Raw genomic sequence first — 57671 nt, 5'->3', positions numbered from 1 at the left:
CTGCCCCCACCCGCCCGGGCCACCCGGATCCGGCACTATCTCTCGTCTCCGCCGGACGCGGTGGGCGACGCCCTCGCCGATCCGGCACTGCTGTCGGCCTGGGCGTACGACCCGGCGAAGGCTGAGATCGGCGGCGCCGGCGAGACCATCCGGCACCGCCATGGCCGCAAGAAGCTCACCCTGCGCGTCCACCACACCCGGCGGCGAGAGGGCGAGGCGGACGTGGTCACCTGGATCCAGGAGATGGTCGACGGGCCGCACCCGGGCCAGCCGCTGCGCTACGACCGGTTCGCGATCGTGGCCGCGCCCGGCGGCGCGGAGCTGGTGCACACCGGCGGACAGCGCAGCTTCGGCGTGCTCGGCCGGCTCGCCGCCCCGTTCACCGGCTGGATCAGCGGTGTCGGCATGACCTACAGCGCGCACCGGATCGGCATGGAGATCGCCGATCGGCAGGCCGGCTGACGGGATCTCCCCGACTGAGGTCACCTCGCAACCCTTCGGCGTCATCGCACCGGTTCGAACCGTTGCGATGACGCCGAAGGTTTGCGAGGTCGGACGCGGCTCTCCGACGGCGCCTGAGACGCGCGTCTCAACCAGTGAGCCGACTCCTAGAGTGACGGCATGCCGCAGAACATCGCTGTGATCCCCGGGGACGGGATCGGTCCGGAGGTCGTCGCCGAGGGCCTGAAGGTGCTGAAAGCCGCCGTCGGCCCGGACGCCTTCGACTTCACCCATTACGACCTGGGCGCCGAGCGCTGGCAACGCACCGGCGAGGTGCTGCCCGACTCGGTGCTGACCGAACTGGCCGAGGCGGACGCCCTGATCCTCGGCGCGGTCGGTGCCGCCCCGGGCTCGAAGGCGATCCCGTCCGGACTGCTGGAACGCGGCCTGCTGCTGAAGCTCCGCTTCGCCTTCGACCACTATGTGAACCTGCGGCCGTCCAAGCTCTACCCGGGCGTCGTCACTCCGCTGTCGGACGCCGTGGTCGCCCGCGGCCCGATCGACTTCGTCGTCGTCCGCGAGGGCACCGAGGGCCTGTACTGCGGCGTGGGTGGCTCGATGCAGACCGGCACCGACTTCGAGGTCGCCAACGAGGTCAGCGTGAACACCGCGCGCGGGGTCGAGCGGGTCGTCCGGGACGCCTTCGAGCGCGCCATGCGGCGACGCAAGAAGGTCACCTTGGTGCACAAGCACAACGTGCTGGTCAACGCCGGCGGGCTGTGGAACCGGATCTTCACCGCGGTCGCCGCCGAGTACCCCGAGGTGACCACCGACTACCTGCACGTGGACGCCACCATGATCATGCTGGTGCAGGACCCGCAGCGCTTCGACGTGATCGTCACCGACAACCTGTTCGGCGACATCGTCACCGACCTGGCCGCGGCGGTCACCGGCGGCATCGGCCTGGCGGCGTCGGCCAACATCAACCCCTCCGGCGCTTTCCCGTCCATGTTCGAGCCGGTGCACGGCTCGGCGCCCGACATCGCCGGCCAGGGCATCGCCGATCCGACCGCGACCATCTCGTCGATGGCCCTGCTGCTCGACCATCTCGGACGCCGCGACGACGCCGCCCGGATCGACGCCGCGGTGGACGCCGACATCGCCTCCCGGGGTGCCGCCAAGCGCTCCACCACCGAGGTCGGGGACGCCATCGCCGCCCGGCTGGGCTGAACCGAGCGTCACGCGAATCGGCCAGTGCGCAAGCCAAGCTGGTGGGACCGGTTGGTCACCACCGGTCGGGCGCTCACGGTCGCATCGCTCGCGGTCGTGGCCGTGCTCTTCGTTGACCTCGGCATCAGCGACCTGAGGAATCTGGCGGAGCCGGTGCACTGGGGAACGTTCACCCGGCACGGGTGTGAGCCACCCGCGTTCGGCCTGGAACCCTGTCGGGTCGTGGGTGACTGGGTGAGCGACGATCGGACATTGACCAAGCGGAACATCTACCTGGACGGCGAGATCCCCGCGGCCGGGAGCGTCCGAGCCAGCTTCCGGCCGACCGGCGGGTACAACGACGAACAGAACAACGTGGTCCACACCGAAGAGTTCACCGGTTTCAGTTGGGTGCCCTGGATCGGTGCGGCCTGCAGCGCGGTAGCGAGTCTTGGCTGTGCCGTGTGGTGGTGGACCCGGACGGGCCGGAAAATCGACCGGTGGCTGGGCCGCGCCGACATCCTTTCCTGAACCACAGCAGCCTTGTCGCGGTCAGATCTCTTCCACGCGGGGCTTCCAGAACACCCGCGGTTCCTTGAAGGCCAGTCCGGCACCCCACCAGGCCAGTTCGATCAGCACCGCGCCGATCGCCCCGGCCAGCAGCCCGGTGGCCATCGCGCGGCTGTCGCCGACGTCCAGCAGGAAGAGTTCCCTGGTCAGCGGCCAGCTGAAGATCAGCAGGTAGGCCAGTCCGGAAACCACCACCAGGGCGACCTTCCACCACTGGTACGGACGCGCCACGACGGCCAGCACCCAGGTGGCGGCGACGATCATCCCGGCCAGCGTGGCCGTCGTCGCCTGGCGCATGGCGGCCTCCCCCGCCCCGGGACCGGGCAGCACCAGCAGGTAGGTGACGAAGGTGACCGTCGCCACGATCACACCGGCCGGCACGCCGAGCCGCAGCACCCGCTCGACGAAGCCGGGCCGGGCTCGCTCGTTGTTCGGCGCCAGCGACAGCAGGAACGCCGGGATGCCGATGGTGAACCAGCCGGTGATGGTGATGTGGATCGGCAGGTACGGGAACGGCACCCGCCACAGCACCACCAGCAGCGCCAGCAGCGCCGAGTAGATGGTCTTGGTCAGGAACAGGTTGGCGACTCGTTCGATGTTGCCGATCACCCGGCGTCCCTCGGCGACCACGTAGGGCAGGGTGGCGAACCGGTCGTCGAGCAGGACGATCTTGGCCACCGCCCGGGTCGCCGGCGAGCCCGAGCCCATCGCGACACCCAGGTCCGCGTCCTTGAGCGCCAGGACGTCGTTGACGCCGTCCCCGGTCATCGCCACGGTGTGCCCGTGCTGCTGCAGCGCGCCGACCATGGCTCGCTTCTGGTGCGGGGTGACCCGGCCGAAGACATCGGTGCGCTCGACCGTCTCCGCGAAGGCGACCGGGTCGGCGGGCAACGTGCGAGCGTCGACCGCGTAGTCCGAGACCACCCCCAGCGAGCGGGTGACTGCACCGACCGAGGCGGCATTGTCGCCGGAGATGACCTTCAGCGCCACGCCCTGCTCGGCGAAGAAGGCGAGGCTGTCGGCGGCGTCCGGTCGGACCCGCTGATTGAGTACGACCAGCGCTTTGGGGGTGACCGCGCCGGGGGCGTCCGGGTCGTCGACGGGATGCTGGGCGGTGCCGACCAGCAGCACCCGCAGCCCGCTGGATGCGATCTGTTCGGCCTCGGACGCCGTGGCCGAGCCGGCCGCGGCCAGCACGTCCGGTGCCCCTATCACCCAGCTGACGGCCGCACCGTCCGGACCGACGAAGGTGGCTCCGGACCATTTCTTCGCCGAGGTGAACGGCGCCTTGGCCAGCACCGCCCACGGCTCGCTCGCCGGCGCGAAGACCGCCGCCACGGCCTGCATGGACGCGTTCGGCCGGGGGTCCGACGCGGCCAGCTGCCGCAGCCCCTGCTCGACCTCGGCGGCCACGACCCCCTCGGCAAGCCGCAGCTCGCCGTAGGTCATCCCGTTCTCGGTCAGGGTGCCGGTCTTGTCGGCGCACACCACGTCGACGCGGGCCAGGCCTTCGATCGCCGGCAGTTCCTGGACCAGGCATTTGCGCTGCCCGAGCCTGACCACGCCGAGCGCGAAAGCGACCGCGGTGAGCAGGATCAGCCCCTCGGGCACCATCGGCACCAGCGCCCCAGCCATCGCCAGGACGGCGCGTCGCCAGTCGTCGCCGGCGTGGCTCAGCTGCACCCAGATCGTGGCGGCGCCGACGGGGACGAGCACCCAGGTGATCACCTTCAGGATCTGGTTGATGCCCTGGGTGAGCTCGGACCGGACCAGGGTGAATTTGGCCGCCTCGGCGGTGAGTTGGGCGGCGTAGGACGCGCTGCCGACCTTGGTGGCGCGATAGCTGCCGGTGCCCGAGACCGCGAAACTGCCCGACAGCACCTCGCTTCCGGGGGCCTTCGGCTCCGGATCGGACTCGCCGGTGAGCAGCGACTCGTCGACCTCGAGGTAGTCGGCCTCGACCACGACGCCGTCCACCACGATCTGGTCGCCCGGTCCCACCTCGATCAGATCGTCCAGGACGATCTCCTCGCGGGCCAGTTCCCGGGCGACGCCGTCCCGGCGGATCCGGGGCCGAGCCTCCCCCACCACCGCCAGGCTGTCCAGGGTCTTCTTGGCACGCAATTCCTGGATGATGCCGATGGCCGAGTTGGCGATGATCAGCAGCCCGAAGGCGCCGTTGATCCACGATCCGGTCGCCAGCACGCAGACCAGCAGGGCCGCCAGGATCGCGTTGATCCTGGTGAACACATTGGCCCGGACGATGTCGGCGGTGGTCCGTCCCGAACGCGGAGGGAGGTCGTTGCGCTGCCCCCGCGAGATCCGCTCCGCCACCTCGGCGGCATTAAGTCCCGGATCGATCGTTCGGTTCAGGGCTGTCACCTCCGACAGCTTGCCACACCGCCGGACCCGCCCGGCCAGCAGCGATGCGGCGTGCTCGGGCGAACGTGGACCACTCGCCACTGCCCGTACGCAGAGAATCGCGCGTTATGGCCGCGCCCGAAGCCGGAACCATCAACGGACGCCCAGAAATGCGCGTGATCGCTGGCTCACCAGGACCGCGAAAATGCGCGTTTCGCCGCGGAAGTCACGGCCCTGGTCGATGCACCGGCCGAAAACGCGTGATTCTCAGCGGGCCCGCTTGCGCGGATCTGACCCCTGGATTTGGCCTGCGCTGAGCGGTTCTCGCCGCCCGCACTCGTAGCCTCGATCCATCGATCTGCGCCTACTGCGCCCATCGGTGGATCGAAGGCTCAGGGGACGTCGGTACGGGCCGGCCGCGCCCAGGACGGCTCCACATAGCTGACGTCGATCCCTGCGGTAGTCAGTTTGTCGCTGATCCGGCGGATCTCAGCCTCACTGGGGAGCTCGCTGGTCACCCGGAGGAACTCGGCACCGACGTCGAGACGCTCGGCCGGCACCAGCCCGTCGCGGACGATCCGGTCGGCGAGTTCATCGATCTCTTCCTGGCTCATCCGGCGGCGGAGGACGGCGAGCAGAGGCACGTAGTCCGCCTCGGGAATTCCCTGCGGATACCCGCCCTTGAGCCAGTTCACGATCCGTTCGATTCGCGACATTTCGGTTTGGCCCTTACCCTCCTGGCTGGTTGGCGCCGCCATCGACGCCTCCAACGGCCAGCCTGCCTGGGCGAGTCTACCGGCGACTCGGCGCACGTCCGACTCCGACGGCTCCTCCAACGCAGTTCGCCTGATCAGCTCCCTGATCTGCTCATCGGTGTCGGCGGTCGAGGCCGAGGACTGCAACTGGCGGGCCAGTTGCTCAACCTCGGCCTCGGTCAACGACCGGCGCAGGATACCCAGCAGCGCCACATAGTCATGCTGCGGAACCCCATCGGGGTAGCCCGCGCGCAGCCACTGCAGAATCCGCTCGAACAATCCGGTTCGGTCAGCCATGGGATGCGCTGCTCCTACTACTTCTTGATGAAGGTGGGGAAGATGTGCTCGAAGGACACCTTGTAACCGAAGCCGGACGAGATGATGATCGCCAGCCCGATCGCGATGACCGCCAGCACCAGGGCGAAGGCGATCCAGGCGACGACCTTCATCGCCGGCTTGCCCGCCTCGCCGCTGACCTCGGCCGAACCTCCGGACCCCACGGCGAGCGCGCGCACGCCGAAGGCGAACAGGGCCGGCAGGCCCGCGCCGACGATGATCGAGATGGCCACGACCTGGCCGATTGCGTTACCGAACAGTTGAAACATGTCGTTGCCTCCTTCAGGCCTTGGCGCCGATGGTCTCGTCCGAGGCGACGGACGCGCCCGGTGTGGCATCGGCCTGCCATTCGTCGTTGACGTTGCCGGCGTGCACCGCGGTCTTGCGCGAGTGCGCGATCATCCAACCGGTCAGCGCGATCAGCGCGCCGAATACGATCAGGACGCCCGCGTAGCCGCCGATGCCGTTACCGAGGTAGAAGCAGACCGCGCCGACCAGGCCCGCCGCCGGCAGGGTGATGAACCAGGCCAGCACCATCCGCATCGCGACGCCCCAGCGCACGTCCGCGCCGCGCCGTCCCAGACCCGAACCGAGGATCGAGCCGGTGGCGACATGGGTGGTGGACAGCGCGAAGCCCAGGTGGCTGGAGGTCAGGATGACCGCGGCCGAGGACGCCTCAGCGGCCATGCCCTGCGGGGACGAGATCTCGACCAGGCCCTTGCCCAGGGTGCGGATGATCCGCCAGCCGCCGGTGTAGGTGCCGGCCGCTATGGCGATGGCACAGGCGAACTTGACCCACAGCGGCACCGTGGTGGTGTCGGTCTGCACGCCGTAGGCGATCAGCGCGAGGGTGATCACACCCATCGTCTTCTGCGCATCGTTCGTACCGTGGGCGAGCGAGACCAGGGAGGCGGTGCCGATCTGGCCCCAGCGGAAACCACCCTCGGCGTAGCGCGCGGCCACACCCGTGGTGATCTTGTAGACCAGCCAGGTGCCGATGGTGGCAACCAGTGCGGCGACGACCGGGGACGCGAAGGCGGGCAGGATCACCTTGCCGACCACGCCGTCCAGCTTGGTGCCGTCGCCCATCCAGTTGACGCCACTGAAGCCCAGGGCCGCGGCGGTGGAGCCGATCAGGCCGCCGAACAGCGCGTGCGACGAGCTCGACGGCAGACCGAGCAGCCAGGTGAGCAGGTTCCACAGGATGCCGCCGATGAGTCCGCAGAAGACGATCATCAGTAGTTCGTGGCCGTTGTTGGCGAGCAGTTCGGGATTCGGCGCTCCGTTGGAGCTCTGCAGCCGCACCACCGCGTTGGTCACGGTGAGTGCCACCTCGACGGACAGGAACGCGCCGATCAGGTTCAGGACCGCCGACAGTCCGACAGCGGTCTTCGGCTTCAGTGCGCCGGTGGCGATCGAGGTCGCCATGGCGTTGCCGGTGTCATGGAAGCCATTGGTGAAGTCGAACGCAATGGCGGTGCCGATTACCAGGATCAGCAAAAGTAACTCAAGTGTCACATCGGGAAGCCTCACCCCCTCGGATGAACGGGTGGCCCGCCGCAGGTTAATGGAAGGTGTCATCCGCCGGTCGGCTGAGCCAAATCGATGCCCGACGTCCAGGTCCGCACGCTGGGACCCGGAGCCTGTGCCCGCGGACCACTTCCGCGCCCGCGCCCGCCAGTGGTGACCGCGGGGACGGTTCCCTTGGTCACCGTTCCGGTGGTGACCGCGGGGACGGTTCTCTTGGTCACCGTTCCGGTGGTGACCGCGGGGACGGTTCTCTTGGTCACTAACCCCCGCGCTGAGCCGCCTCCGGTGACCAGAAGAACCGTCCCCAGAGACCAGAAGAACCGTCCCCGGTGACCAGAAGAACCGTCCCCAGCGACCAAAAGAACCGTCCCCGGTGACCAGAAGAACCGTCCCCAGCGTTCCATGGACGGCAGAACGGGCGCCGGTTCCCTTGTGGGGAGCGGCGCCCGTTCTTTATGCGTCCCGCGGTCGGGGACGCACGTCTTCGATCAGCGTGCGGCGGTGCCTTCGACGTAGTCGTCGTCGTGGCTCTTCACCCACGCCATCAGCTTGCGCAGTTCACGACCGGTGCCCTCGATCGGGTGGGCCTCGCCGGCGGCCCGGAGTTGCTTGAACTCGGGTGCGCCGGCGTCCTGGTCGTCGATGAAGCGCTTGGCGAAGGCGCCGGACTGGATGTCGGCCAGCACGCCCTTCATGTTCTCCTTCACCCGGGCGTCGATCACCCGCGGTCCCGACACGTAGTCACCGAACTCGGCGGTGTCGGAGACGCTCCAGCGCTGCTTGGCGATGCCGCCCTCGTACATCAGGTCGACGATCAGCTTCAGCTCGTGCAGGCACTCGAAGTAGGCCACCTCGGGCTGGTAGCCCGCCTCGGTGAGCACCTCGAAACCGGCCTGGACCAGGGCGGACGCCCCACCGCAGAGCACCGCCTGCTCACCGAACAGGTCGGTCTCGGTCTCTTCGGTGAAGGTGGTCTTGATGCCACCGGCCCGCAGCCCGCCGATCGCCTTCGCGTACGACAGCGCCAACGGCCAGGCCTGCCCGGACTCGTCCTTCTCGACCGCCACGATCACCGGGACGCCGCGGCCCTCGGAGTACTCGCGACGGACCAGGTGGCCCGGGCCCTTCGGCGCGACCATGCAGACGTCGACACCGGCGGGCGCCGTGATGTAGCCGAACCGGATGTTGAAGCCGTGGGCGAAGAACAGCGCGTCACCCTCCTGCAGGTTCGGCGCGATCTGCTCGGCGTAGATGGTGCGCTGGAACTGGTCCGGCGCCAGGATCATGATCAGGTCGGCCTCGGCGGCGGCCTGGTCGACGCTCACCACCCGCAGTCCTTCGGCCTCGGCCTTGGCGGCCGACTTCGAGCCCGGACGCAGACCCACCCGGACGTCCACCCCGGAGTCGCGCAGCGACAACGCGTGCGCGTGCCCCTGGGAGCCGTAGCCGATCACGGCGACGGTGCGTCCCTGGATGATCGAAAGGTCGGCGTCGTCGTCGTAGAACATCTCTGCCATCTGTATTCCTTTGCTGACTAGTGGTTGCGCACGGGTGTGCGGGTCTTGTCGGTCTTGGACCGGTCGGTGAGCGATTTGCTGCCCCGGCCCAGCGCCACCAGGCCGGACTGGACGAGTTCGCGGACGCCGTAGGGCCTGAGCATCTCGAGCAGGGCTTCCAGCTTGTCCGGCGACCCGGTGGCCTCGATGGTCAGCGACTCGTTCTGGACGTCGACGGTCTTGCCCCGGAACAGCTGGACGATCTCGATGATCTGGCTGCGAGTCCCCGGATCGGCCTTGAGCTTGATCAGCACCAATTCGCGCCGGACCGCGCTCTCTTCGAGCTCGACGATCTTCAGCACCTCGAGCAGCTTGTTCAGCTGCTTGGTGATCTGCTCCAGGAACTGCTGGTTCTCCACCCCGACCTGGAGGGTGATCCGGGAGAGCTCCGGACGCTCGGTCGGGCCGACCGCCAGCGACTCGATGTTGTAGCCGCGTCGGGCGAACAGGCCGGCGATCCGGGCCAGGACACCCGGCTTGTTCTCGACCAGCACGCTCAGCGTGTGCGTCCTCACAGTTCCTCGTCCTCCCAGTCCGGCGCCAGGTCCTTGGCGATCTTGATGTCGTCGTTGCTGGTGCCGGCGGCGACCATCGGCCACACCATGGCGTCCTTGTGCACGACGAACTCGACGACCACCGGCCGGTCGGTGATCGACAGTGCCTTGTTGATCACCGCGTCCACCTCGGAGGGGTGCTCGGCCCGCAGCCCGACCGCGCCCATCGCCTCGGCCAGCTTGGGGAAGTCCGGCACCCGCAGCGTGTTCAGGTCGGTGTTGGAGTAGCGCTGCCCGTAGAACAGGGTCTGCCACTGCCGCACCATGCCGAGGCTCTGGTTGTTGATCACCGCGATCTTGATCGGGATGCCCTCCAGCGCGCAGGTGACCAGCTCCTGGTTGGTCATCTGGAAGCAGCCATCGCCGTCGATCCCCCAGACCACCGCGTCGGGCGCGCCCACCTGGGCGCCCATCGCGGCCGGCACGCAGTAGCCCATCGTGCCGGCGCCGCCGGAGTTGAGCCAGCGTCCGGGCTTCTCGAACGGCAGCAGGTGCGCGGCCCACATCTGGTGCTGGCCGACGCCGGCGGCATAGAAGGCGTCCGGTCCGGTCAACTCGCCGATTCGCTTGATCACGTACTCCGGCGACAGCATGCCCTCGTGGGTGGGCTCGGTCGGCACCCGGTACTTGTCCTTGAGCGCGCCCAGGTAGCGGCGCCAGGCGGTGTACCCGGGCAGATCCGCACCGCGCAGGACGCCGTTCAACTCGGTGATCACGTGCCGCACATCACCCACGATCGGGACGTCGGCCACTCGGTTCTTGGAGATCTCCGCCGGATCGATATCGGCATGGATGATCTTCGCCTCGGGAGCGAAGGTGTCCAGCCGCCCGGTGACCCGGTCGTCGAAGCGGGTGCCGAGCGCGATCAGCAGGTCGGCCTTCTGCAACGCGCCGACAGCCGCGACGGTGCCGTGCATGCCCGGCATGCCCATGTGCTGCTCGTGGCTGTCCGGGAAGACGCCGCGCGCCATCAAGGTGGTCACCACCGGGATCCCGGTGATCTTCGCCAGTGTCGCCAGCTCTTCGGACGCCCGCGCTTTCACCACGCCGCCGCCCACGTACAGGACGGGCCGGCTGGACTCGGCGATCAGCCGCGCGGCCTCCCGGATCTGCTTGACGTGCGGCAGCGTGACCGGATGGTAGCCGGGCAGGTCGATCAACTCGGGCCAGCGGAACTCCGCGGCGTTGACCAGCGCGTCCTTGGCGATGTCGACCAGCACCGGGCCGGGACGCCCGGTCTTGGCGATGTGGAAGGCGGCAGCGATCGCGGCCGGGATGTCCTCGGCGCGGGTGATCAGGAAGCTGTGCTTGGTGATCGGGAAGGTGATCCCCCGGATGTCGGCCTCCTGGAAGGCGTCGGTACCGATCGCGGCACTGGCCACCTGGCCGGTGATCGCGACGATCGGGACCGAATCCATGTAGGCGTCGGCGATCGCGGTGACCAGGTTGGTCGCACCCGGCCCGGAGGTGGCCATGCAGACCCCGACCTTGCCGGTGGCCAGCGCGTAGCCTTCGGCGGCATGCCCCGCACCCTGCTCATGCCGGACCAGGATGTGCCGGATCAGCTCGGACTGGCCGAGCGGGTCGTAGGCCGGCAGAATGCAGCCGCCGGGAATCCCGAAGATGACCTCTACGCCGACCCGCTCCAGCGACTCGACGAGGGCCTCGGCCCCGGTCAGCAGTGGTGGTGCGATGGTGTCGGACATCTCTGTTCCCTTTCTGCGGGTGTGGGTCGCGGTTCCTCTTGCATGAAAAAACCCTCGCTGCGTCGGCAGGCGAGGGTGCGTGTCGGTCGACTAGTCGGCTGACACGCTCACGAAAGTACGAGGAAGATCCGCACGAGAACAGTTTTCGCCTCAGGGCGGATCGTGTCAACTTCTGGACGGGCGTTTCCACGATACGGACCAAGTTTCCGGGACGGACCGGGTCCGGCCGGGTCGGGCCGGACGCCGGGGGTCAGCCGGCGACCCGGGCGCCGACGGCGTCCGCGCACTCGACGATCCGGTGGGCCAGCTCGATGTCGAGTTGGGTGATGCCGCCGGCGTCGTGGCTGCTCAACCGCCAGCGGGTGGTGCGCCAACGGATGTCGATGTCGGGATGGTGGTTGAGCCGTTCCGCTTCCTCGGCGACGGCGTCCACCAGCGCGATGGCGGCCGGGAAGCCGGGGGCTTCGATGACGGCGGTCAGGCTGTCACCGTCGCGGCGCCAGCCGGGCAGGCCGGCCAGCTGCCGGGCGATCTCGTCGTCGGCGAGGAGTCTCATTCCGCCATTCTGCCGTGCCGGCGAAGCCCGCGGTTGCCGAGATCCGGTGGGGTCCGGGCGGACGCCGTGCCGCGGGAGATCTCAGGTGCGGGTTGCGAGTTGACCGGCTCCGTGTTGTGTCGGGGCCAGCCCCCGGGTGAGGATGACCGGACCACCCCGTACCCCACCCCCCGAGGTATCGCGATGTCGTTGCTGCGCGCCGCCAACCCGTCCACCGAGCCGTCCACGGTTCCCCATCGAGGAAGCGCCGGCACGGCTCGGCGCGTCCGGCGCTGGATGTCGGTCGTGGTCGCGGCCGCGACGACCGGAATCGCGCTCACCCCGCCGCCGGCGATGGCCGACGATCTGGTGTCGCCGATGAACTCAACCGTGGTGATCACCGGCGCCGGCTGGGGCCACGGCAAGGGCATGTCGCAGTACGGCGCCTGGGGTGCCGCGGCGTCCGGCCGATCCCACCAGCAGATTCTCGCCTTCTACTACCCGGGCACCACGCTCGGAAAGCTGAAGTCCGGCAACACGATCCGGGTCTGGCTGACCGCCGACACCGACGGCGTGCTGAACGTCATGCCGGAGACCGGCCTGCGGGTACGGGACTCGGCGGGTCGCAGCTACACCCTGCCGAACGGATCGACGTACCGGCAGTGGCGGATCAAGCGCGCGGGTGCCGCACGGGTCCTGCAGTACCTGAACGGTTCCGGCGCCTGGGTGACCCGCAGCACCGCACTGGCCCGGACCGGCCGGGTCTGGACCTTCGACAATCCCAAACGCGCGATCGTCAAGGTGCGGATGCCCAGTGGCAAGGATCGCGACTACCGCGGCAAGGTCGCCCTGCGGTTTTACGAGTCCAGTGCCCGCACGGTGAACACGGTGGGCATGGAGGACTATCTGCGCGGGGTCGTCCCGCGGGAGATGCCGACCTCATGGCACAGCGAGGCGGTGCAGGCGCAGTCAGTGGCCGCCCGGTCGTACGCCGCGCGCGCCCAGCTCAGCCCGCGGGCGTCCAGCTACGACATCTGCGACACCGCCGCCTGCCAGGTCTACGGCGGCCAGGACGACGAGAGCACCGGCGGCGACAAGGCGGTCGCGGCGACCAGCAACGAGGTGCTGCGGACCGGATCCGGCATCGCGCTGACGATGTTCTCGTCAAGCAACGGCGGCCATAGCGCCGACGGCGGGACCTCGTACCTGGTCGCCAAGCCGGACCCATACGACGCGCGGATGCGCAACCCGAAATGGTCGAAGTGGCTGACGTCGGCGCAGATCCAGGCCGCCTATCCCAGCATCGGCAGCTTCCGGGGCGTCCAGGTGACCACCCGCGATGGGAACGGGCCCTGGGGCGGACGCGCCGAGCAGGTGGTGATCAGCGGCAGCAAGGGCGCGGTGCGGGTCACCGGAGGCTCGTTCAAGAGCAAATTCGGTTTGAAGGAGCGCCTCTTCGCGGCGTTCGGCGGGCTGCAGCCCGGCACCGGCAACCACGACCGGTGGCAGGGCGACCTCGGCGGGACCACCGGACGCCTCGGCGGCCCCGACGCCAGCGAGGTGGCTGTCGCCGGCGGACTGTTCGCCAGCTTCGAGGGCGGCGATCTGTACTGGTCGAAAGCCACCGGCTCGCGCCTGCTGACCGGGGCCGTCGCACTCGCCTACGCCAAGGCCGGCGGGCCGTCCGGAAAGCTCGGCTTCCCGGTCGCGGACGTGGCCCCTGGGATCGATGGCCTGAGTGCCGAATTCCAGCGGGGCACGATCAGCTGCCCGAGTAGCGGGTCGTGCACCGTCTCGTCCAGCTGAGGAAGGCTGATCCTGGTCGGTCGAGTCTGTGACCGGGGATCGAGCCTGTCGAGTTCCCTGCCGGACCTTCTCGGATGAGTTAGCCGGCGAGGGCGGTATAGGTCTCATCCAGGTCGATACCGGGGTCCCGGTCGAACAGGGTCCGCAGGCCGGGGTCGTCGGCGTAACGAGGGACGAGGTGGACGTGCAGATGAAACACCTCCTGGCCGGCCACCGCACCGGCGTTGGACAGCAGGTTCAGTCCGTCGGCACCCAGCCGCTCGACCAACAGCCGCGACGTCGACGCGATCGCCGGAGCGATCTCGGTGAGCGCCTCGTCGGCGTCCAGGACGTCGTCCACATGCCGGCGCGGGATCACCAGGGTGTGTCCGCGCTTCCACGGGTTGATGTCGAGGAAGGCGACCGCACGGTCGTCTTGGTAGATCCGACGGGCGGGGATGTCCCCGGCGACGATCGAGCAGAACAGGCAGGCCATGCCCGGAATCTAGCCGGTGACAGGCACCGCCCCTCGGGATGGAACGCCGGGGACGGTTCTTTCGGTCCGTTGGCGGTGCTTGTGGACCGAAAGAACCGTCCCCTCGTACCGAATCAACTCCCGACCGGGAGCCGGACCGGGAAACCGGCCCCGGCGAGCGCCTGCTTGACCTCGACGATGCTCAGGGTGCCGTAGTGGAAGACGGACGCCGCGAGCACCGCGTCCGCACCGGCGCGGGCGGCGTCGACGAAGTGCTCCACGGTGCCTGCCCCACCCGAGGCGATCACCGGGACGTCCACCACCTTCCGGACGGCCTCGATCATCTCCAGGTCGAATCCGGCGGTGGTGCCGTCTGCGTCCATCGAGTTGAGCAGGATCTCGCCGGCACCGCGATCCACGGCCTCCTTGACCCAGGCGATCGCGTCCAGGCCGGCGGGCTTGCGACCGCCGTGCGTGGTCACGCCGAAGCCGGACGGCTGCCCGGCTTCGCGGCGGGCGTCCAGGGAGAGCACCAAGACCTGGTTGCCGAAGCGGGCGGTGATCTCGTCGATCGCGGCCGGACGGCTGATCGCGCCGGTGTTGATGCCGACCTTGTCGGCACCGGTACGCAGCAGGGCGTCCACATCGCCGACGCCACGGACTCCCCCGCCGACGCACAGCGGGATGAACACCGTCTCAGCGGTGCGGCGGACCATGTCGAAGGTGGTCGCCCGGCCCTCCGACGAGGCGGAGATGTCCAGGAAGGTGAGTTCGTCGGCGCCCTGGTCACCGTAGGCGGCGGCCAGTTCGACGGGGTCGCCGGCATCGCGCAGATTGAGGAAGTTGACGCCTTTGACGACCCGGCCGTCGTGGACGTCCAGACACGGAATCACCCGGATCGCGACGCTCATGCCGCTCAGGGTAGCGGCGATCGCCGGTTGGTCAGCCGGTGACCGTGATGGTGACCCGGCGGTTCAGCGCCCGTCCGCTCTCAGTGGAGTTGTTGGCCACCGGACGGCTCTCGCCATAGCCCTTGACCGCGTAGCTCAGGCCGGGCAGGCGGGCCGCGAGACCCGACCGGACGGCCTCGGCCCGGCGCGTGGCGAGGCGCAGGTTGTAGGACTTCGACCCCTTGCTGTCGGTGTAGCCGGCGACCCGCACCTTGGTGGCCCCGAGATCCTTGAGCCGCTGCGCCGCCCGGTCGAGCGCCGCCGCGCCCTTGGCGTTGAGGTCGGCCTTGCGATAGGCGAAGAACACGTCCGCCTTGAGCATGATCTCGGCACCGGTCTCGGTCACCGACCCGTCCAGGTTGGCCTCGGGAAAGGTGATGTCCCGAACCTGGCCGTCGAAGTCCCGGACAAAGGGGTCGGCGGCCGCGGACGCCGAGGGCGACGGGGAGGCGGACGACGAGGACGGAGATGGCGACGTCGGGGACGGAGATGGCGACGTGGTCTCGGCGTAGGCCGTCCCGGTCGCACCCGCCGCCAGCAGGCTCAAAGCCGTCAGCGGCAACGCCCACCGCTTCATCGTTGCACCGGGACGTTGACGAACGTGCCAACCCCGGGAATCGCCACATTCACCGTGTCGACGCCCGCGGGGATCGCCCGGTAGGTCGCTGAGAACGCCATCGCCGCCTCCGGCTTGAGCGTCTCCCAGCGCGGCGTCTCCGAGCACAGGCACACCCCAGCCGAGTCGCGGGCGGGCAGGTATCGCCGCTTGTTCACCGTGTCGATCAGATACACCCCGTCAGCCACCCTGAGGTCGTTCTCGACGTCCTTGTCGGAGCCGGGCACGGTGGCAACCAGCCGGTCGCTGAAGACGCCGGTGTCCTTGTACAGGCCCCCGACCAGCTGAAGCGAGTCCTTGCCGGAGAGATTGGTCAGGGTCCAGGTGATCGTGGTGACGTCCCCGGTCACCACCACCTGGTTGAGGTCGACCTTCGCCTTCGTGCCCTCGTAGCTCGTCGCGCGGGAAGCGAGTACCGCGTCCGGGGTCGGCGGCGCCGCCGGCGGCGTCGTCGTGGCAACTGAAGGCTGCGTCGATGCTGCCGTGCTCGGCGTGGGCGGCGCACTGGTCTGGCCGCCGCCTCCCGGCAGCGTGCAACCCGCGCAGGTGAGCAGGGCGAACACGATCAGGACGGTGCGGCGCATGGGACTCCTCAGGTCGGCTTCGGACGACCCTAACCCGGCGGGTGACGGGCCGGTCCATCGCCGTCCGAATGGCAGATCTCAGTTCAGCGACGTCGGCAACCCGCCGATGGATGGCTCGGCAGCTTCGGCGGCGTGGGTTCGACAAGATGATGTGAATCTGGGCACCGAGTTCGGTGCCCAGATTCACATCACGTTGATCTGTCCGGGCGGTGTGTTCGCGTCAGCCCTACTCGGCCGGCGAAGCGTGTCAGTCCTCCAGCGGGGCCGCGTCCACCACGCCACGGCGGACTCGGTCGACCACCTCGCGGCAGGTGCTGCGCAGCGGGCCCGGTCCAGCGGCCTGCGCGATCTGGCCGGCGAAGTCGACGACCTGCCGGGCCCAGCGGACGAAGTCGCCAGCGGTCAGACCGGATTCGTCCAGGACGTCGCCCAGCGGCCGCCCGGACGCCCAGCCGTGGATCGACTCGGCGAAGCCGATGTCGGGTTCGGGGCCGCGCTCCAGTCGGTGGTCGCGCTCGGTGAGACCGACCTCGCGCCAGACCCGACGCACCTCCTGCTGGGCTGACTCGGAGGTCCGGTCGGGCATCCGGGGCGGACGCCGCCGGTCGCCGCCGCGGGCCTCGAAGACCAGCGACGACAGCACCGCCGCCAGTTGCGGCGCGGACAATGCGTCGAACACGCCCGCGCGGATGCATTCGGCGCTGACCAGGTCGAGTTCGGCGTAGATCCGGGCCAGGGTGCGGCCGGCGTCGGTCACCTCGGCGCCGCCTTCGGTCAGGTAGCCGAGCGATTCCAGCACCGAGCAGATCCGGTCGAACCGGACGGCGATGGTGTTGGTCCGGCGGTCGGCCTGGCGTTGCAGGCCGGCGCTCTCGCGTTCCAGCCGCAGTGCCTGCTCAGCCCAGCGGGCGTGGTTCTCCCGGTCCGGGCAGCCGTGGCAGGGGTGCGCCTTCACCCTCGCGCGCAGGTCGGCGATGCGAGCGGCCACGTCTTCGTCCATGGCGGCCGGTGAGTAGCGCGGCTGGCTGAGGTCGATCTCGGCCAGCTTGGAGCGGAACGCGGCCGACAGGTTGCGCCGGGATGCCGGCTGCCGCGGGTCGAAGTGCTTCGGCACCCGCATCCGTCCGGCCACCAGCGGCGGGGTCGGGAAATCGACCAGCGACAGTCTCTTCAACTGGCGCTGCTCGGTCATCACCATCGGACTCGGGTCGCCCTTGGCCAGCCCGGGATCGACCACCACCGCCCAGCCGGTGTGCTGTCCGGACGGCACCCGGAGGATGTCGCCGGGGCGCAACTCGAGCAGCACGCTGAGCGACTCGGCGCGCCGGTCGGCCTTGCGGCTGCGGGCCGCCTCGGCCTCCAATGTGGAGATCTCGGCACGCAGCCTCGCATACTCGGTGAAATCGCCCTTGTCGCACGCGGCCTGGGCAAGGTGGGCGGCGATCTGCTCGTTGGCCCTGGCGATCGAACGGGCCAGGCCGACCACCCCGCGGTCGGACTGGTACTGGGCGAACGACTGCTCCAGCAGCACCCGGGCGCGTTCGCGTCCGACCGATCCGACCAGGTTGACCGCCATGTTGTAGGTGGGCGCGAACGACGACCGCAGCGGATAGGTGCGTCGCGACGCCAGGCCGGCGACAGCGCGCGGATCCATCCCGGTCTGCCACAGCACCACCGCGTGGCCCTCGACGTCGATGCCGCGGCGCCCGGCGCGTCCGGTCAGCTGGGTGTACTCGCCGGGGGTGATCGGGGCGTGGGTCTCGCCGTTGTACTTGACCAGGCGTTCCAGCACGACGCTGCGGGCCGGCATGTTGATGCCCAGCGCCAGGGTCTCGGTGGCGAACACCACTTTGACCAGGCCGCGGACGAAGGCCTCCTCGACGCACTCCTTGAAGGCCGGCAGCAGCCCGGCGTGGTGGGCGGCGATGCCGTTGCGGAAGGCGGCGAGGAAGTTGCCGTAGTCGAGGGCGTCCAGGTCGGACGGCGCCAGCCCGGCGATGTGGGTGGCCGCGATCGCCTCGAGTTCGCGTCGCTCGGTGGCGTTGGTGAGCCGCAGCCCCGAATGCATCAGTTGGCCGACGGCCGCGTCGCAGCCGGCCCGGCTGAAGATGAAGAAGATGGCCGGCAGCAGGCCCTCGGCGTCCAATCGTTCGACGGTCGCGTCCCGGCGCGGCACCAGAGACGAGCGCGGTTGCCGCCTCTCGATCGCGTTGCGGGTGCGCCGGTTGCGCATCGTGCGAGAGTCGTCGCGGACGCTGCGGGACTCCTCCTTGGCCAGCCGCAGCAGTTCCGGGTTGACGTCCACCTGGCCGGCCGGCAGCGGCGTTGCGGTCGGGGCCTCGTCCGCGAACAGGTCGTAGAGACGGCGTCCGGCCATCACGTGCTGGAAGAGCGGAACCGGTCGCCGCTCGGAGACCACGATCTTCACGTCGCCGCGGACCTCGTCGAGCCAGGCCCCGAACTCCTCGGCGTTGCTCACCGTGGCACTCAGCGACACCACCTGGACGGTCTCGGCGAGCCCGATGATCACCTCTTCCCAGACCGCGCCGCGGAACCGGTCGGCCAGGTAGTGCACCTCGTCCATCACCACGAAGCCCAGCCGACGCAGCGTCGGCGAGTTGGCGTAGATCATGTTGCGCAGCACCTCGGTGGTCATCACCACGACCGGCGCCTCACCGTTGATCGTCACGTCCCCGGTGAGCAGCCCGACGTTGGCCGCGCCGTGCCGCTCGATCAGGTCGTGGTACTTCTGGTTGCTCAACGCCTTGATCGGGGTGGTGTAGAAGCACTTGGTGCCACGTTGCAGCGCCAGGAACACCGCGAACTCTCCCACCACCGTCTTGCCGGCCCCGGTCGGCGCGGCGACCAGGACACCGGAGCCCGCCTCGACGTGCCGGCAGGCCTCCAGCTGGTAGGCGTCCAAGGGAAAGCCGTAGCCGGAGGCGAAGGCTCGCAACAAGGTCCCGGTGTCGGTGTTCATCGCCGCCAACCTACCGTGGCGCTGGGATCGACCGCCGAACCCCGGGGACGGTTCTCCCGGTCACCGGGGACGGTTCTCCCGGTCACCGGGGACGGTTCTCCCGGTCACCGGGGACGGTTCTCTTGGTCACCGGGGACGGTTCTCCTGGTCACCAGGGACGGTTCTCTTGGTCACTTCCGGACCGAAAGAACCGTCCCCGGAGGTGCGGAATTCGAACCGAAAGAACCGTCCCTGGTCATCCGAGGACGTGCAGGGCGTCGGGTACCGCTGCCACCCGCAACGGGACGTCGCCCAACTCCTCACCGTCGCCGCTACCGATCAGCCCGTCGCCGTCCAGCACCACCTCGGACGCCCGGAACCGCTCGATCGCGGGGTGCGTGACGAAGCCGCCGGTGTACAGAGTGGGCAGCAGGCGCAGCAACGTTCGCCGCGGAATCGGTCCGATCACGGTGACGTCGAGCAGCCCATCGTGGACGTCGGCGCCGGGTGCGGCACGCATGCCGCCGCCGAAGAACTCGGCGTTCGCCACGAAGACCGCCATCGCGTCCAACTCGCGGGGGACGCCGTCGACGATCAGCCGATAGCGCAGCGGGGTGAAGGTGCGCAGCTCGGCGAGGGCGCACAGGGCGTAGGAGATCGGGCCGAACGAGAACGGCAGGGCAGCCGTCCGCAGCGCCACCCGGGAGTCGAACCCGGTGGACACCACGCAACCCACCCAGCGTTCACCGGCGTCCGGCTTGGTCACTCTGGCCAGGTCGACGGACCGGACGCCGCCGCTCGCGATCGCCGGGACGGCGTCCCGCAGCCGCAGCGGCAACCCCAGTCCGCGGCACAGGTCGTTGCCGGTACCGGCCGGCAGCACCCCGAGCGGTACCTCCGTGCCGGCGCAGGCGTTGAGTCCGAGATGCGCCATGCCGTCGCCGCCCATCACCAGCAGCGCGTCCGCCCGCGCCACCGCCTCCCGGCAGGCCTCCTCGGCGTGGCCGACATCCTCGGCCTCGACCACCCGCACCTGCGTGGCCGGCAGCGCGGAGCGGACGGCGTCCGCGATCCTCGGCAACACGCGTCCGGCGCGCCCCCGTCCGGCAGTCGGATTCACCACCAGGTCGACGCGACGCGCGCCGCTGCTCATGGAGCCGCGAGTTCCGCGGCCGCCTTGCGGGCCTTCCGCCTGTCGTTGAAGCGGCAGATCACCTCGGCGGCGATGAACAGCAGCGACATCGGGAGCGCCAGCGCGAGCATCGAGAACGGATCGGTCGACGGGGTGGCCGCGGCGCCGAAAACGAAGCAGCCGAAGATCACATAGGTGCGAGCCTTGGCCAGTTGGGCCGCCTTTACCACGCCGACCAGGTTCGCGCCAACCACCACCACCGGCATCAGGAAGCCGAGGCCGAACACCAGCATCAGTTGCAGCATCAGCTCAAGGAATTTGTCGATCTCGATCAGATTGGTGATCGGCACCGACTCGGGGGTGAACGACATCAGCACCGAGATGCCCTGGGGCAACACCAGGTAGCCGACCGTCACCCCGGCCAGGAACAGCGGCAGGGCCACGCTGAGGAAGGTCAGCGCCCAGCGCTTCTCCTTCGCCAGCAACGCCGGCACGATGTAGGCCCAGACCTGGTACAGCCAGATCGGTGAGGCCAGCACCAGGCCACCGACACCACAGATTTTCAGCGCCAGCGACAGCGGTGTGGTCACGCCGGACAGCACCATCTGGGTGCTGAGTTCGGGATTGGTCTGGCTGAGGATGTCCCGGGCGTACAGCCAAGGCTGGGCGAGGAACGTGTAGACCTGGTTGTAGAAGACCGCGATCACGATCATGCCGAGCACGATCCAGACCAGCGAGAACAGCACGCGGTAGCGCAGTTCACGAAGGTGGTCGCCGAGCGACATCACCCCGTCCGGCGGGGTCCGGGGCGGCTTGAGCCACCCGAAGCTGAGGCGTCGCGCCACTGGGGATCAGGCCGGCTGGCCCTTACCCTTCCCGTCTTCCTCAGGATCGACGATCTCGCCCTCGTGCACGGTCCCCTCGGGCTGCAGGCGCGGCGCCGGCGGGACGGCCGGGGGGGCATCCGACTTCTTCAGCGAGGAGGTCTCTTCCTTGAACTCCCGGATCGCCTTACCCGCGTTCTTGCCCGCGCTGGCGAGCCGGCTGCCGCCGAAGACGAGTAGCGCAATGATCGCGAGGATGACCCATTCCATACCGCCGGGCAGGCCGAACATGCTCTATGCGCTCCTTCGTTGTGAGTAACTCGGTGAGTCTACTCAGTGCTGGGGACTTTCACCTGTGAGACCAGGTCGGCGAGTTCCTCGGCGCGCTTGCCCAGCATCTGCAGTTCGCTGAACAGGTCGGACGCTTTGTGGGCGAGCCACACCGCGTACGACGTCATGGTGATCAGCCCGGCGAGCCCGATGCCGAGGAAGATCCAGACCCAGATCATGACCCTGAGACTAACTGATCCGGGAGGTGCCGCCGACCGGGCGCGACCGCGGTCTGTGGTGCTCTGTCCCTCGTACCGCTGAGAGTCAGTCCACGGACGTGCGTGCCGCGCGGGCCTGGCTACCCGCCCGGAGCGGTCTCGGCGTAGAGCTCGAGGGCTTCCCGCGCCGCCGCACGGGCCGACTCCGCGGCCTCCGGCGGATCGACCGAGCGGACCTCGGGTCCGAGCCGAAGCAGCAGCGCACGCAGCCATGCCGGATCGGCGACCAGCAGTTCCACCCGCCAGCCACGCCCGGACCGGGTCACCGAACGGACCGGGTAGTACTCGCTGATCCAGCGTGCGGCGTCGGTGACGGTGAGGGTGACCAGTGCTGCCTCCGGACGCACTTCGAGCCAGCCGCCGTCGAACTCGGGCGGCTCGCCGCGGTCGGCCACTCCGCCCTCAGTAGGCTCGACGGAGGTGATCCGATCCAGCCGGAACGTGCGCCAGGCACTCCGGTCCCGGCTCCAGCCCTCCAGGTAGACGTAGCCGTCGCGGACGCTCAGCCGATGCGGCTCGACCACCGGCGTCGTGGTCTCGGCCCTGGTCAGGCCGTCGTAGCTGAGTCGGACGGCGCGGCCGTCCGCGATCGCGCCGGCCAGCCGGTCCCGCACCGCACCCTCGGAGGTGGCGACCGCGAAACCGACCCGGGCACTTTCCTGAGCACCCGCCACCTTCGACAGTTTCGCCAGCGCCGAGTCCACCGCCTCGCCGGCCGGTCCGCCGGTCACTTCGCGGACGGCTCGCAGCGCCACGATCAGGCTGGTCACCTCTTCGATCGTGAACCGCATCGGACGCGCCAGGTAGTCGGCGTTGCTGAGGCTGATCCGGCCCTGCTCCGCGACGGCGTCCATGTCGATGTCGATCAGGTCTCCCGGCAATCCGCCCGGCAGCCCGACGAACCACAACACCTCGAGGTCGGCCAGCAGCCGGCGCGGGGTGACGCCGAAACGCTCGGCGGTCTCGGTCAGGTCGGCGTCCGGATGCGCCTGCAGATAGGGCACCAGGGCGAGCAACCGGGAGACCTGCTCGACCGAGGTGCTTTTCATCGGGCCACCCGCTCGAGCCGGTCGATCACCCGGCGCCTGAGCGCGGACGGCTCGAGCACCAGCACGGCGGCGCCGAGCCCGCAGACCTCGCTGACGAAGTCACGCTCCCGGGCATAGGGGACGCGCCAGGCCGCGAACCCCGGCGGCAATGGCGCGTAATGCTCGGTCCGGACGCCGCGCCGGCGCAGGTCGGGAGCGGCGTCGCCGCGGATCGCAACCACCGCGTCCGCGGCGGCCGGCGCCGGCTCGAGGCTGCGGGTCAGCTCCGCGAGGTCGACGCTCTCGGGCAGGCGGTAATCGCCGGGCTTCCCGATCGTTTGGGGTTCGCCGGAGATGCGTGCCAGCTTGAACATCCGTGGGGCTCCGCGGGTGCGGTCCAACCCGACCAGGTACCAGGAGCCGCGCCGGTAGGTGAGCACCCACGGCTCGACCTCGCGGTGCATGTCCCGGTACTCGAAAGCGACCGCGGTTCGGGTCATCGTGGCTTGCCAGAGCATTTCGAAGGCCGGTTCCTTGGCGCCGATGCTGGGACTGCTGCCGGGCACCCGCGAGGCGTCCGGGTCGATTCCGGCGGCGCGCAGCTTGGCCAGGGCGCTGACCGTGCGCTCGGCCAGCGCGGCCGTCCCCCAGACCTGGCTGGCCAGGCCGAGGGCGGTCGCCTCGGCGGCGGTGAAGTCGATCGGCGGAAGTTCGAAGTCCTGCCGGCGGATCCGGTAGCCGACCTCGTCCGGGAACAGGGTGGAGTTGCTGCCCGTCTCCACCGGGACGCCCATCGCGCGCAGATCGTCCTTGTCGCGTTCGAAGGTGCGCTCGAAGGCGGCATCGGACAGCCCGGCGTAGCCGTCCACGACCTCGCGGATGTGGTTCCGGTCCAGGAAGCGGCGGGCCATCAGCAGGCAGATCGCGAGGTTCATGATGCGCTCGGACTTACGTGGCGCCATCGGACCTCCTGCCGCTGGATGTTTCCTGCGCCGCGAGGCTACCAAGGGAAGTGCTGATCAATGCTGTTCCGAGCGAGGACGTGCTCGGTGGGATGAGCTGCGGCCCCCAGATCGTGGGGGCGTACCGGACGTACGGCGCAAGATTTGGGGGCCGCAGATCGCCCGCCGAGTGCGCCGCAGCCGGGACATGATTGATCAGCGCTTCCCAAAGGAACCCGGTCGCACGAGGGAGCACACGAAATGTCTGCACTCGTTGAGGTGCCCGTGCCTCAGCGCGCCGCGGGACGGTCGTCGAGTGCAGAGATCTCGTGTTGCGGGTCGATCGGGATGCGGAAGAATCGGGCCCATGGCCGGCCGGTTCGCACCCTCCCCCACCTCCGACCTGCATCTGGGAAATCTGCGGACGGCGCTGGTCGCCTGGCTGCTGGCCCGCAGTTCGGGCCGGCGCTTCCTGCTGCGCATCGAGGACCTGGACACCCAGCGGGTCACGGCGGCTCCGCAAGTGGCTGCCCGGCAGATCGACGACCTCCAAGCGATCGGGTTGGACTTCGACGGCGAGCCGGTGTGGCAGTCCGAGCGGCTGGCGAGCTACCCGGCGGCGGTGGGCCGGCTGGACACCTACGAGTGCTTCTGCACCCGCCGCGAGATCTCCGAGGCGGCGTCCGCCCCGCACTCCGACGGCTACCGGCCCTACCCGGGAACCTGCCGCGACCTGACCGAGCCCGAGCGATCGGAGCGGCGCCGACGCCGTCCGCCGGCGATCCGGGTGCGGGCGGACGCCGCCGTCGAGACGGTGACCGACCTGTGGGCGGGTGCGGTGACCGGCGTGGTCGACGACTTCGTGGTGGTCCGCAACGACGGCGTCGCCGCCTACAACCTGGCCGTGGTGGTCGATGACATCGCCCAAGGCGTCGACCAGGTGGTCCGCGGGGACGACCTGCTCACCAGCTCACCACGGCAGGCCTGGCTGACCCGCCGGCTCGGCGGTGCCGTGCCCGGCTACGCGCACATCCCATTGGCGGTCAACGCGGCCGGCCAGCGCCTGGCCAAGCGGGACGGCGCGGTCACCCTCACCGACCTCTGCTGCGCGGGGGTTACCGCGGCACAGGTGCTCACTCGGCTGGCGCAGTCACTCGGCCTGGCCGGCCCGGATGAGCCCGTGACGCCCGCGATCCTGCTGGAGCGGTTCGATCCGGCGCTCGTCCCACGCGCACCGTGGGTGGTCTCTGCGGAGCGATAAGCAGCCCTGATCGGCACTGCCCGCGGGTCAGCTTGTCGAAGCCCCTTGCCAGAGACAGGTTCGGGGCTCGACAAGCTCAACCGACGAAGGTCAGGCCAGGGATCACTTCAGCATCCACTGATCCGTGGTGTAGTCGGTGCGACCGTCGGCCGCGGTGAAGTCGGTGAAGGTGTAGACCCGCAGGTAGGTCACGCCGCTGAACACATAGGTCTTCACCCACACGTACTTGGTGGACCAGCTGTAGGTGTACGTCGCCCGCTGCCAGCCGTCGCTCATCGTGGTGGCCCGCTTGGTGCCCCAGTCGCAGTCGGTCGGCGAGCACTTGCCGAACGGCCGGACGGTGAAGTAGCTCTCGCCGCCGGTGCAGTTGCCGTTGGTGTCACACAACCGGACGTCACCGCAGACGAATCCGACGTTCACCCGGGTCAGCGAGCGGGTGTTCGGATCGGTGCTGTGCCAGTTGCCCACCATCGGTTGGCTGACGCACAACGCGGACGCCGGCGACGCGCTGACCACGCTGGAGCCGACCGCGCCCGCGAGCGCAATCACCAGTGCGACCAGAAGCCGGGTCAGCCGATGTGGGGTGGAGGTGGTGGTCATCGATGTTCCCCTCGATCGAGGACGCCGGGGTCAGGCGTCCAGTGCCCTCCAAGAAGGCGCGAGAGGCTACATCGATACGACCGGGACGGTACGCACTCCTACCACCGGCTCCTGGGGACGATGGGTGAGCGCTTCCGGGCGCCGAAACCACTGGTCGTTCGTTGGCCGAGCGGGTCGAGACCACGGCGCCGCTGCACGACCAGGATCGTCATGCCCGGCCGGCGAGAGAGCTACTGGGCGGCGGCGTAAAGGATGTCGACGACGTAGACGACGGTGTCACCGGCCTCAACGGGCGGGTTGTTGCTGCCCTTGGGGTAGCCGTCGGCCGCGGGCAGCACCAGCAGCACGCGCTGGCCGACTTTCTTGTCGACCAGGCCCTTCTGCCAGCCCGGGATGGTGCTGGACAGCAGGCCGCCGTCGATCGCGCCGGTCTTGTCCTCGATCACTTTGCCGGTCTTCCAGGACACCCCGAGGTAGTGCACGGCGATGACGTCCTTGGCGGTCACCTTCTGTCCGGTGCCGGTCGTCAGCGGCTGCACCACCATCTTCGCCGGCGGGTCCGCCTTCGGGATGGTGATGGCCAGCTTGCCGTCCTTGTCGGTGACCGTCGGCAGCCCGGCGGGCGGCGTGATCGCCGTGCCGGTGGGTCCGCCGAGCACTGTCTCGGTGATGTCGACGACGAAGATCAGGGTGTCGCCGACCTTGATGTCGCCCTTGCCGCCGCTGGAGTCGTAGCCGTCCGAGCCGGGCATCGCGACCAGCACCCGAGAGCCGACCTTCTTACCCTCGAGCGCCTTCTTGAAGCCGACCACCACCTGATCGAGCGGCATCATCGTCGCCGGCTTGCCGAAGTTGGTGTCGAAGACCTTGCCGGTGCGGCCGTTCACGCCCGTGTAGTGCACCCACAGGTAGGACGGGTTGACCACCGCACCCTTGCCTTCGGTCATCACCTTCACCCGGGTCTGGTCGATCGCCCAGGGCGACTTGACCGTGATCGTCGGCTTCGCACCGAACTTCGGGTTCTTCACCGTGATCGCGTCCAGGCTGTTCGACGGCTTGATGCTGGCGGTCGGGGACGCGGACGGCGAGGCCGATGGCGAAACGGATGCGGACGGCGAGGCCGACGCAGGCGAGGCCGACGGCGCCGCGGACTGCCCGCAAGCAGTGAGGATCAGCAGGGCTGAGCACCTGACGGCGGCGGCTGCGGTCTTGGTAACGGCGAATGGCACCCCCCGACTGTAGTCGACGCCACCCTCCCGCATCGGGCACTGCCCACCCGCTCTGCTCCGCGGGTCGAGCTTGCGAGACCCAGCTCGCCGGGGCGCAGCCGGTGGCTTCGACCAGCTCAGCCGACGGTGGCCGTCAGCGCGGCCAGCATCTCCTCGACCGCCTGGTCGGCCGCAGCCAGCGGATCGGGCAGGGTCAGGCTGCGGTCGCCGGCCGGACTCGCCGGATCGTGCGCGGTGAACTGGACCCAGTCCACGCTGTATCGCACACCCGCCGAACGCGCCGCGCCGATCAGCCGTCCGCGCAACGCCGCCCGGGTGTCGGACGGCGGATCGGTCAGCGCCCGCTCGACGACCTCCGGATCAGTCAACCGGGACGCCGCGCCGCGCGCCTCCAGCAGCCGGAACAGGCCGTGCGGCGTCCCATCGGCGGCGCGGGTGAGCTCGTGGAAAGCCAGGTCGACCTGAGCCAGCCGCCGATCGCTCCAGGACAGCCCGCGAGCCGCGGCGTACCGGCGCAGCAGCGCCCGCTTGGTCACCCACTCGACCTCGCCGTCCAGTTCGTCCTCGCGGCCGCTCTCGATCAGATCGAGCACCCGTTCCCACCGCGCGGCGACCGGTGAGTCGCCAGCAGCCGCCAGGTACTCGCGCTGGACGTCGAGCGCGCCGATCGTGCGACCGGACGCCAGTGTCAGCACCGCACGCGGGTCACGAGCCACCGCCCGCAGTGCGCCGCCGACATCGGCCAACACCAGCTCGGGAAGCGCGGGCCCGGTGCCAGCGACGGCCGCCTCGAAGGCGTCCAGCACCCCGAGCAGCGATCCCACCTTGAGCGCCGCGGACGGCTCGGACAGATTCGAGTCCCCCGAGATCACATGCAGCCGGCGGAACCGGGCCGGATCGGCCAGCGGCTCGTCGCGGGTGTTGATCAGCGGACGGGTCCGGGTGGTCATCGAGGACAGCTCGTCGTGCAGCACCTCGGCGCGCTGACTGATCGCGAAGCCGTCCGGGCTCCACCGGCCGGTGCCGCAGAGGATCTGCCGGGTGACCAGGAACGGCGTCAGCGCCGCGGCCAACCCGGGCAGGTCGAGCGAGCGGGCGATGCTGTAGTTCTCGTGGCAGCCGTAGGAGTTACCGTGCGCGTCCACGTTGTTCTTCAGCAGCCGGAACCGGATCGGCTCGCCGGACGCCGCGCCGTCGGCCTCGGCCTGCTGCGCCAGCCCGACCAGCAGGTCGTCGCCGGCGCGCTCGCGGACCAGCAAGTCCGCCAGGCCGGCGCACTCGGGGGTGGCGTACTCGGGATGCGATCCGACATCGAGGTACAGCCGGCCGCCGTTGGCCAGAAACACGTTCGAGCTGGCGTACTCGCGCTCCAGCGGAGCGAACAGCCGCTGGGCGGCCTCTCCCCCACTCAGCCGGACGCCGCGGCCGCCGTCCGGTTTGCGGGCGACCAGCCCGTACTCGGTCTCGACCCCGACGATCCGCGGCCGGGTCACAGCCCTGCCAGGTCCAGCAGTGCGCCGAGTTCGTCGGAGGTCAGTTCACGCAGTTCGCCGACCTTGAGCTGCCCCAGCCGGACGGGCCCGACCGCGGTCCGGCTCAGTCGCCGGACGGGGTGGCCGACCGCCTCGAACATCCGCCGGACGATCCGGTTGCGGCCCTCGTGCAGGACCACCTGGACGATGCTGCGGGTGCCGCCGCGTTGGATCAGCTTCACCGTGTCGGGACGGACCGGGCCGTCCTCGAGCTTGATGCCGCGGCTCAGCTTGCGCAGCGTGACGTTCTCGATCACACCCTCGATCTCGGCCACGTAGGTCTTGCTGATCTCGTGCGAAGGATGCGTCATCCGCTGCCCGAAGTCGCCGTCGTTGGTGATCAGCAGCAGGCCCTCGGTGGGCGTGTCCAGCCGGCCGACATGGAACAACCCCTCGTTGGCGCGGCGGCCGAGATAGTCGGAGATGGTGGTCCGGCCCTGCGGGTCGTCCATCGTCGACACCACGCCGCGCGGCTTGTGGAAGACCAGGTAGAGGTGCCGGCGCGGCGGCGGGATGCGGGCGCCGTCCACCCGGATGACGTCGCGCAGCGGATCGACCCGGACGCCCTGCTCGCCGATCACCCGTCCGTTGACCTCGACCAGGCCGTCCTCGATCAGCTGCTCGCAGTGCCGGCGCGAGCCCAGACCGGCCGCGGCCAGCACCTTCTGCAGCCTGATCCCCTCGTCGTCGCTCATCGGGTGGTCTCCTCGTCCGTTGTCTCGTTGGTTGAGCCCGCGCTGGTTGAGCTTGTCGAAACCACCTCGTCCGAGGTCTCGACAAGCTCGACCAACGGGGTCTCGGTCTCGACCAGCGAGGACGCGCGCAGTTCCGCCTCCAGGACGGCGGCGTCCGGCAGCAGCGGCGCGATCGGCGGCAGGTCGTCCAGGCTGGCCAGGCCGAGCCGCTCCAGGAAACCCCCGGTGGTGCCGAACAGCATCGCCCCGGTCTCGGCGTCCCGGTCGACCTCCTGGACCAGGTCGCGGGTGACCAGGGTGCGCAATACGCCGTCCACGTTCACTCCCCGCACCGCGGACACCCGGCCCCGCGAGATCGGCTGCAGGTAGGCGACCACCGCCAGGGTCTCCAGCGCCGCCTGGGACAGCCGGGCGTGCTGGCCCTCGATCAGCCAGGATCCGATCAGGTCGGCGTGCTCGGCTCGCGTCCAGTAGCGCCAGCCGCCCCCGACATTGCGCAGCTCGAAGCCGCGTCCGGTCTGGTCGTAGAAGTCGGCCAGGTCGTGCAGCGCCTGCTCGACCACGCCCACCGGCGCCCGGACGGCCTGCGCGAGTTCCGCGCTCGGCACCGGCTCGGTCGCCATCAGCAGCAGTGCCTCCAGCGGTCCGGCGATGGCCTGGGGGTCGCCAGGACCAGGCGCGGCGTCTTCCAAGCCGGGCAGGGGCGCCGCCTCCGGCGCCCCATCGACGGCCCGCGACGGCTCAGTCATCGGCGCTCTCCTGGGTGTGCTCGGTGTCGAACTCGGCGGAGATCTCGATGGCGTCCGCGTCGCCGGCGACCCACCGTACTCGCAGCTCGCCCAGCGGCGTGAGTTGTTCGAAGGAAACGGCGCGTTCCCGGAACAACTCCAACAGGGCCAGGAAGCGGGCGACCACGACCAGCCGCTCCCCGGCGTCCGCGGTCAGCTCGCGGAAGCTCAGCGAGCCCCGCTCGCGCAGCGCCGACACCACGATCTCGGCCTGCTCCCGGACGCTGACCTGGGCCTGGTGCAGGTGGCTGAGCGAGACCTGTTCCGCCTCCGGCGGGGTGAACGCCCGGGCCGCCAGCCAGGCCAGCTGGTCGGCGGTCGCGGTGAACGTCAGCTCAGGCAACAACGCCTTGAACTGCTCCTCCAGACCACCCGGACGGGCGAACCGCCGATCCTCGGTGGCCAGGGTGGCGGCGATCCAGCGGCTGACCTCCTTGAACGCCCGGTACTGCAGCAGCCGGGCGAAGAGCAGGTCGCGGGCCTCGAGCAGGGCCAGGTCCTCGGCGTCCTCGACCTCGCCCTGGGGCAGCAACCGGGCTGCCTTCAGGTCGAGCAGGGTGGCGGCCACCACGATGAACTGGCTGATCTGCTCCAGGTCCCAACGGCCGGGGCCCTGCTGCTCCTGACCGGCCTTCAGATAGGCGATGAACTCGTCGGTGACCACCGAGAGCGCCACCTCGGTGATGTCCAGCCGGTGCCGCGAGATCAGCTGCAGCAGCAGGTCGAAGGGCCCCTCGAAGTTGGCGAGCCGGACGGTGAAGCCGGGGATGGCGTCCGGAGTGGTCAGCGTCACGAGACGTCGAGCTGGCGGATCAGGTCGGACTCCTCGCCGTTCAGGTCGAGGCCGGCCACCGCCAACGCGACCGCGGCCCGGACGATCCGGCCGCGATCCACCGCGATGCCGTGCCGGGCCCGGAGGGTGAGCCGGGCCTGCTCGAGGGCGAGCAGTTCTTCGGCGCTGACGTACACGGTGATCTTCTCGTCGTGCTTGACCCGTCCGGAGTGCCGCCGGTCGGCCCCGTTGGCGGGTTCGGTGGCGCGGAAGAGTTCCTGGGCGCCGGGTAGTGCTACGCGCCGGGGCATCGCTGCAGCACCTCCCGCGCCAGCGTCCGGTAGGCGGCAGCACCCGGTGAGCTGCTGGCGTAAGTGGTGATCGGCTCGCCCGCGACGGTGGTCTCGGGGAATTTGATGGTGCGCCGGATGACGGTGTGAAAGACCTTGTCGCCGAACGCTTGGACGACCCGTTCGAGCACCTCGCGGGAGTGCACGGTGCGGGCGTCGTACATGGTGCCGAGAATGCCGAGGATTTCGAGTTCGGGATTGAGCCGGTCCTGCACCTTTCCGATGGTGTCGTTGAGCAGGGCGAGGCCGCGGAGCGCGAAGAACTCGCATTCCAGCGGCATGATCACCCGGTCCGCGGCGGTCAGCGCGTTGACGGTGAGCAGGCCGAGCGAGGGCGCGCAGTCGATCAGGATGATGTCGTACTCGGCGCGCACCTGGGTCAGCACCCGCTTCAGGGTCTGCTCGCGGGCCACTTCGGAGACCAGCTGCACCTCGGCCGCGGACAGGTCGATGTTGGCCGGCAGGATGTCCAGCCCCTCGACCACCGACTCGGTGATGATCTCGTGGACGTCGTAGTCGCGGGTGAGCAGCAGGTTGTAGATGCTGGTGTCGAGGGTGTGCGGGTTGATGCCCAGGCCGACCGACAACGAGCCCTGCGGGTCGAAGTCGACCAGCAGCACCCGGCGTCCGGTCTCGGCGAGCGCGGCGCCCAGATTGATGGTGGTGGTGGTCTTGCCCACCCCGCCCTTCTGGTTGCACATCGCCACGATCAACGCGCGGCGCTGGCCCTGCGCCGGCGGTGCCGGCTCGGGCAGATCGGGCCACGGTCGTCCGGTCGCACCCAGGACGGGACCGGGCTCGGGGACGGCATCCGCCGCGGCCTCGAACAGGGCCGGGGATTCAGTGCTGGTGTCGGTCACGAAGCCTCCAAGTGTCGACAAAGAGGTTAATGCCCTCCGCTCCCGCCGGCGGGCGGACGCGCCGGGCCGGCGCCGATCCCTGCCCGTCCTACCGGCGACCCGCTCGTCGCCAGACCACCGGCGCGACGCCCACCCCCCAGCTGTCCGTCCGGGACCCGCCGCCGAGATCCGCACCGGAGCCATTGACATCTCCGCGACCCGTTGATTACCGTAGGCGACACGTTAGTAACGCGCGTTACCCATCGATGCGTGTGCCGTTCGGTTCGACTCCGTCGTCGAATTCAGCTCGCCACATCGCACAGTCGGCGTTGTCCTGAATTGGGCCGCGTCGGGCACGGTCACGCTATTTCTTCGACCGTGCAGCGAATTTCAGAATCAGCCCCCCGAGTTCGACGAGAAGGGCCAGAAATGAGTGAAACGACCGGTGCGTCCAGGCGCGCCCTCCTGATCGGCGCCGGCGGCGCCACCCTCGGCGGTGCCATGCTCGGCCTGGGTGCCGAGACCGCCCAGGCGTCCCCCGGCAGCCCCGGTTCCGGTCGCGGTCGGACGCCGAGCCTGCGGCCCGAGTACCACTTCAGCGTGCCGGACAACTGGAAGAACGACCCGCAACGGCCGATCTACGTCGACGGCCGGTACCTCTACTACTACCTCTACAACGCCGACTACCTCACCGGCGGTGGCGGCACCGCGTGGCGGCTGGCGAGCACCCGCGACCACCTCTCGTTCCGCGACCGCGGGGTGGCGCTGCCCAAGAACACCAACGCCAACGGCGACCTGTGGTCGGGCAGCCTGGTCGTCGACACCCTCGGCACCGCCGGCTACGGAAAGGGCGCCATCGTGGCGCTGGTCACCCAGGCGCCGGAGGGCAAGCAGGCGCAGTTCCTGTGGTACTCCACCGACGGTGGCCGGTCGTTCCGATCGGGCGGCCTGGCACCGGTCCTGCCGAACCCGGGGACACCGGACTTCCGCGATCCCAAGGTGATCTGGGACGCGCCCCGCAAGCGCTGGCTGCTGATCAACGCCGAGGGCCACAAGCTCGGCTTCTATGCCTCGCCGAACCTCAAGTCCTGGACCTACGTCGGGGGCTTCGAGCGTAGCGACATCGGCGTTCTGGAGTGCCCGGACCTCTTCCAGATGACCGCCCAGGACGGCACCTCGCACTGGGTGCTGGGCACCAGCGCCAACGGCAAGGGCCGCGGCCTGCCCGCCACGTATGCCTACTGGGTCGGCAGCTTCGACGGCACCCGCTTCACCCCGGACGCCGCCGAGCCGCAATGGCTGGACTGGGGTTTCGACTTCTACGGCGCGGTGACCTACCCCCACCACGACCGAACCGGACGCGAGGATCCGCGCCTGCGCCGCGCCATCGGCTGGGCCAACTTCTGGGACTACCCGCACAACACCCCCACCTCGTTCACCGACGGGTACAACGGCGACGACATGATCGTCCGCGAACTGCGCCTGCGCGCGGGCTCCGACGGCTACTACCTCGCCTCCCAGCCGCCGGCGGCGTTGCGCCGCTACGTCACCAGGACGCACCGGCTCGGCGACGTCGCGCTGTCCGGGACCAGGGACCTGGCCATCGCCTCCCCCGCCTACGAGATCTCCTGCGAGCTGACCTGGGCGTCCGGCGTGAAACCGAATGCGGGCTTCGAGGTATGTCGCGCCCCGGGCGGCGGACGCCACGTCGCCGTCGGCGCCTACGTGCCCGGCCCATACGCCTACATCAACCGCCGGCCGACGATGAACCCGACCGGAGGCGAGTCTCAGACACCGTTCGACGCCGCCGCGCGGCGTCTCGAACTGCGCATCCTGGTCGACCGGACCAGTGTCGAGTTGTTCGTCGGCGACGGACGGTACGTGCATTCGCACCGGGTCTTTCCGCTGCCCCGGGATAATCGCATCCGGCTGTACGCCCATGATGGTGGAGCGACCTTCCGAGAACTCACCATCCGCGAGATCCGGGTCCGGTGAATACCGGACGGTTCCGCCGGAAAGGCTTGACCCGGCCAGGACGCCACGCTTACGCTTCGCTAACGCGCGTTACCTTCGGATCCTCAAGGTGGAGTTCCATGGCCCGTCCGAACCTCTCGACCCCCAGCCGGGCGACGATGAGCGACGTGGCGCGCGCGGCCGGAGTCAGCCGCACCACGGTGTCCTTCGTGCTCAACGGCACCGAACAGGCGGACAACGTCTCCGATGCCACCAAGGCGCGGGTGCGGCGGGCAGCCGACCAGCTCGGCTACCGTCCGGACGCCCGCGCGCGGGCATTGGCGGCCCAGAGCACCGACTGGTACGGCCTGGTCACCGAGATCGTCACCGCGCCGTTCGCGGCGCACATCATCCGGGGGGCGCAGGACGAGGCCTGGCGGCAGCGCAGGTTCCTGCTGATCGCCCCCGCGGGAGAGGGCGACCGGCACGACCGTGAGGCCTTCGAGCGGCGGGCCGTCGAGAAGCTCCTGGAACAACGGGTGGGTGGCGTGCTCTACGCGGCCACCTGGCATCGCGCGGTCGCCGTCCCGGACCTGCTGCGGGAGCTCCCCACGGTGATGGTCAACTGCTTCGACGAGAAGGGGGAGCTGCCCTGCATCATTCCCGACGAGGTGGCCGGCGGCCGGCGCGCCACCGAGCGACTCATCCAGGCCGGCCATCGGCGGATCGGCATGATCAACCTCGATCCGGCCATCCCGGCGGCCATCGGCCGGCTGCAGGGCTGGCGCGAGGCCCAGGAAGCGGCGGGCCTGAGCCATGCCGAGGAGCTGGTCGTCGACGGTTACGCCACCGCCGACGGCGGGTACGCGGCGGCCCAGCTGCTGCTGGGCCTTCCCCAGCCGCCGACGGCGATCTTCTGCGCCAATGACCGGATGGCCATGGGCGCTTACGACGCCATCAAGGAACGTGGACTGCGAATCCCGGAAAACGTCGCCGTCGTCGGATTCGACAACTATGAGGTGATCGCCGCCTATCTCAGGCCGGGGCTCACCACCGTCGCCCTTCCGTTCGAGGAGATGGGCGCCCTCGGCGTCCGGACTCTCGACGCACTCACGACGGGACAGCCGACCCCTGCTCTACGGCAGATGGTCGACTGCCCCTTGCTCGAACGCCGCTCGGTCTGACGCCAATCAAACACCGGGCAGCAATCCATAACCCTCCACCTTCAGGAATGAAGAGGAAGAGAACCATCATGTCACGTCCACAACGGTGGAAGTCTCTGCGCATGCTCGGGGTCACCCTGACCGCAGGCGCCCTCGCCCTCGCCGGGTGCAGCCAGCCCGCGTCCAACCCCAGCCCCTCGGCGCCGTCGGGAGGTGGCAAGGACTATTCCGACGCGCTGCTCACCCTGCCGCGCGAGGACATGGGCACCTTCACCCGCAACTTCAACCCGTTCTCTCCGAACGTCGCACCGATGACCCAGCAGGCCATCTACGAGCCGCTGCTCATCTTCAGCCCCACCGACGGTAAGACCACGCCCTGGCTGGCCACCGAATGGAAGGTGGGTGCGGACGGCAAGAGCGTCGAGTTCACCGTGCGGCCGGGAGTGAAATGGTCCGACGGCCAGGCTTTCACCGCCGACGACGTCGTATACACCTTCGAGCTGCAGAAGAAGCTGCTCGGCGGGTACGACTACGTCGACACGATCACCGCCCAGGGCGGCAAAGTGTTGTTCAGCTTCGCCAAGGCGTACTCGCCGGCGTTGTTCGAGCTCGGTCAGCAGGTCATCATTCCCAAGCACGTCTGGTCCGAGATCAAGGACCCGGCGAAGGCCACCAACGAGAAGCCGGTCGGCACCGGCCCGTACACCGAGATCACCCGGTTCGCCGCGCAGTCATTCGAGCTCGGCAAGAACCCCAACTACTGGCAGCCCGACAAGCAGAAGATCGCCGGCATCAAGATGCTGGCCTTCTCAGGCAACGACGGAGCCAACCTGGCAGCGGTGAACGGAGACGTCGACTGGACCGACCAGTTCATGCCGAACATCGAGAAGACCTTCGTCGGCAAGGATCCGAACCATCGGCACTACTGGTTCCCGCCCACGGGGTCGATGATCAACTGGCAGCTGAACACCACTAAGGCGCCGTTCAACGACCCGGTGGTGCGCAAGGCACTCAGCATGGCGGTCGACCGCGACCAGGTGACCAAGATCGGCATGGCGGGCTACACCGTCCCGGCCGACTGCACCGGACTGTCCGGCAGCTACGAGAAGTGGAAGAATGCGACTGTCCGGGACACCTGCGAGTGGACGAAGCTGAATGTCGAGAAGGCCAACCAGATGCTGGACCAGGCCGGCTACGCCAAGGGCGCCGACGGCAAGCGGAAGCTGAAGGACGGCAAGCCGTTCGAGTTCAAGTTCTCGGTCGGCTCGGCCTCGTCGGACTGGCTTGCGGTGGCCAACGTGATCGCCCAGAACATGGACGCGATCGGCGTCACGATGAAGGTCGACTCCCCCGACTGGGCTCAGGTGGTGGCCGGCTACGAGCAGGGTGACTTCGATTCGGGCATCGTCTGGTCGCCCAACGACCCGACGCCGTACAAGTACTTCGCGGCGATGATGAGCACCAAGACGGTGAAGCCGGTCGGCAAGAAGACCTTCGACAACTATCACCGGTTCGGCGACGCTCGGGCCGACGCGCTGCTGGAGAAGTTCGCCGCCACCAGCGACGAGGCCGCCCAGGTCGACTCGATCAACCAGCTGCAGCAGCTGTTCAACGAGGACGCCCCGGTCGTCCCGCTCTTCCCGGGACCCGAGTGGGGCGCCTACAACGACCTGCGCTTCACCGGCTGGCCGACCGAGAAGAACCCGTACGCGAGCCTCAGCGCCCGCTCCCCGAGAACCGTGATGATTCTCACCACCTTGGAGCCCAAGGGCTGACGCGCGGCAGGCCCGGTGGGGCGCCGCAACCGGCGTCCTACCGCGGTCCTGCGCGCCGTCCCGCGGCACGCCCACCACGTCGATCGGAGACTTCGCGTGCGTTTCATTCTTCGAAGGATCGGGTTCTACCTGATCGCCTTCTGGGTGTCGATCACCCTCAACTTCCTGCTCCCCCGGTTCATGCCGGGAGACCCGATCTCGCGGATGCTCTCGCGGAGCCAGGACAAGATGACCGCCGAGCAGGTGCTGCAACTGCAGAAGCTGTTCGGCATGGACGACCGGCCGATCCATCTGCAGTACCTGAGCTACATCGGCGACGTGCTGACCGGCAACATGGGGGTGTCGATCTCGCGGTTCCCGACCCCGGTGTCGGACGTGATCGCGTCCCAGATCGGCTGGACGCTGCTGCTGGGAGCCACCTCGCTGATCATCGCGGCACTGATCGGGAACCTGCTGGGCATCGTCGCCGCCTGGCGCCGCGGCAGCCTGGTCGACTCGGCGCTGCCGCCGTTCCTGATCTTCATCGGCTCGTTCCCCTACTTCTGGCTGGCGATGGGAGCGCTGTACCTGTTCGGCATCGTGCTCGGCTGGTTCCCGCTGCGGCACGCCTACGACTCCGAACTGGACGCCGGTTTCAGCTGGGCGTTCATCAGCAGCGTCGGGTATCACCTGTTCCTGCCGGCGTTGACCATCGTGCTGGTCAGCATCGGCGGCTGGATGCTCGGCATGCGCAACACGATGATCGCCACCAACGCCGAGGACTACATCACGATGGCCGAGGCCAAGGGCCTCAGGGCCCGCCGGATCATGCTCCGCTACGCGGCCCGCAACGCGATGCTGCCCTCGGTCACCTCATTCGGCATGGGCCTGGGCTTCGTGGTCGGTGGCGCCCTGCTGACCGAGACCGTGTTCGCCTATCCCGGGGTGGGCTACCAGTTGCTCACCGCCGTCCAGGGCCTCGACTACCCGCTGATGCAGGGGCTCTTCCTGATCATCACCGGCGCGGTGTTGGTGGCCAACCTGCTGGTCGACATCGTCTACGTCCGGCTCGACCCCCGCGTCCGCACTCACTGAGGGGCACCATGTCCACACCAATCACGACCGCCACCACCGAGGCCGTCAAACCGGCCCGGATGTCGCGACGTTCACGCTCCGGCCTGTTGCACGGCCTGATGACCAACCGGAAGGCGATGATCGGCGCCGTCATCCTGATCGTCTTCATCCTGCTGGCGTTGCTGGCGCCGGTGCTGTTCCCGGGCAATCCATCGCGGATCACCGCGCTGGCCTCCCAGGAGCCTTCGGCCGAGCACTGGCTGGGCACCACCGCCAAGGGCCAGGACGTGCTGGCGCTCACCGTCCACGGCACCCGGATGTCGCTGTTCGTCGGCCTGATCGCCGGGCTCATGTCGACCATCATCGGCATCCTGGTCGGCCTCACCTCGGCCTACTTCGGCCGCGCGATCGACGAATCGCTCTCGGTGGTCACCAACATCTTCCTGCTGATCCCCGGCCTGCCGCTGCTGGTCATCCTGGCCGCCTTCATGCCGCCCGGCGTCGGCACGGTGATCTTCGTGCTGATCATCACCGGCTGGGCCGGCTCGGCCCGGGTGCTGCGCAGCCAGGCGTTGTCGATCCGCTCCAAGGACTTCGTCGCGGCCTCCCAGGTGACCGGCGACCGGGCCGGCTGGATCATGTGGCGCGAGATCCTGCCCAATATGGCGTCGGTGGTGATGGGCACCCTGCTGGGCTGCATCATCGGTGCCATCGGCGCCCAGGCCGGCCTGGAGTTCCTCGGCCTCGGCGACACCTCCACCGTCTCATGGGGCACCAACCTGTACTGGGCCGGCAACGAGGGCGCGCTGCTGACCGGCAGCTGGTGGGTGTTCCTGCCGTCCGGCCTGTGCATCGCGCTGGTCGCCTTCGCGCTGAGCCTGTTCAACTACGCGGTCGACGAGGTCACCAACCCGCGGCTGCGCACCGTCAAGAAGCGGACCGCCACGGCACCGCTGGCCCGAACGGAGGACGCCCGATGAGCGATCGGCTGCTCGAGATCGACAACCTCACGGTGCAGTACCGCGGCGACGTCCGCACCACCACCGCCGTGGACCAGGTCACTTTCGGCATCGCGGCCGGCGAGATCTTCGGCCTGGCCGGCGAATCCGGCTGCGGCAAGTCGACCATCGCCAACACCATCCTGCGGCTGCTGAAGTATCCGGCCGAGGTCGCCGGTGGCAGCATCCGCTTCGACGGACGCGACGTGCTGTCGCTGAACGGCGAAGAGCTGCGGCAGTTCCGCTGGCGCGAAGTCGCGATGGTGTTCCAGTCGGCGATGAACTCGCTCAACCCGGTGATCACCATCGGCGAGCAGATGCGCGACATCTTCACCGCCCATCTGGACGTCAGCCGCGCCGAGGCAGACAAGCGTTGCGGCGAGTTGCTCGAAATGGTGCAGATCGACCGCAACCGGCTCAAGGCGTTCCCGCATCAGCTGTCCGGCGGCATGCGGCAGCGGGTGGTGATCGCCATGGCGGTCGCGCTGCGCCCCAGGATGCTGATCCTGGACGAGCCGACCACCGCCCTGGACGTCGTGGTGCAGCAGGAGATCATGGCCGAGATCAAAGCCCTGCAGGCCGAACTCGGCTTCTCGGTGCTGTTCATCACCCACGACATGTCGCTGATGGTGGAGCTCTCCCATCAGATGGCGGTGATGTACGCCGGCCGCATCGTCGAGCAGGGGCCGTCGGCGACCCTGCACCACCATCCGGCGCACGCCTACACCCGTGCCCTGATGAACGCCTTCCCGCCGATCACCGGCCCCCGGGTACCGCTGCGCGGGCTCGGCGAAGGCGTCCGGCTGACCCGGATCGCCGACCTCGAACCGGTCGGCCCCAATCACTGGGCGGCACCGGTCAGCGACGAGGACCGCGCCCGCCTGGCGCCCCAGGGCACCGGAACCGAAGGAGGAGCCCGATGACCGACACCACCACCCCGGTCCTGGAGACCCGGGACCTGGTCAAGGAATACCCGCTGGGCGGCCTCTTCGCCCGCCGGACGCTGCGGGCGCTGGGCGGCGTCAACCTCAGCCTGCGCTCGTCCGAGATCCTCGCCCTGGTCGGCGAATCCGGCTCGGGCAAGAGCACCATCGCCCGCTGCGTGACCAGGCTGGAGCAGCCCACGTCCGGCCAGATCCTGCTCGACGGCGTCGACGTGCTGACCACCGAGAAGCGGCACGCCAGCCGGGAGTACCGCGGCCGGGTCCAGATGGTCTTCCAGGATCCGTTCGGCTCGCTGAACCCCGTCCACCGGATCTCGCACTTCCTCGAGCGGGCCTTACGCAACCATCAGCCGCTGACCGGGGACGCGCTGCAGGATCGGCTCGAAGAACTGATAGCCACGGTCGACCTGGACGCCGACATGCTGGCCAGCTATCCACACGAGCTCTCCGGAGGTCAGCGGCAACGAGTGGCGATCGCCCGCGCGCTGGCGGTGGACCCCTCGGTCATCCTGGCCGACGAGCCGACCTCGATGCTGGACGTCTCGGTCCGGATCGGGGTGCTCAACCTGATGCGTTCGCTGCGTGACGACAAGGGCATCGCGATGATCTACATCACCCACGACCTGGCCAGTGCCCGCTACCTCGCCGACCGGATCGCGGTGATGTTCGCCGGCGAGATCGTCGAAGAGGGCGATTCGATGGAGATCCTGGCGAACCCGGCCCACCCCTACACCGAACTGCTGGTCTCGGCCGTGCCCGACCCGGAGCGGACCGGCAGCTACGACCCCCTCCGCCGGGCCGAGCTGCGCCGCCAGGTGCTGGCGGCGAAACGCTGTCCGTTCGACGGCGACCACGACAATCCCTGCTCGCCGAGCACACCCGTCCGGCACCGGGTCGGCGATCCGGCGTTACGCCACTTCGTCCGCTGCCATCTGTACCGACCGGAGGCGATGGCCGGCGCCAACGCGCTGACGCCGGTGGTCGAGGAAGCGGCATCGTGACCGACCTCCTCGACCGGCTGCTGGAGCCCGCGGCCACCTTGGCGGGCCGGATCGGCAGCGATCCGGCCCGACCCCGCTTCCATTTCACCGCTCCGACGGGGTGGCTCAACGACCCGAACGGGTTGTGCCAGTGGGACGGCGTCCATCACCTCTTCTATCAGTGCAATCCGAACGGCGGATTCCACCACCGGATTCACTGGGGACATGCCACCAGCCGCGACCTCGTCCATTGGACAGACCAGCCGATGGCGCTGCGACCCGGCGACGGACCAGACGCCGACGGCTGCTGGTCGGGCGTCATGGTGAACGACGACGGGACGCCGACCATCGTCTATTCCGGTGCGGTCGGCAGCAAGACCCTGCCCTGCCTCGCCACCGGGTCGGCCGATCTGACCACCTGGACGAAGTCACCCGGCAATCCGGTGATCACCGAGCCACCCGCCGCAGAGTTGGCGGGCTTCCGGGACCATTGCGTATGGCGCGAGGGCGACCGCTGGCGGATGCTGATCGGCGCCGGCAAGACCGTCTGGGGAGGCTTCATCGCCCTGTACGAGTCGCTCGACCTGACCTCGTGGAACTACCTCGGTCCACTGTTGAGCGGAACCGCGTTCGACCGGAAGCCCGACGATCCGCTGTCGCCCGGCACGATGTGGGAGTGCGCGGAGCTGTTCCGGCTCGAGGCCGATCAGGACCTGCCGCTGGACGGCAGCCGCACCGGATCGGACTTCCTGGTCTTCTCGGCCTGGCATCAGGGCACCACCAGGCATGCTCTCTATTGGTCGGGTGGCTACCGGGAGAACCAGTTCGTGCCGACCGGACTGCACCGGCTGGACCTCGGCGGGAACTACTTCTACGCGCCGCAGAGCTACCGGGACGAGACCGGTCGCCGGATCATGTTCGGCTGGCTGCAGGACGCCCGAAGTGTCGAGAAGTCCGTGGCAGCCGGCTGGGCGGGCGTGATGAGCCTGCCCCGGCTGGTCACCGAACGCGGCGACGGAACCCTGCACCTGAGCCCGGTACCCGAGGTCGCACAGCTGCGGGAGCGGCTGCTGGCCGATACATCCCGGCTGGCCGAACCCGGATCCCTGCTCGGCTTCGACCAGGTTCGCGGCGACCAGCTCGACCTGGAGCTGTCGCTCGCCCTGGAGCCAGGATCGGGGCTGGAGATCCTGCTGCCGGGTGAGCGGGTCGAGGTGGGCACCGCCGCCGCGGTCATCCGACTCGTCCGCACCGGCCGCAACCTTCTGCAGCTGCAACTCGACCGCTCGGCCGTCACCCGGACACCGGGCATCGACACCGGCCTGCGCGGTGGCGCCGTGCCCGTCGACGACGCGGGCGGGATCGAGCTGCGAATCATCGTCGACCACTCGGTGCTGGAGATCTTCGCCAACGGCGTCCCGTTGAGCGCCCGGCTGCATGTCGAGGGCGACGGCCAGCCCCTCGGCGTCCGGGCGATCGGGCAACCGTCGACGATCAGGCTGCGTGCCTGGCGGATGGCGGACGCCTGGCCGTCCGATCGACCCTGACCAGGTCGGTCGTCACGCCCAGCGGAGACGACAACTTCCCGGATTGACCTGCGGACTATACCCATGGGGGGTATATTCGGCTTCATGCGTACTATCGCTCGTTTCGTCCTTCCCGTCGCCGCCGGACTCGCCCTCGTTGGCTGTCAGGCACCCACTCCCGCGGCCACCCCCAGCGGTGGACCCTCAGCAACCGCCTCATCGACACCTTCGGCCAATGCGGCCGACGTGATGTTCGCCCAGATGATGATCCCGCACCACGAGCAGGCGGTGGTGATGAGCGAGGCGATGCTGGCCAAGAAGGGCATCTCGGCCGAGGTGACCACGCTGGCGACCCAGATCAAGAACGCCCAGCAACCTGAGATCGACCAGATGAAGAACTGGCTGAAGGCCTGGGGCGCCTCCGATCACGGCAATCACAGCGGACACACCGGCATGGACGGCATGCTGACGCCCGCCGAACTGGACGCCCTCATGACCGCTCAGGGCGCCGAGGCGGAGAAGCTGTTCCTCACCGGGATGATCAAGCACCACGAGGGTGCGGTGGCGATGGCGAAACAGGTCCGCGCGGACGGCTCCGCTCCAGCGGTTCGCACCCTCGCGGATGCGATCATCAGCAGCCAGCAGGCGGAGATCGACCAGATGAAGAAGCTACTCGCCCGCTGATCCGCCGGCCTCGACGGGCGCGGACAGGTTCAGACCTGCTCGACGCCGTGCGGCAGCCGCGCCGCCAGAGTCCATCCACGCCCGTCCAGGCGATATTCACAGTCGCCGCCGAGCAAGGCCAGCCGCTCGCGAACACCGGTCAGACCCATTCCGGCCGGCGGGATCGGCGACCGCATGGACGCCGGCCCGGCCACGTTGGTGAACCGGGCCACCACGTGCTCGCCGCGATCGGCCAGCCGCAGTTCGCAGGCGGTTCCCGGCCGAGCGTGCCGGACGATGTTGTTGACCGCCTCAACCGTCACCGCGCTCAGCGCCTGCGCCCGAGCGGCGCTCAACCGGGCGATCTCGACATCTGCCTGCACCTGGAAGCCGGCGACCCGCAACCGCTCGGCCTGCTCGGCCACCGTCGCCCGTAGGGTGTCCAGGCTGGCCAGCGGCTGGACGCCCGGGAGGGCCGGGCCGCGTCGCAGCCGACCGAGCAGTTCCCGCAGGTCATGCGCGGAGGATCGACACTCCTGGGTCATCCATTCCAGGTCGGCGCGGACGGCTTCGGGCACGCCCGGCTCCGCGAGCGCGAGGTGGGCGCGCATGGCGGTCGCCGACAGGGTCTGCGCGACGGTGTCGTGGAGGTCGCGGGCAAGCTCGAGACGAAACCTGTCCAGCGCCGCGCTCGCCCGCTCGCGCTCCAACCCGACCAACCGCTGCCAGCGCCGTCCCAGCTCCCCGCTGCCGATCGCCAGGGCGAGCAGCAGCACCAGCACAGCCGCTGTCGCCCAGTGGTCGGCAGGGTTCCGGATCGCCCGCATCACCAGCACCAGGTAGCCGAGGGCAGCCAGAGCCACACTGAGCGGGACCTTCCAACGCAGGTTCTGCCGGAAGGCGGCCATCACGTTGATCAGCACGGCCAGGGCGCCCGCACTGGGCACCACGTCCGGAACCAGCAACCAGGCACCCAGACCCGCCGCACCGGCAAGTGCACCGGCCAGCGGCCAGCGATAGGAGATCGCGGCCCCGACGCAGGTGAGCAGGTCGATTGCCCACATGTAGTGCCACTCTTCGCCGGAGTTGATGGTGAGGCTCGCGACGAAAAGGCCGACAGCCAGAATCGGTTCAAGCCAGCGGGTGGTACTTTGCGCGGACCCGCCCTCCGGGGGTGTCATGCCAGCAGGCTACCGAGTTGTCGGCAGCCTGCCGATTCAGCGCCGGGATCGGAAACAGAAGAAGGGAAGAACTTCGCAGAATCCGGCCTGAACCGCGCCGCGGCCACCACGGCGAACCGTGCGGCCGACTCGTACCAGGCGCAGCAAACCAGGAAGTACAGCGGGAACCAAAGCGATCACGAATGCCAGCGACATGGTGTGTACTCCAGACTCGAGGGGGGTGGCGGGTACAGCTTCTACTGTACGGACGCCGTGTAACAGCCGACAACTCGCGTTACCGCCGGTTCATGGCGGGCCACTCGACGATGACGGCAGTCAACTTTCCGCGACTCCGAGTCACCCAAAGTTGATCCGGACGACCACACATCGAGGTGCGGCCGATTCAATGGATGCATCGATCGGAAGCAAGCCGACCGAAACCCACCCCCAGCCTCCGCCGGGCCTTCAGGAAGCCCCCCGTGGAGTCGATCCGGATCGGCTCCTTACCCCCCTCACCGCGACCGGGGGCCCGGCGTGAGGCACCCCGGCCGGCCGTCCCCCGACAGGTCAGTTCCGTCGGACCAGCCCCCAGGCATTCGCCCGGGCTGCCAGCTGCGCCCGGCTGCGGCTGTTGGTCTTGCGCAGCAGCCGGCTCACGTACGTCTTCACCGTGCTGGGTGCGAGATGCAAGGCGAGCCCGATGTCGGCATTGTCCATTCCCGAACCGACCAGCCGGAGCAACTCCACATCAGCGTCGGTCAACTCGCGTGGGCGCGTCCCACTACGGCTGATGCCTCGCAGGACCTGACCGGTCAGCTTGGGCGAGACCAGGGCGTCACCCTCATACGCACTCCGGATGGCCTGCACCAGGAGCACCGGCGGATCGACCTTGAGCAGGAAGCCGCTGGCTCCCAGCGCCAGCGCCTCGCGCATCGACGGCTCGTCGCCCACAGCCGTGAAGCACAACGCGCGCGGCGGCTCGGGCAGCCGGAACACCTCGCGAAGCAGTGCGATGCCATCCATTCCCGGCATGTGCAGATCGGTGACCAGCACATCCGGGCGCACGTCCCGAACCAACGCCAGCGCAGCGACTCCGTCGCTGGTGACATCGACCAACTCAATGTCGTGGACCTGGGCGAGGTACCCCCGGATGGCGCGTTGCGCCAGCGGGTCGTCCTCGGCCGCGACGACCCGAATCATGCGTGCCCCCCGGTAGCCCAGCCGCCCGGATTCACCACGCCGTCGCAACTATCGGCGGGCGTCGACCCCGGTGACGGGCAGGATCTCATTGTGCGGCTCACTTCTGTCGGGGGCGACGCTATTCTTCCACCCGGCTGCCGAGGATATACAAGCCGTATTTCGCGTGCCGAAACAGTACTGTTGCCGGATTCCCGATTGCCTAGTCGTCGGATGATTGCTGAGCGGGGACGACGGTCGCTCGGTCGCCTTTCCAGCGGGTAACCGCAGTTCCGTGACTCCCTCGATGATGAATTAGGAGAGCACCACCCGCTCAACGCGCGCGCGGGTGCGCAGTGAGGAACACTTCACGCAGATGTTCCACGGTCACCAGGGTGTAGATCTGCGTCGTCGCCACCGACGCGTGGCCCAGCAACTCCTGCACGACCCGGACGTCGGCGCCGCCGTCGAGCAGGTGGGTGGCGAATGAGTGCCGCAGGGTGTGCGGACCGATCCCCGCCGTGATGCCGGCCCGGGCGGCATGGTGGCGAAGGACCGCCCACGCCGTCTGCCGGCTGAGCCGGGCGCCGCGGCTGTTCACGAACACCGCCGGCGTGCTTCCTCGGGCCTGTTCCAGCAGTGCCGGACGCCCGCGCACCAGCCAGGCGTCCAGCGCGGCCCGGGCGTAGGAACCCACCGGCACCACCCGCTCTTTGCGGCCCTTGCCGAACAGCCGCAGGGCGGCGTCCGGATCGTGAGTGAGCCCTGAGACGTCGTCCACGTCGAGGGAGACGATCTCGGTGATCCGGGCGCCCGTCCCGTACAGCAGCTCCAGCAGTGCGGCGTCCCGCAGGCCGGCCGGGGTGCTGGTGTCGGGGGCGTCCAGCAGCGCCTGCACCTGATCGATGGACAGCGCCTTGGGCAACCGGCGGCCGGCCCGCGGCGGCGCGACACCGGCTGCCGGATTGTCGCCGGCGACGCCGTCCTCGACCGCGAACCGGTGCAACGACCGGACCGCGCTCAGCGCCCGGGCCACGCTGCTGGCGGCCAGCCCCGGATGTTCAGCATCGCCGGTGCGCAAGGCGGCCGAGAACGCGGCGACATCGGCTTCGGCGACGGCACCGAGGTCGTCGTGTCCCCGGACCTCCAGGAAGCCGGCGTAGCGGGCCAGGTCGCGCCGGTACCCGGCGACGGTGTGGCTCGACGCCCCGCGCTCGACGGTGAGGTGATCGAGGAACGATGCGATCGCCCGCGGCACGACTCGGTCGCCGGACATCGGACGGTCAGTCCAGTTCGGCGATCGCTTCGAGCTGACCCTCCCGGACCTGCCGGGCCGGCCACGCGCTCTCGGCGGGTCGCAGCCCGTCCAGGCGACCGCCGAGCCTGGCGGCCTCGAGGGCAAGAATGCCGGCGACCATGGTCGGGCTCTGTACCCGCCCGGCGTAGATGCCATCGAGCAGGTCGTCCAGCGCGATCAGGCAGATCTCCATGTCGAGTTCCTCGTGCTCGACCACGAAGCCGTCCGGACGCGGCACCTCGCGCAGTCCGCGGGCCAGGAAGAACCGGATCGATTCGGAGTTGCAGCCGGGTGAGGTGAACATGTCGATCAGCAACCGCCAGTCGTCGGCGGCCAGCATCGCCTCCTCGGCCAGCTCGCGCTGGGCGGCGGTGAGCCAGGACTCACCGTCGGCGTCGAGCAGGCCGGCCGGCGGCTCGATCAGCTGGTACCCGACCGGATGCCGGTACTGCCGCACCACGACCACCCGGTCCTGCTCGTCGAGCGCGATCACGGCGACGGCGCCAGGGTGCAGCAGGTATTGGCGATGCATCCGGTCGCCGGTCGGGGTGACCACCACGTCGTCCACGTAGTCGGAGACCACGCCCTCGCCCAGCACCCGGTGCCGCTCGATCTGCCACCGGGTGGGGACGTCGGACGCTTCGCCGGCGCCGAGCAGCCGCCGGCCCGGACGCATCAGGACTCCTCCACCGGCAGCCGGGTGTCGAGCCTGCGGCGCAGCGCGGCAGCCACCAGTCCGGTGAACAGCGGATGCGGCCGGGTCGGGCGCGACTTGAGTTCAGGATGCGCCTGGGTGGCGACGAAGAACGGGTGCCGCTCGGGATCGAACTCGACGAACTCGACCAGGGTCGAATCCGGCGAGGTGCCGACGATCCGCAGGCCGGCTCCTTCGAGCTGCTCGCGGTAGGCGTTGTTGACCTCGTAGCGATGCCGGTGCCGCTCGGACACCCGGGTCTTGCCGTACAGCTTGGCCACCAGTGACCCCTTGGTCAGATCGGCCGGGTAGGCACCGAGCCGCATGGTGGCACCCATGTCCCCGTCGCCGGAGACGATCGCCACCTGCTCGGCCATCGTGGCGATCACCGGGGCACTGGTGTCGGGTTCGAACTCGGTGGACGCCGCGTCCTTCAGCTCGCACAGGTCACGAGCCACCTCGATCACCATGCACTGCAGGCCGAGGCACAACCCGAGGGTCGGGATCTGGTTCTCGCGGGCGTACCGCAAGGCGCCGAGCTTGCCTTCGACGCCGCGGATGCCGAAACCGCCCGGCACCACGATGCCGTCCAGGTCACCGAGTTGCTCGGCCGCGCCGGCCGGGGTCTCACACGAATCGGACGCGATCCAGCGCACCTGCACCTTGGCGTGGTTGGCGAAACCACCCGCGCGGAGCGCCTCGGACACGCTCAGGTAGGCGTCCGGCAGGTCGATGTACTTGCCGACCAGCCCGACGGTGACCTCCTCCTTCGGGTGGTGCACCCGGTCGAGCAGGTCGTCCCACTTCTTCCACCGGACGTCGCGGAAGCTGACTCCGAGCCGGCGGACGACGTAGGCGTCCAAGCCCTCGTTGTGCAGCACCTTGGGAATGTCGTAGATGGACGGGGCGTCCGCGCAGGAGACCACGGCCTCCTCGTCGACGTCGCACATCAGCGAGATCTTGCGCTTGACGCCGTCGGGGATCTCCCGGTTCGAGCGGCAGACGATGGCGTCGGGCTGGATGCCGACCTGGCGCAGGGCGGCCACCGAGTGCTGGGTCGGCTTGGTCTTCAACTCCCCGGACGGCCCCAGGTACGGCACCAGCGAGACGTGCAGGAAGAAGACGTTCTCGCGTCCGACGTCGCGGCGCACCTGACGGGCCGCCTCCAGGAACGGCAGCGATTCGATGTCGCCCACGGTGCCGCCGATCTCGTGGATCACAATGTCGACCTCGCGGGTCGCCATGGACAGCATCTCGTCCTTGATCTCGTTGGTGATGTGCGGAATCACCTGGACGGTGTCGCCGAGGAAGTCGCCGCGGCGCTCCTTGGCGATCACGTTGGAGTAGACCTTGCCGGTGGTCACGTTGGCGTCGGCGTTCAGGTTGACGTCGAGGAACCGCTCGTAGTGACCGATGTCGAGATCGGTCTCGGCGCCGTCCTCGGTCACGAAAACCTCGCCGTGCTGGAACGGGTTCATCGTGCCCGGATCGACGTTCAGGTACGGATCGAGCTTCTGCATCGTGACCCGTAGTCCGCGAGCCACCAGGAGACTGCCCAGGCTGGAGGCGGTCAGGCCCTTGCCCAGCGAGGAGGCGACGCCTCCGGTGACGAAGATGTGTTTGGTGCTGCCGCTGTTCCCCACGGGATTCCACCATATAGGTGCCGGGAGCACCCGGGCGAACCGGCGCGCACGTTCACCTGCCTGACATCCGCCCGTTCACCGGGGACGAGGCGGACGGCGGTCTCGACAAGCTCGACCGACGACGAGTTCGCCCGACGAGCTCGCCCGACAATGAGTTGGACGCGCAACTCAGTGCGGGAAGCTTCGCCGAGCCTGGATCGGAAGCCCCGACCGAAGGCTCTCGATGGCGCGCGACACCTCGCCGATCGAGCTGCTCGACCTGATGGCATCCCCGTACCGCAGCGTCGCGGCGAGCGCGTCGAGTTCAACGGTGAAGTAGATCGCCATCAGCGGGTTCACGAACAGATCGGTCACGGTGGGCGTGCCAGGCAGGTCCGGTTGCCCGTAACGGCCTCGGATCGCTGCCGAGATCTGGCCGTTGACGATGCTGGGCCGGGCCGCGTTGTGCAGGGCGGCGTGAGCCACCGCATCGAGATATGCCAGCGCCTCCGGCGAATCCGGCGGGATCGACAGCGCTCCCAGGTAGGCGCCGTCGCTGGCAAGCTCGGCCAGCCGTGCGAGCACGTCGGTACCGGCAACCCCGTGGTGGGCATCGATTCCGAATCCGATGCTGACCACCAGCTTGGTGCGAACCGTCAACTCGCTGGCCGCGACCAGGCTGACGGCATCCTCTTCCGGCGTGCCGAGCCCTGACTCGTCCCCCCGCAGCAGGATGTCCGTCCCACCGTCGACCAGGACCAGCGCATCCGGATCGAAGTCATCGACGAGATACTCGTAGGCCCGCTTGACCGGTTGCACACCGGAGCGCGCGATGGCGTACACCTCCCAGTCGTACCCTTCGGAGCGCAACCAGCGGACCAGCGTGCGCTCCGGGAAGTAGTCCGGACGCCCCGGCGCGTCCGGCTCGATCCGTGCGCACGCCGGCGTGAGCCACACCTCGCCGGTGAGTGAGCCGAGATCGCTGAACGAGAGGTTGGCCAGCCGGACGCGCTTGCCGAGCCGAGCCAGGCGCAACGCGATCGGCAGGCCGGCATACACGTCGAAGCCGCCGCCGGCACCCGCGATCAACACCCGCTCGCTCGACGTCAACGCCGCCCACAGCGGCGGCACGGCGAGTGAGCTGGCCATCGGCGCCGACCGGATCATCTGGCCGCGGGCGTTGCCGCGGCCAGCAGTTCGGCGGCGTGCGCGTGGGCGTTCGCAGAACCCTCCAGGCCGGCCATCATCCGGGCCAGCTCGTCCAGCCGGGCGGCGCCCTCGACGCGCCCGATGCCGCTGGTGGTCACCTGGCCGTCGCTGGCCTTCGCCACCACGAAATGGACGTCGGCGAACGCGGCGACCTGGGCCAGGTGGGTGACCACGATCACCTGGGCGTGCTCGGCGAGCCGGGCCAGCCGGCGTCCGATCTCCAGGGCGACGGCACCGCCGACGCCGGCGTCCACCTCGTCGAAGACGAAGGTCTGCCCGGTCGCTCCCCCGGCCAGCACCACCTCGAGTGCCAGCCTGACCCTGGACAGTTCGCCGCCGGAAGCCGCCTTGGCCAGTGGCGCCGGGCTCGAGCCCGGGTTGGCGGTGAACATCAGCGTGACCTGGTCGGCGCCGTGTGGTCCGATCGGGGCCGGCGCCAGCTCGAACTCGATCCGGGCGTGCGGCATCGCCAACCCGGTCAGTTCGGCTCCGACCAGGCCGGCCAGCCTGCCTGCCGCCTCGGCCCGGGCCGCGCTGATCGCCGTGGCCGTCGCCGCCAACTCGTCGTCGAAGGCGGCGATCCGCCGCTGCAGTTCGGCGATCCGGTCGTCACCGGCGGCGAGCTGAGCGACCCGTACCGCGGCGTCCGCAGCCCACTGCAGCACCTCGGCGACGGACGCGCCGTACTTGCGGGTCAGCTGCTGCAGCACCGAGCGGCGTTCGGCGATCCACTCCAGCCGAGCCGGGTCGGCCTCCAGCCGGTCGTTGTAGCTGGCCAGCTCGGCCGCCGCGTCCGCGGCCAGCACCGACAGTTCCGCGAGCCGCAGCGCCAGCGGCCCTAGTTCCGGATCGTCGCCGACGGCGCCGTCGATGCTCTTGCGTGCGGACGCCAACAGGCCCAGCACGTTCGGCGCATCGTCCCAGGCTTCGGCGTCACCGCTCAGCGCCAGCCCGGCGGCCTGCGCGGCCAGCCGAAGATCGTCGATCGCCTGCAGCCGATGCGCCTCGGCAGCCAGCGCCACATCCTCATCGGGCTGCGGATCGGCCTGCTCGATCTCGTTCAGCCCGAAGCTGAGCAGATCGAGTTCGCGAGCCCGCTCCCGGGCGGCGCCGGTCAGTTCGGCGAGCTCGGAGGCCGCCCGCCGGCGCTCGGCGTAGTTGGCGGCGTGCCGGGCCAACAGGACGCCGTGCTCGGCACCGGCGAAACGGTCCAGCACCTCGCGCTGCCGGTCGGCGCTGCCGAGCCTGACCTGCTCGGACTGCCCGTGGATCGTCGCCCAGCGGGTGACCAGGTCGGCGGCCCGGCCCAAGGGCACCGCGACGCCGCCGAGCAGGGCGCGCGAACGCGTCCGGCCCACCTGCCGGGAGACCAGCAACTCGCCGTCGTCGACCTCGGCTCCGAGCTCGTCCAGTTCGGACGCCGTCGCCGGGTCCACAGTCCACACCCCCTCGACCACGCATCGGGACGCGCCGTGCCGCACCAGGCCACTGTCGGCCCGCCCGCCGAGCAGCAGGGACAGTCCGGTGACCACCATCGTCTTGCCGGCCCCGGTCTCACCGGTGACCGCCGTGAAGCCGGGGCCCGGCTCAAGAACGGCCTCGGCGATCACGCCGAGATCGCCGATCCGTAGCTCAGTCAGCATGCTGATTGCGTTCGGCGATGCCGCGCCAGCCGTCCACCGGGAGAGCGAATTTGCGGACCAGTCGCTCGACGAAGGGCCGCTCGGTGATCCGGGCCAGCCGCAGCCGGTGCCGTCCGACTTGGGCGGTCACCACCATGCCGGCCGCGATGTCGGTGGTCCGGCGTCCGTCGCACCAGACCACCGCCTCGGTCTCGTTGCCGGGCAGGATCTCGACCGACACCGTCGAATGCGGCCCGATCACCATCGGACGGCTGAACAACGCGTGCGCCGACAGCGGCACCACCAGCAGCGCGTCGATGTCCGGCCACAACACCGGCCCGTTGGCTGAGAAGGCGTAGGCGGTCGATCCGGTCGGCGTCGACAGCAGCACGCCGTCGGTGCCCCACCGCGACAGCGCCCGCCCGTCGACCCGGACCAGGACCTCGATCATCCGTTCCCGGGCGAGCTTCTCGATCGACACCTCGTTGATCGCGAACGAACGCCACAGCTCGGCACCGGAAGCGTCGGTGATCACCGTGTCGATGGTCATCCGCTCTTCGACGGTGTAGTTGCGCTCGACGACGTGATTGATCAGCGATCCGGCTTCGTGCGACTCGAGCTCGGCCAGGAAGCCGACATGGCCGAGGTTCACCCCGAGCACCGGAATCTCGAACGACAGCGCCCATTCGGCAGCCCGGAGGATGCTGCCGTCGCCGCCGAAGACGACCACCAATTCGCTGCGTCGCCCCGTCTCAGGGGTCAGTTCCAGGACATCGCCCGCGGACGCCAGCGCGACCAGGTGTTCGTCGGCCAGCAGGCAGGTGATGCCGTGGTCGGTCATACCGGCGATGAAGCCCGAGGCGGCGCTCAGTGCAGCCGGCCGCCCCCCGTGGAGGGCCAGGGTGACATAGCGACTGGTTCCCACGACTGCACCCTATCCGTGGCCACTGACATTGGCCGGTCCGTTGCCCAGCAACAGGAACCATTCGATGTTCCCGGACGTCCCGGGCGTTCGGCTGGGACCGCGCCACACCTCCGGCCGGCCCAGCTCGGCCGCGCGGCCCGCGACCGCGTCCACGCAACGGGCTCGCACCGCTTCGTCGCGGACGACGCCCTGCGAGTCGAGGCCGCCGCGGCCCACCTCGAACTGAGGCTTCACCAGCACCAGCGCCGCGCCGTCCGGGCGGAGCACCGCGACCATCGGTGCCAGCACCAGGGTCAGCGAGATGAAGGACACGTCGCCGACGATCAGGTCGACCGGTTCGCCGCCGACATCGTCAATGGTCAGCTCGCGCAGGTTGAGGCCCTCGCGGACGACCACCCGCGGGTCCCCGCGGACCGGCGCCGCGAGTTGGCCGTGGCCGACGTCCACCGCGTAGACCTGGGTCGCACCGCGTTCCAGGACGACCTGGGTGAAGCCGCCGGTGCAGGCGCCGGCGTCCAGGACGCGTCCGCCGACCGACAGGCCGCTGTCGTCCAGGGCGCCAAGCAGCTTGTGCGCGGCTCGCGACACGTAGTGGTCTGCCGCAGTGAGTTCGATCCGGTCCGCATCGGACACCGGGGTGGAGGGCTTGTTCGCCGGGCGTCCGTTCACCTGGACGGCGCCGGCCCGGATCGCGTCCGTCGCCTGCCCGCGGGACCGTGCCAGGCCGCGCAGCACCAGGGCTTGATCGAGCCGCGCCATCAACGTCCGGACGGCGTCGAACCCGGGTTGAGGACCTCCTGCAGCACCTGGTGCACCTGCTGGATCTGCTCGGCGTGCTCGGCGACCGGACCGCTCAGGTCGAGCCCGGCCAGCGCGTCGTCGATCGCCGGGTGCCCGGTGACGGGCGGTTCGGGAACAGGGCTGCTCACGGGACGCATCCTAACCGCCCACCACGTCCGCACCCCCAAGCCCCTCCCTAACTACCTGTGCCCTCCCGCATGTGGGAGGGCACAGGTAGTTAGGCAGGGCCTAGCGGGCTCGGCGCACGAAGGGAGCGTCGTCGGCAGATCCATCGCCGAGGCCGCGGGCGGCGAGCGCCTCACCGGTGGCCTGGGCGAATCCGACCGCCCGGACCACCACCGGCGACAACCGGGCCACCCAGTGCCGCTCCAGCCCCCGGGCACGGGCGGCGTCCCGGACATCGTAGAACGCCCCGGCCAGGAACGGCACGCTGCGCAGCATGATGCCCACCGCGAGCCCGAGGCGCTCCCCGTCGATGAAGGGCACCCGGTCCGCGGCCCGGACCAGCGCGTCCACCAGAACGGACGCCGGCGTGGTGCAGATCAGCAGCCGGGCAGCCAGGACCGCCTGCAGCACATTGCCTGGAACGACGAACGCCGCGTCCGGCTGTCCGGTGACCAGCTGGAAGCCGGCCAGCACCGCCAGAAGGGCCACCAGCGACCACGGGACGGCGAGCGTCACCCGGGCGGGCAACCTGGTGCTCAACAGAGCCGCGACGGTGAGCACCAGGCTCGCCGTGGTCGCCCACGGGTGCTGGAGCGCCAGCGCCACCAGGGTCAGTGCCAACACCACCAGGTACTTCCAGCCGACCCCGCAGCGGTGCCAGATCGAATCGCCCGGTTGGTGGGTGCCGAACATCGAGGCCGCCGGTCTCATCGCATCAACCCGCGGTAGTGGGCGATCACCTCGGCGGCCGCGCCGTCGGCGACGACACGTCCGGCGTCCAGGAGGAGCACGCGTTCGGCGGCGGCGGCCAACTCCAGATCGTGGCTGGCCACAATCACCCGATGCGGCAGCCCGGCGAGCACGCCGGCCACCAGGTTGCGGTTGCGCAGGTCGAGCAGGGTGGTCGGCTCGTCGCAGACCAGCACGGACGGCTCGACCGCCAGCACGCTGACCAGGGCAGCCAGCTGTCGCTCGCCGCCGGACAGGTCGTAGATGCTGCGCTCGGCGACCTCCGCCAGTCCGTAGCGGGCCAGCAAGCCGATGGCCTGGGATCGCCGCGCCACCCGGTCCCGGACCCGCGCCCGCAAGCTGAGTTCGACGTCGTCGAGCGGCGTCGGCAGGACCAACTGGCTGAGCGGGTCGGTGAAGGTGAAGCCGACCAGCCGGCGCACCCGGGACGCCTCGGTCCGGGTGTCGTGGCCGTCCACGGTGACCACCCCCGCGCTGGGCAGGATCAGGCCGTTGAGCAGCCGCAACAGGGTGGACTTGCCCGAGCCATTGGCGCCGATCAGTGCGATCCGGCGCTGGGTGAGCTCGAGATCAAGTTCCTCCAACAACGACTTCCTGCCGCCGGTCGGCGTGGGGACGCGGACCGCGACCCCGGCGAGACGGATCACCGCAGGGCGACGGCCGGCACCCTGGGCGACAGCAGCGCGGGGAACGCCTTGTGCACCGCCATCGCGATGGCCGCCGCGACCAGGTTCTTCAGCACATCGCCGGGCCAGAAGACCAGGTCCGTGGCGATCGCCTTGGCCAGGTCGATGTGCAGGATCAGCATCAGGCCGAGGATGCCGGCCGGATGAACGATCAGGATGCTCGCGCCGAAGCCGGACAGGAACAACCGCAGGTAACGGCCGCGCCGGCCCGGCCCGGCCAGCCACCGAGCAAAGGCGCCCGCGACCAGGGCGGCGATCGGGAAGCTGAGCAGGTAGCCGATGCTCGGCTTGGCCAGCACGCCGAGGCCGGCAGCTCCGCCGGCGAACACGGGTAGGCCGGCGAAGCCGACCGCCAGGTAGAGGGCGGTGGCGGCGAAACCGCGCCACGGCCCCAGCACCAGTCCGGCCAGGATCACCGCGAGGGTCTGAAGGGTGATCGGTACCGGTCCGATCGGGATCCCGGGCACCACCGAGAAGGCCGCGATCAGTGCGGCGAAAACGGCGATGAAGGCGAGATCAGTGGCTGGTTGTCTGCCGGCTGGCACAAGGACTCCTCGGTCGGGTGGACCGCCGGTCTCGCGGTCCTAGGCAGGATAGCGCCGGCCCCACCGCCAGTTCGGCGACATCGCCGAGAACCCGACCGGCGGACGCCGGCTTCCGGATTCCGGACGCCGCGACGGTCAGTGCAGCAGGTCGAGTCGGGCCAGCGAATCGCCCGGGTCCGCGTCCGTCGCCCAGGACAGGTTGGCCAGCGCCCAGAGCGCATCCAGCTGGTCCGTCTGGGTGTCCAGGGCGGCGTCCAACCCGATCCGACCGTCGTGCAGGTGAGCCCGGGCCGCGCCGCAACGCCACGAGTGGCCCTCGTGGGTTGCCGTCCGCGGCGGTTCGAGCAGCGCCCGTACATCGGCGCCGATGTAGGTCGGGCGATCCCCCGGGCCGGCCGCCAGCAGGTCGTGTTTGCCGTGCGCGCCGGTGAACACCAGCATCGAGGTGATCCCGGCCCGGTTCGCGCCCATGATGTCGGTGTCGATCCGGTCGCCGACGAAGATCGGCCGCTCGGCTCCGGTGTGGCTGATGGCGAAGTCCAGCATCGGTGCGTGCGGCTTGCCGAAAACGATCGGCTTGCGCGGCCGGACGGTCATCCCGACCACGGCCAGCTGGGCGCCGAGGCCGGCGACCAGTCCGCGATCGGTGGGCCTGGTGGCGTCGTCGTTGGTGGCGTACCAGGTGGCGCCGCGCTGGACGGCGATCCCGGCCTCGTCCAGCAGCCCCCATGGAATGTGCGGGCTGTAGCCCTGCACCACGGCGCCCGGGGAGTCGTCGGCGGTGTCGGTCGTCCGGAAGCCGGCTTCGGTCAGCAGTTCCACCAGGTTCTGGGTACCGGCGACCAGGATCAGGCTGCCCGGGGTGAGGGTCTCGGCGAGCACGCCGGCGGCCACCTGGGCGCTGGTGATCAGGTCGTCCGGCCCCGCGGCGAAGCCGAGGCTGTCCAGGTGCTCGGCGACCACCCGGGCGCTGCGAGCCGCGTTGTTGGTCACGTACATCACCCGGGCGCCGGACGCGGTCACCCCGCGGATGCCTTCGACCGCCCCCGGCACCGCGATCGGCCCGAGGTAGATGACGCCGTCCAGGTCGAAGAAGGCGACGTCGTGGGAGTCGATGAGCCGGGTCATGGCGTCTCTTCGGCTGCCGGCTCGGCGGCAACTTCGTCGTCGGGCGCGGGTTCCTCGGAGTCGTCGAAGTCGATGGTGACGCCGTGCAGTTCGCTGAGCGCGTCGGCCGCCCCCGTCTCGTCCTCGGGATCGAGCCGGACGGCGGCGCCGAACCACTGCTCCGCGGCCTCGGTGTCACCGGACGCGGCCAGCAACTCGGCGTAGTAGTAGCGCAGCCTGGCCCGGGCGTTCTTGGGTCCGCGCGCACCGATCAGTTCGATCTCCTGGCGGAGCACCCGGACGGCTTCGTCCCGCTGACCCAGCGCGTCCCGGGCACCGGCCTCAACCAGCTTCAACTCGACCCTGGCCGCCACCGAACCCACACGCTCGAGCCCTTCGCGCACCAGCCGCAGCGCCGCTTGATGCCGGCCCAGGCCTCGCTCGCAGTCAGCCATCACCGCCAGGAAGTCGTCACCGCCGGTCATCCGGCGCAGTGCCCGGAACTCGTTCAGCGCCGCGGCGTACTCACCCGCCGCATACGCGGTGGTCGCCGCCGCTTCGCGAACCACCGGCAGCCGCGCGGCCCTTCGCCGGGCCGCCTCCGCGTGGGCGTACGCCTTCACCGGGTCGTCCTCGATCAACTCGGCGGCCGCCGCCAGGTGGGCGGCCACCTCTTCGGCACGTTCGACGCTCAAACCGCGCAACTCTGCCTTCACGCCCCGGGAGAGCAACTCCAGGTTGACCCCCGTCGGCGTCTCCGGCTCGTCCGGACGCGGTTCCAGCCCTGGGTGCAGCGGCTCGCGGACGTCCTCTTCGCCGCCCCTGCGCACGTCGCGCGGACGCCGCGTGTCGCGTCCATCACCGCGGTCTCCAGGGCCGCGCCGGCTGTCGAAGGCCGGCCGGGTCGAGCGGGAATCCGCTCGCGGCCCGCGATCGGCGGTACTGCCGTGCCCACTGCCGCCACGGCTGTCCGGTCTGCGATCTCCCGGCTCTCGCGTCCGCCTCTGGTCGTCGTCGCCACTACGCCGTTGCCCAGAAGCTGCACCAGCGGCTCCTCGACCGCCTCGGAAATCATCCCGTCGCCGGCCGTCGCGCTCCGGCCCTCCCGCGCCCCGGCGTCCGGACGCCTCGCCACCCCGGGCGGGGCGGCCACTGAAGTCGCGTCCTTGGCGGGCCGGACGCCGGTCCTGGCCCTGCCCCGACGAACCGGCGCTGGACCGAGCGCCAGCATGGCCCCGGTCACGTCCGCTCTCGGCCCCGGCGGAGCGTCCGTAGCCGGACCTCGGTGCCTGACCTCGTGGTCCAGACCCGCCTCGTTCGCCTGCATCGGACGGCCTGCGACCTCCGCCGCCTGGTCCCCGTCCGCGCGCGTAACCCGAGGAATTCGCATCAGTCC

Annotated in this window: 56 protein-coding genes (1 of these 56 running past the window's edge); 14 read left to right on the top strand and 42 right to left on the bottom strand. The window is 69.6% G+C overall.

Translation table 11 applies throughout. From position 1 onward, the window contains the following. The 3 genes from QM711_RS00280 to QM711_RS00270 form a co-directional block, all read left to right on the top strand. Positions 1 to 462 carry the 3' portion of a Clp protease N-terminal domain-containing protein gene (locus QM711_RS00280; RefSeq protein ID WP_415095727.1) on the top strand. It extends 492 nt beyond the left edge of the window, so 462 of the gene's 954 nt are visible here — the last part of the coding sequence; the start codon falls outside the window, past its left edge; the stop codon is at positions 460 to 462. A gap of 159 nt (positions 463 to 621) precedes the next feature. Next, positions 622 to 1671 (top strand): 3-isopropylmalate dehydrogenase, encoded by a 1050-nt coding sequence (locus QM711_RS00275; RefSeq protein ID WP_415095726.1) that lies wholly within the window; start codon positions 622 to 624, stop codon positions 1669 to 1671. 234 nt (positions 1672 to 1905) lie between these two features. Next, a complete protein-coding gene (locus QM711_RS00270; protein WP_415095725.1) occupies positions 1906 to 2181 on the top strand; it encodes a hypothetical protein in 276 nt (91 codons plus the stop codon). A 21-nt stretch (positions 2182 to 2202) separates the two neighbouring features. Here the strand turns inward: QM711_RS00270 and QM711_RS00265 are convergent, their stop codons facing one another. The 8 genes from QM711_RS00265 to QM711_RS00230 form a co-directional block, all read right to left on the bottom strand. Then, positions 2203 to 4602, bottom strand: coding sequence for an HAD-IC family P-type ATPase (locus tag QM711_RS00265; protein ID WP_415095724.1), 2400 nt, complete (start codon positions 4600 to 4602; stop codon positions 2203 to 2205). A gap of 371 nt (positions 4603 to 4973) precedes the next feature. Then, positions 4974 to 5633 carry a DUF3349 domain-containing protein gene (locus QM711_RS00260; protein ID WP_415095723.1) on the bottom strand — a complete coding sequence of 220 codons (660 nt, stop codon included), beginning with the start codon at positions 5631 to 5633 and terminating at the stop codon, positions 4974 to 4976. Between the two features lie 17 nt (positions 5634 to 5650). Then, positions 5651 to 5941 (bottom strand): hypothetical protein, encoded by a 291-nt coding sequence (locus QM711_RS00255; protein WP_415095722.1) that lies wholly within the window; start codon positions 5939 to 5941, stop codon positions 5651 to 5653. A gap of 13 nt (positions 5942 to 5954) precedes the next feature. Beyond that, positions 5955 to 7190 carry an inorganic phosphate transporter gene (locus QM711_RS00250; protein ID WP_415095721.1) on the bottom strand — a complete coding sequence of 412 codons (1236 nt, stop codon included), beginning with the start codon at positions 7188 to 7190 and terminating at the stop codon, positions 5955 to 5957. A 500-nt stretch (positions 7191 to 7690) separates the two neighbouring features. Continuing rightward, entirely contained in the window at positions 7691 to 8719 is a 1029-nt protein-coding gene (gene ilvC / locus QM711_RS00245; protein ID WP_415095720.1) for a ketol-acid reductoisomerase, read from the bottom strand. A 17-nt stretch (positions 8720 to 8736) separates the two neighbouring features. Then, positions 8737 to 9273 (bottom strand): acetolactate synthase small subunit, encoded by a 537-nt coding sequence (ilvN, locus tag QM711_RS00240; protein WP_415095719.1) that lies wholly within the window; start codon positions 9271 to 9273, stop codon positions 8737 to 8739. Beyond that, entirely contained in the window at positions 9270 to 11018 is a 1749-nt protein-coding gene (locus QM711_RS00235) for an acetolactate synthase large subunit (protein ID WP_415095718.1), read from the bottom strand. Before QM711_RS00235 ends, ilvN begins: the two co-directional genes overlap by 4 nt. Before the next feature lie 250 nt (positions 11019 to 11268). Further along, on the bottom strand, positions 11269 to 11574 hold the full coding sequence (locus tag QM711_RS00230; protein WP_415095717.1) for a 4a-hydroxytetrahydrobiopterin dehydratase: 306 nt from the start codon (positions 11572 to 11574) through the stop codon (positions 11269 to 11271). Between the two features lie 183 nt (positions 11575 to 11757). On the opposite strand from QM711_RS00230, the gene QM711_RS00225 reads away from it, so the two are divergent. Next, positions 11758 to 13359, top strand: a complete 1602-nt coding sequence (locus tag QM711_RS00225; protein WP_415095716.1) for a SpoIID/LytB domain-containing protein — start codon at positions 11758 to 11760, stop codon at positions 13357 to 13359. Positions 13360 to 13438: 79 nt separating this feature from the next. Here QM711_RS00225 and QM711_RS00220 read toward each other — a convergent pair whose 3' ends face one another. From QM711_RS00220 to QM711_RS00170, 11 genes are all read right to left on the bottom strand, one after another. Continuing rightward, entirely contained in the window at positions 13439 to 13834 is a 396-nt protein-coding gene (locus QM711_RS00220; protein ID WP_415095715.1) for an HIT family protein, read from the bottom strand. 113 nt (positions 13835 to 13947) lie between these two features. Further along, positions 13948 to 14724, bottom strand: coding sequence for an imidazole glycerol phosphate synthase subunit HisF (hisF, locus tag QM711_RS00215; protein ID WP_415095714.1), 777 nt, complete (start codon positions 14722 to 14724; stop codon positions 13948 to 13950). 31 nt (positions 14725 to 14755) lie between these two features. Then, positions 14756 to 15340, bottom strand: a complete 585-nt coding sequence (locus QM711_RS00210; RefSeq protein WP_415095713.1) for an OmpA family protein — start codon at positions 15338 to 15340, stop codon at positions 14756 to 14758. Further along, entirely contained in the window at positions 15337 to 15963 is a 627-nt protein-coding gene (locus QM711_RS00205; RefSeq protein WP_415095712.1) for a hypothetical protein, read from the bottom strand. The genes QM711_RS00210 and QM711_RS00205 overlap by 4 nt, the downstream gene beginning before the upstream one ends. A gap of 247 nt (positions 15964 to 16210) precedes the next feature. Further along, a complete protein-coding gene (locus QM711_RS00200) occupies positions 16211 to 18943 on the bottom strand; it encodes a DEAD/DEAH box helicase (protein WP_415095711.1) in 2733 nt (910 codons plus the stop codon). A gap of 235 nt (positions 18944 to 19178) precedes the next feature. Further along, positions 19179 to 20075, bottom strand: coding sequence for a diacylglycerol/lipid kinase family protein (locus QM711_RS00195; RefSeq protein ID WP_415095710.1), 897 nt, complete (start codon positions 20073 to 20075; stop codon positions 19179 to 19181). After that, complete coding sequence (gene tatC / locus QM711_RS00190) at positions 20072 to 20899, bottom strand: twin-arginine translocase subunit TatC (protein WP_415095709.1); 828 nt, start codon at positions 20897 to 20899, stop codon at positions 20072 to 20074. The genes QM711_RS00195 and tatC overlap by 4 nt, the downstream gene beginning before the upstream one ends. Before the next feature lie 6 nt (positions 20900 to 20905). Next, a complete protein-coding gene (locus QM711_RS00185; RefSeq protein WP_415095708.1) occupies positions 20906 to 21169 on the bottom strand; it encodes a twin-arginine translocase TatA/TatE family subunit in 264 nt (87 codons plus the stop codon). A 38-nt stretch (positions 21170 to 21207) separates the two neighbouring features. Next, the gene (locus QM711_RS00180; protein ID WP_415095707.1) at positions 21208 to 21387 is read right to left on the bottom strand and encodes a hypothetical protein; all 180 of its coding nucleotides are present in this window, start codon (positions 21385 to 21387) and stop codon (positions 21208 to 21210) included. Between the two features lie 119 nt (positions 21388 to 21506). After that, a complete protein-coding gene (locus QM711_RS00175) occupies positions 21507 to 22475 on the bottom strand; it encodes a helix-turn-helix transcriptional regulator (protein WP_415095706.1) in 969 nt (322 codons plus the stop codon). Then, on the bottom strand, positions 22472 to 23416 hold the full coding sequence (locus tag QM711_RS00170) for a helix-turn-helix transcriptional regulator (RefSeq protein ID WP_415095705.1): 945 nt from the start codon (positions 23414 to 23416) through the stop codon (positions 22472 to 22474). Before QM711_RS00170 ends, QM711_RS00175 begins: the two co-directional genes overlap by 4 nt. Positions 23417 to 23762: 346 nt before the next feature. Here QM711_RS00170 and gluQRS point away from each other — a divergent pair, with 346 nt between their 5' ends. Continuing rightward, positions 23763 to 24656, top strand: a complete 894-nt coding sequence (gene gluQRS, locus QM711_RS00165; protein WP_415095704.1) for a tRNA glutamyl-Q(34) synthetase GluQRS — start codon at positions 23763 to 23765, stop codon at positions 24654 to 24656. Positions 24657 to 24758: 102 nt separating this feature from the next. Here the strand turns inward: gluQRS and QM711_RS00160 are convergent, their stop codons facing one another. From QM711_RS00160 to QM711_RS00125, 8 genes are all read right to left on the bottom strand, one after another. Continuing rightward, positions 24759 to 25256 (bottom strand): hypothetical protein, encoded by a 498-nt coding sequence (locus QM711_RS00160; protein ID WP_415095703.1) that lies wholly within the window; start codon positions 25254 to 25256, stop codon positions 24759 to 24761. A 230-nt stretch (positions 25257 to 25486) separates the two neighbouring features. After that, positions 25487 to 26485, bottom strand: a complete 999-nt coding sequence (locus tag QM711_RS00155; protein ID WP_415095702.1) for an FKBP-type peptidyl-prolyl cis-trans isomerase — start codon at positions 26483 to 26485, stop codon at positions 25487 to 25489. A gap of 116 nt (positions 26486 to 26601) precedes the next feature. After that, a complete protein-coding gene (locus QM711_RS00150) occupies positions 26602 to 27978 on the bottom strand; it encodes a proteasome accessory factor PafA2 family protein (RefSeq protein WP_415095701.1) in 1377 nt (458 codons plus the stop codon). Continuing rightward, a complete protein-coding gene (locus tag QM711_RS00145) occupies positions 27975 to 28712 on the bottom strand; it encodes a pseudouridine synthase (RefSeq protein WP_415095700.1) in 738 nt (245 codons plus the stop codon). Before QM711_RS00145 ends, QM711_RS00150 begins: the two co-directional genes overlap by 4 nt. Further along, positions 28709 to 29461: an SMC-Scp complex subunit ScpB gene (gene scpB, locus QM711_RS00140; protein ID WP_415095699.1), complete on the bottom strand. Its 753-nt coding sequence runs from the start codon at positions 29459 to 29461 to the stop codon at positions 28709 to 28711. The genes QM711_RS00145 and scpB overlap by 4 nt, the downstream gene beginning before the upstream one ends. Continuing rightward, positions 29454 to 30293, bottom strand: coding sequence for a segregation and condensation protein A (locus QM711_RS00135; protein WP_415095698.1), 840 nt, complete (start codon positions 30291 to 30293; stop codon positions 29454 to 29456). Before QM711_RS00135 ends, scpB begins: the two co-directional genes overlap by 8 nt. Beyond that, the gene (locus QM711_RS00130; protein ID WP_415095697.1) at positions 30290 to 30583 is read right to left on the bottom strand and encodes a hypothetical protein; all 294 of its coding nucleotides are present in this window, start codon (positions 30581 to 30583) and stop codon (positions 30290 to 30292) included. Before QM711_RS00130 ends, QM711_RS00135 begins: the two co-directional genes overlap by 4 nt. Then, entirely contained in the window at positions 30568 to 31452 is an 885-nt protein-coding gene (locus tag QM711_RS00125) for a ParA family protein (RefSeq protein WP_415096831.1), read from the bottom strand. The genes QM711_RS00130 and QM711_RS00125 overlap by 16 nt, the downstream gene beginning before the upstream one ends. Positions 31453 to 31890: 438 nt before the next feature. Between QM711_RS00125 and QM711_RS00120 the strand changes: the two genes are divergently transcribed. From QM711_RS00120 to QM711_RS00080, 9 genes are all read left to right on the top strand, one after another. Then, positions 31891 to 33456: a glycoside hydrolase family 32 protein gene (locus QM711_RS00120; protein ID WP_415095696.1), complete on the top strand. Its 1566-nt coding sequence runs from the start codon at positions 31891 to 31893 to the stop codon at positions 33454 to 33456. A gap of 98 nt (positions 33457 to 33554) precedes the next feature. Continuing rightward, a complete protein-coding gene (locus QM711_RS00115; RefSeq protein WP_415095695.1) occupies positions 33555 to 34598 on the top strand; it encodes a LacI family DNA-binding transcriptional regulator in 1044 nt (347 codons plus the stop codon). 101 nt (positions 34599 to 34699) lie between these two features. Further along, entirely contained in the window at positions 34700 to 36352 is a 1653-nt protein-coding gene (locus QM711_RS00110; RefSeq protein ID WP_415095694.1) for an ABC transporter substrate-binding protein, read from the top strand. 96 nt (positions 36353 to 36448) lie between these two features. Beyond that, positions 36449 to 37426, top strand: coding sequence for an ABC transporter permease (locus tag QM711_RS00105; protein ID WP_415095693.1), 978 nt, complete (start codon positions 36449 to 36451; stop codon positions 37424 to 37426). An 8-nt stretch (positions 37427 to 37434) separates the two neighbouring features. Then, the gene (locus QM711_RS00100) at positions 37435 to 38385 is read left to right on the top strand and encodes an ABC transporter permease (RefSeq protein ID WP_415095692.1); all 951 of its coding nucleotides are present in this window, start codon (positions 37435 to 37437) and stop codon (positions 38383 to 38385) included. After that, positions 38382 to 39326 carry an ABC transporter ATP-binding protein gene (locus QM711_RS00095; protein WP_415095691.1) on the top strand — a complete coding sequence of 315 codons (945 nt, stop codon included), beginning with the start codon at positions 38382 to 38384 and terminating at the stop codon, positions 39324 to 39326. The genes QM711_RS00100 and QM711_RS00095 overlap by 4 nt, the downstream gene beginning before the upstream one ends. After that, a complete protein-coding gene (locus tag QM711_RS00090; RefSeq protein ID WP_415095690.1) occupies positions 39323 to 40348 on the top strand; it encodes an ATP-binding cassette domain-containing protein in 1026 nt (341 codons plus the stop codon). Before QM711_RS00095 ends, QM711_RS00090 begins: the two co-directional genes overlap by 4 nt. After that, positions 40345 to 41874: a glycoside hydrolase family 32 protein gene (locus tag QM711_RS00085; protein ID WP_415095689.1), complete on the top strand. Its 1530-nt coding sequence runs from the start codon at positions 40345 to 40347 to the stop codon at positions 41872 to 41874. Before QM711_RS00090 ends, QM711_RS00085 begins: the two co-directional genes overlap by 4 nt. An 84-nt stretch (positions 41875 to 41958) precedes the next feature. Beyond that, positions 41959 to 42537, top strand: coding sequence for a DUF305 domain-containing protein (locus QM711_RS00080; protein WP_415095688.1), 579 nt, complete (start codon positions 41959 to 41961; stop codon positions 42535 to 42537). Between the two features lie 29 nt (positions 42538 to 42566). Here QM711_RS00080 and QM711_RS00075 read toward each other — a convergent pair whose 3' ends face one another. From QM711_RS00075 to QM711_RS00005, 15 genes are all read right to left on the bottom strand, one after another. Beyond that, complete coding sequence (locus tag QM711_RS00075; protein ID WP_415095687.1) at positions 42567 to 43697, bottom strand: sensor histidine kinase; 1131 nt, start codon at positions 43695 to 43697, stop codon at positions 42567 to 42569. A 546-nt stretch (positions 43698 to 44243) separates the two neighbouring features. Further along, entirely contained in the window at positions 44244 to 44876 is a 633-nt protein-coding gene (locus tag QM711_RS00070; protein ID WP_415095686.1) for a response regulator, read from the bottom strand. Positions 44877 to 45186: 310 nt separating this feature from the next. After that, complete coding sequence (gene xerD, locus QM711_RS00065) at positions 45187 to 46128, bottom strand: site-specific tyrosine recombinase XerD (RefSeq protein ID WP_415095685.1); 942 nt, start codon at positions 46126 to 46128, stop codon at positions 45187 to 45189. 7 nt (positions 46129 to 46135) lie between these two features. Beyond that, the gene (locus tag QM711_RS00060; protein WP_415095684.1) at positions 46136 to 46825 is read right to left on the bottom strand and encodes an NUDIX domain-containing protein; all 690 of its coding nucleotides are present in this window, start codon (positions 46823 to 46825) and stop codon (positions 46136 to 46138) included. Further along, positions 46825 to 48486: a CTP synthase gene (locus tag QM711_RS00055; RefSeq protein WP_415095683.1), complete on the bottom strand. Its 1662-nt coding sequence runs from the start codon at positions 48484 to 48486 to the stop codon at positions 46825 to 46827. The genes QM711_RS00060 and QM711_RS00055 overlap by 1 nt, the downstream gene beginning before the upstream one ends. A 168-nt stretch (positions 48487 to 48654) precedes the next feature. Continuing rightward, positions 48655 to 49614 carry a DUF1152 domain-containing protein gene (locus QM711_RS00050; RefSeq protein WP_415095682.1) on the bottom strand — a complete coding sequence of 320 codons (960 nt, stop codon included), beginning with the start codon at positions 49612 to 49614 and terminating at the stop codon, positions 48655 to 48657. Positions 49615 to 49628: 14 nt separating this feature from the next. Beyond that, complete coding sequence (recN, locus tag QM711_RS00045) at positions 49629 to 51317, bottom strand: DNA repair protein RecN (RefSeq protein WP_415095681.1); 1689 nt, start codon at positions 51315 to 51317, stop codon at positions 49629 to 49631. Continuing rightward, positions 51307 to 52221 (bottom strand): NAD kinase, encoded by a 915-nt coding sequence (locus tag QM711_RS00040; protein WP_415095680.1) that lies wholly within the window; start codon positions 52219 to 52221, stop codon positions 51307 to 51309. Before QM711_RS00040 ends, recN begins: the two co-directional genes overlap by 11 nt. A gap of 9 nt (positions 52222 to 52230) precedes the next feature. Then, positions 52231 to 52980, bottom strand: coding sequence for a TlyA family RNA methyltransferase (locus QM711_RS00035; RefSeq protein ID WP_415095679.1), 750 nt, complete (start codon positions 52978 to 52980; stop codon positions 52231 to 52233). Next, positions 52980 to 53150, bottom strand: coding sequence for a hypothetical protein (locus tag QM711_RS00030; RefSeq protein ID WP_415095678.1), 171 nt, complete (start codon positions 53148 to 53150; stop codon positions 52980 to 52982). Before QM711_RS00030 ends, QM711_RS00035 begins: the two co-directional genes overlap by 1 nt. Before the next feature lie 100 nt (positions 53151 to 53250). Next, positions 53251 to 53898: an energy-coupling factor transporter transmembrane component T family protein gene (locus QM711_RS00025; protein ID WP_415095677.1), complete on the bottom strand. Its 648-nt coding sequence runs from the start codon at positions 53896 to 53898 to the stop codon at positions 53251 to 53253. Further along, positions 53895 to 54521 carry an energy-coupling factor ABC transporter ATP-binding protein gene (locus QM711_RS00020; RefSeq protein ID WP_415095676.1) on the bottom strand — a complete coding sequence of 209 codons (627 nt, stop codon included), beginning with the start codon at positions 54519 to 54521 and terminating at the stop codon, positions 53895 to 53897. The genes QM711_RS00025 and QM711_RS00020 overlap by 4 nt, the downstream gene beginning before the upstream one ends. 59 nt (positions 54522 to 54580) lie before the next feature. Beyond that, positions 54581 to 55168, bottom strand: coding sequence for a biotin transporter BioY (locus QM711_RS00015; RefSeq protein WP_415095675.1), 588 nt, complete (start codon positions 55166 to 55168; stop codon positions 54581 to 54583). A gap of 135 nt (positions 55169 to 55303) precedes the next feature. Next, entirely contained in the window at positions 55304 to 56296 is a 993-nt protein-coding gene (locus QM711_RS00010) for an HAD-IIA family hydrolase (RefSeq protein ID WP_415095674.1), read from the bottom strand. Further along, positions 56293 to 57105, bottom strand: coding sequence for a hypothetical protein (locus QM711_RS00005; RefSeq protein ID WP_415095673.1), 813 nt, complete (start codon positions 57103 to 57105; stop codon positions 56293 to 56295). The genes QM711_RS00010 and QM711_RS00005 overlap by 4 nt, the downstream gene beginning before the upstream one ends. Positions 57106 to 57671: the final 566 nt, after the last annotated feature.

Origin of the sequence: Micropruina sp. (genome assembly GCF_047602385.1) — a bacterium.
GTDB lineage: Bacteria > Actinomycetota > Actinomycetes > Propionibacteriales > Propionibacteriaceae > Micropruina.
This window is presented reverse-complemented; position numbering and strand designations above follow the sequence as displayed.

Bases quoted from the DNA above. Each gene is read 5' to 3' on its own strand.
- QM711_RS00060 (WP_415095684.1), bottom strand. From the start codon at position 46,825: ATGCGTCCGGGCCGGCGGCTGCTCGGCGCCGGCGAAGCGTCCGACGTC.
- QM711_RS00130 (WP_415095697.1), bottom strand. From the start codon at position 30,583: ATGCCCCGGCGCGTAGCACTACCCGGCGCCCAGGAACTCTTCCGCGCC.
- QM711_RS00070 (WP_415095686.1), bottom strand. From the start codon at position 44,876: ATGATTCGGGTCGTCGCGGCCGAGGACGACCCGCTGGCGCAACGCGCC.
- QM711_RS00180 (WP_415095707.1), bottom strand. From the start codon at position 21,387: ATGATCTGGGTCTGGATCTTCCTCGGCATCGGGCTCGCCGGGCTGATC.
- QM711_RS00160 (WP_415095703.1), bottom strand. From the start codon at position 25,256: ATGACCACCACCTCCACCCCACATCGGCTGACCCGGCTTCTGGTCGCA.
- QM711_RS00075 (WP_415095687.1), bottom strand. From the start codon at position 43,697: ATGACACCCCCGGAGGGCGGGTCCGCGCAAAGTACCACCCGCTGGCTT.
- QM711_RS00260 (WP_415095723.1), bottom strand. From the start codon at position 5,633: ATGGCTGACCGAACCGGATTGTTCGAGCGGATTCTGCAGTGGCTGCGC.
- ilvC (WP_415095720.1), bottom strand. From the start codon at position 8,719: ATGGCAGAGATGTTCTACGACGACGACGCCGACCTTTCGATCATCCAG.
- xerD (WP_415095685.1), bottom strand. From the start codon at position 46,128: ATGTCCGGCGACCGAGTCGTGCCGCGGGCGATCGCATCGTTCCTCGAT.
- QM711_RS00200 (WP_415095711.1), bottom strand. From the start codon at position 18,943: ATGAACACCGACACCGGGACCTTGTTGCGAGCCTTCGCCTCCGGCTAC.
- QM711_RS00225 (WP_415095716.1), top strand. From the start codon at position 11,758: ATGTCGTTGCTGCGCGCCGCCAACCCGTCCACCGAGCCGTCCACGGTT.
- QM711_RS00220 (WP_415095715.1), bottom strand. From the start codon at position 13,834: ATGGCCTGCCTGTTCTGCTCGATCGTCGCCGGGGACATCCCCGCCCGT.
- QM711_RS00110 (WP_415095694.1), top strand. From the start codon at position 34,700: ATGCTCGGGGTCACCCTGACCGCAGGCGCCCTCGCCCTCGCCGGGTGC.
- QM711_RS00050 (WP_415095682.1), bottom strand. From the start codon at position 49,614: ATGGCCAGCTCACTCGCCGTGCCGCCGCTGTGGGCGGCGTTGACGTCG.
- QM711_RS00275 (WP_415095726.1), top strand. From the start codon at position 622: ATGCCGCAGAACATCGCTGTGATCCCCGGGGACGGGATCGGTCCGGAG.
- hisF (WP_415095714.1), bottom strand. From the start codon at position 14,724: ATGAGCGTCGCGATCCGGGTGATTCCGTGTCTGGACGTCCACGACGGC.
- recN (WP_415095681.1), bottom strand. From the start codon at position 51,317: ATGCTGACTGAGCTACGGATCGGCGATCTCGGCGTGATCGCCGAGGCC.
- QM711_RS00170 (WP_415095705.1), bottom strand. From the start codon at position 23,416: ATGGCGCCACGTAAGTCCGAGCGCATCATGAACCTCGCGATCTGCCTG.
- QM711_RS00185 (WP_415095708.1), bottom strand. From the start codon at position 21,169: ATGTTCGGCCTGCCCGGCGGTATGGAATGGGTCATCCTCGCGATCATT.
- QM711_RS00205 (WP_415095712.1), bottom strand. From the start codon at position 15,963: ATGCGCCGCACCGTCCTGATCGTGTTCGCCCTGCTCACCTGCGCGGGT.
- QM711_RS00010 (WP_415095674.1), bottom strand. From the start codon at position 56,296: ATGACCCGGCTCATCGACTCCCACGACGTCGCCTTCTTCGACCTGGAC.
- QM711_RS00100 (WP_415095692.1), top strand. From the start codon at position 37,435: ATGTCCACACCAATCACGACCGCCACCACCGAGGCCGTCAAACCGGCC.
- QM711_RS00120 (WP_415095696.1), top strand. From the start codon at position 31,891: ATGAGTGAAACGACCGGTGCGTCCAGGCGCGCCCTCCTGATCGGCGCC.
- QM711_RS00210 (WP_415095713.1), bottom strand. From the start codon at position 15,340: ATGAAGCGGTGGGCGTTGCCGCTGACGGCTTTGAGCCTGCTGGCGGCG.
- QM711_RS00035 (WP_415095679.1), bottom strand. From the start codon at position 52,980: ATGGCGCGGCTCGATCAAGCCCTGGTGCTGCGCGGCCTGGCACGGTCC.
- gluQRS (WP_415095704.1), top strand. From the start codon at position 23,763: ATGGCCGGCCGGTTCGCACCCTCCCCCACCTCCGACCTGCATCTGGGA.
- QM711_RS00095 (WP_415095691.1), top strand. From the start codon at position 38,382: ATGAGCGATCGGCTGCTCGAGATCGACAACCTCACGGTGCAGTACCGC.
- QM711_RS00080 (WP_415095688.1), top strand. From the start codon at position 41,959: ATGCGTACTATCGCTCGTTTCGTCCTTCCCGTCGCCGCCGGACTCGCC.
- QM711_RS00230 (WP_415095717.1), bottom strand. From the start codon at position 11,574: ATGAGACTCCTCGCCGACGACGAGATCGCCCGGCAGCTGGCCGGCCTG.
- QM711_RS00235 (WP_415095718.1), bottom strand. From the start codon at position 11,018: ATGTCCGACACCATCGCACCACCACTGCTGACCGGGGCCGAGGCCCTC.
- QM711_RS00090 (WP_415095690.1), top strand. From the start codon at position 39,323: ATGACCGACACCACCACCCCGGTCCTGGAGACCCGGGACCTGGTCAAG.
- QM711_RS00175 (WP_415095706.1), bottom strand. From the start codon at position 22,475: ATGAAAAGCACCTCGGTCGAGCAGGTCTCCCGGTTGCTCGCCCTGGTG.
- QM711_RS00195 (WP_415095710.1), bottom strand. From the start codon at position 20,075: ATGAGCAGCGGCGCGCGTCGCGTCGACCTGGTGGTGAATCCGACTGCC.
- QM711_RS00145 (WP_415095700.1), bottom strand. From the start codon at position 28,712: ATGAGCGACGACGAGGGGATCAGGCTGCAGAAGGTGCTGGCCGCGGCC.
- QM711_RS00255 (WP_415095722.1), bottom strand. From the start codon at position 5,941: ATGTTTCAACTGTTCGGTAACGCAATCGGCCAGGTCGTGGCCATCTCG.
- QM711_RS00025 (WP_415095677.1), bottom strand. From the start codon at position 53,898: ATGAGACCGGCGGCCTCGATGTTCGGCACCCACCAACCGGGCGATTCG.
- scpB (WP_415095699.1), bottom strand. From the start codon at position 29,461: ATGACTGAGCCGTCGCGGGCCGTCGATGGGGCGCCGGAGGCGGCGCCC.
- QM711_RS00115 (WP_415095695.1), top strand. From the start codon at position 33,555: ATGGCCCGTCCGAACCTCTCGACCCCCAGCCGGGCGACGATGAGCGAC.